Here is a 57,671-nt window from a genome sequence, read left to right as displayed (position 1 = left end):
AGGTTCTTGAGCTGCGCCTCCGCGGCGGTCTCGAACGGCACGCCGACCGTCCACGCCTTGATGGGCACGCCCGAGTCCGTGGGGATGACGTTGTAGCTTCGCTCCATGGCAAGATCTCCGGTGAGGGGTCGAGCCGTCCGGCCCGCGCCGCGACGCTCGTTCGCGCTGTGCTCCGTCGTTCCGTCGTTCCGTCGTTCCTGCGTATCGCACGGCGCGTGCCACTCGAAATCCAGGCGATCGCGGGCCGCTGGTCCTGCGGATTAGACTTGTGTATAGATCGATTAGATAAAATTCTATGACACGCAAAACCACCGTGGTCCTCGGCATGCTCGGCCCGACGCTGGACACCGGGAAGACGCCGGAGCGCTGGTCGCGCTGGCGCCCGAGCGTGGCGCTCTGCCAGCATGAGGACCTGATCGTCGACCGGTTCGAGCTGCTCTACCAGCGCCGCTTCGAGGGCCTGGCCGAGACGGTGATGGGCGACGTGCGGCACGCCTCGCCGGAGACGGACACCCGCGGTCACGTGGTCGAGGTGGACGATCCGTGGGACTTCGAGGCGGTGTACGGCGCGCTCCACGACTTCGCGAGGGCGTACCCGTTCGCGCCGGACCGGGAGGACTACCTCGTCCACATCACGACGGGCACGCACGTCGCGCAGATCTGCCTGTTCTTGCTCACGGAGTCGCGGTACTTCCCGGGTCGGCTCATCCAGACGTCGCCGCCGAAGCGCGATCGTGAGGAGCTCGCGGCCGGGTCGTTCACGATCATCGATCTCGACCTCTCGAAGTACGACCGCATCGCGTCGCGCTTCCAGAAGGAGCAGCGCGAGGCGGTGTCGTTCTTGAAGAGCGGCATCGACACGCGCAACGCGGCGTACAACCGGCTGATCGAGCGGATCGAGCACGTGGCGATCGCGTCGCGGGCGCCCATCCTGTTGATGGGCCCGACGGGGGCGGGGAAATCGCAGCTCGCGCGGAAGATCTACGACCTCAAGAAGGGGCGCCGGCAGGTGGGCGGCGATTTCGTGGATCTGAACTGCGCGACGATCCGCGGCGACGGGGCGATGTCGGCGCTGTTCGGGCACACGAAGGGGTCGTTCACGGGAGCGCTCCAGGACCGCCCGGGGCTCTTGCGCAAGGCGCACGAGGGCGTGCTGTTCCTCGACGAGATCGGCGAGCTCGGCGCGGACGAGCAGGCGATGCTGCTGCGGGCGATCGAGGAGAAGGCGTTCTTGCCGGTCGGCTCGGACAGGGAGGTGAGGAGCGAGTTCCAGCTGCTCGCCGGCACCAACCGGGATCTCGCGCTGGAGGTGGCGGCGGGGCGCTTCCGCGAGGACCTCCTGGCGAGGATCAACCTGTGGACCTTCCGGCTCCCGGGCCTCAGGGAGCGGGTCGAGGACATCGAGCCGAACCTCGATTACGAGCTCGACGCCACGGGGCGGCTGCTCGGCGTGCGGCTCACGATGAGCCGCGACGCGCGCGCGCGGTTCCTCGAGTTCGCGACGTCACGAGAGGCGGTGTGGCCGGGCAACTTCCGGGACTTCAACGCGGCGGTGACGCGGATGGCGACGCTCGCGCCCGGGGGGAGGATCGGGGTGCCGATCGTGGAGGAGGAGATCGGGCGGTTGATGGAGGCCTGGCGGCGAGCGCCGGCGGCGGGCGGTGTGAGGGGCGGCGCGGCGGGGGAGGGGAGCGACGGGGACGATCTCGTTGTCGCGGCGCTTGGCGCGCGCCGGGCGGCGGCGCTCGACCCGTTCGACCGGGTGCAGCTCGCCGAGGTGCTTCGGGTGCTGAAGAGCGCGCGGTCGCTGTCGGAGGCGGGGCGGGTGCTGTTCGCGGCGTCGCGGGCGAAGAAGAAGAGCGTCAACGACGCGGACCGGCTGCGGAAGTACCTGGCGCGGTTCGACATCGACTGGAGCGAGGTGGCGGGGGGCGGGTAGATCCCTGATGTACAGGAGGTGGTGGTCGTCACTTCGTCGCCTTCAGCGTCGACCACTGGACGTCGCCGAGGCTCACGAGCTGGTCATGGAGCAACCGCGGGGGCCCATAGACGGCGATGCCGATCTGGGCGTCAAAGTATCGCGCCGCGGCGCGCTGCACCTGCTCGGGGCTGATGGCGCGCACCCGGCGCTCCAGCGTCGCCAGGTGGTCGAGCGGCAGCGCATTCAGATAGAGGCCCGCGAGCGCCCCGGCCAGACCCGGAGTTGACGACACGGCGGCGGCCCTCTTGCCGAGGTAGCCCATCTTCGCCGCTTCCAGCTCGGCCAGCGTCACCGGAGAGCCCTTGAACCGCTGGATCTCCGTCAGGATCTTCTCCAGGCTCTCCCCTGCGCGATCGAGATCGGCGCTGAGCTGGATAACGAATTCACCAGCGGTCCTGCGTTGATAACACCCGGCGTGCACCCCATAGCTGATTCCTGTGTCGTGCCGGAGCGTGGCTGCAGAGCGCGACACGCTGAGCCCGCCGATCAGCATGGCGATGAGATCGAAAGCGAGGGCGTCCGGGTCTGACAAGCCGCCGCATGGCAAAGCGACGACCAGGCTGGCGTCAGACGTGCCACCCGCGATCGCGCCGATCCGGGTCTCCCGGTCGCCGCGGGGGACGACCGCTGGCGGCGCTGGTTCAGGCGGCACCTGGCCCTGCGCTGGGGACCATGCGCCAAAGTGGCGGCGCGCGAGCGTGACGATCGCCTCGGCTTGCACGGCGCCCACGGCGATGAGCGCGCTGTCGCGCGGGCCGTATTGCCGCGAGTAAAAGCTCCTCACCTGGTGCCCGGAGAAACCCCTGAGATTGCTCCCAAAGGCCTTGATTGGCAGCGCCAGCGGGTGATCAGCGCCATACAGCCCCTCGAGGGCGAGCTCGTTCAGCTGGGAAGAGATGCTGAGGGAGCGGCTGAACAGCGCCTGGGACTGCGCGCCGCGCGCGCTCTCGAGCGCGTCGGCGTCAAAGACGGGGTGCTGGACGAGTCGCGCCAGAAGCCATGCCGCCTTCTCGGCGCCAGACGCCAGCGTCGTGATCGCGATCGCGGTTCCGGTGGAGCCCACGCTCCACTCGGGGAGCTCACCGCTGATGCGGAGCCGGCGCAGGACCTCGCCGTTCTCCAGCCGTGTCCCCTCGTTCAACATCCGGGCCGTGAGCTCCGCGAGCCCGGCGTTGCTCGGCGCTCCATCGTCGCGGGCCGCGCGGTTGACGTAGACAAGCGTCACGAGCGGCAGCTCGGGCCGCTCGACGACGAGCGTCGTCATGCCGTTCTCGAGCTCGGCCGAGCGGACGTCGTGGACCCGCAGCGTCGGCTCCGCCGCGAGGGGCGGCGCGTTCGCGCGGAACTCGGCGTCCGGGGTCGGCGTGAGCGGCGGCAGGGGAGGAGGCAGCTCCACCCGCGAGCTGCAGCCCGCGAGCGCTGCACCGAAGAGCGCGGCCCACCCCATGCTTGCTCGTCTCATGCGGACACCTCAGCGTGCGTCGACGGTCAAGTTGCCCTCAGGGGACGCGAGATCCTCGGGCTCCACGCGGACGAGGCGGGCGACGAGGCGCCGATTCGCCGTGAAGTAGCTCCGCAGGCGCAGCGCGTCGTCGGGGGTGACGCCGCGGATCTCAGCGATCCGCTGTGCCACGTTGAAAGGTCGCGACGTGGAGCGCAGCGACTGCAGGTGTTGGAACGCGCGCTCCAGCGGATCATCATGCGAGATGAGCTCGCGGACGATCGCGGTCTGCTTCACCTCCGGTAGCAGGGCGCCCCAGTCCATGCTCCACATCTGGCCGATTTCTCGCTCGATCGCCGCCTCAACGCCGGCGTGGGTCGCGTGCGTCGTCAGGGTCGCTGAGACGGAGAACATCGATCCCAGGTCCAGGTCGTCGACGTCCGCAGCGACGCGCGACAGGGTCCCCTGATCGTCGACGAGGCGCGCCCAGAGCCGCTGCCCCAGCGTGTCGGCGACGAGCCCCGCCGCGACCCGCTCGCGCGACGAGGTGAGCGGTGCGGCCCAGCACATCTCGATCCGCTCACGATAAACCGCGTTCTCGAAGGTCACCCGCTGCGCCGTGGCGAACGCGGGCGGGGCCGTCCGCCGGCGCACGAACGGCGCTTTCGGATTGACCACCGGGCCGAAGTACCGCTCCACGAGGGCGCGGGTCGCCCGTGGATCGATGTCGCCGACCAGGATCAGGCGCGCGTTGCTCGGACGGTAGCCTTGCTGGAAGAACCACTGCGCGTGCCGGAGCTCGATCGCGTCCAGATCGTTGAGAGGGAGCTCTGCGCCCGAGTAAGGGTGGTCCTGCCCGAAGATGGCGCGCCAGGTGTGGCGCTGGAACATCGCGTCGATGCCATATTTCATCAAGAGCTCGTTGCGCACGATCTTCTGCTCGAGCGCGAGCGCCTGTTCGTTGAAGCGCTCGAGCGTGAATGCCATGCGCTCGCTCTCGATCCACAGCGCGAGGGGGAGCGCGGCCGCTGGCGCGAGCGCGTAGTAGGCGGTGTAGTCGGGCTTCGTGACCCCGTTCATGCGGTGCACCCCCGCTCGCTCGAGCAGGCTCAGGGCGTCGAACGGCTTCATGTGACGCGAGCCCCGGTACGTCATGTGCTCGACGAGGTGCGCCAGCTGGCTATAGCCCCGCGGATCATCCCGGCTGCCGATCTCGTACGCGACGACGACAGCGACCGTCGGCTGCCTGTGATCTTCCTCCAGGAGCACCTCGAGGCCGTTGGCCAGGCGGAAGTGGGCGGCGCTCTGAGCCAGGCCCTCGATAGCTCCCGCCGCCGAGCGGGCGCCCGGAGCTCCCGCGGGGTCCGCCGCTGCCGCGAGGGGCATGGCGACCGCCAAGAGCCCCGCCAGCAGCCCTGCCGCCCTCGATCGTCCCGGCGCGCGCGGTCTCGGCTCTTTCTTGGCGTTCAATGGTTCACCCCTCGCGTGCTGTCTCCTGGCGCATGGACGCTGGAACCGTCGTCCCTGTCAAGCGCGCCGGTTGGGGCGGTGTCGCCGGAGCGCGCCCTGACGGTACCGCTCGTCGCTCGCCTTTCGTCGTGCGTGCTGGCTTGTGTGGGAGCGCTCGACGCGGATGCCGTCCGTCGCGAGGATCTGCCGTCCCACCGGCGCTACGGAGAACATCTCTGGATATTTACCGTTTCAGTTGATAGTTCCGCCCGCTGGCGTATCGTCCTGAGCTGCTGCGAGCTGTGATGCAGCGAACGTGACTTTACCGGTTCACTTTGTCGGCGTGGATCGATGACGGAGGTCGCCTCCGCTGTTGATCGTGGCGCCGAACTGCCCCAGAGTGCCCGGCGCTGGAGGTCAGTTTCGATGGCTTTTCGTTCATTTCACCAGTCACCTTTCCTGGCCCTTACGGTGGGGGCGGTAGTCCTCCTGTCGGCCTGCTCGGATGACGACGGCGGCGGCGGCTCGTCAGCGAGCTCCGGGGGCACGGGCGGCTCGTCAGCGAGCTCCGGGAGCTCCGGGAGCACCACCGCGCAGGGCACGGGCGGCGCGGGCGGTGGTACGGGCGGCGCCGGAGATACGGGTGGCGGCGGCACTGGCGGCGGCGGCGGCACGGGCGGTGGCGGCACCGGCGGCGGTGCGGACGCGCAGGGGATCGTGCCCAATCCCATCATCTCCCGCGGCAAGCCGGCCTTCGCCTCGGCGGGGACGGCGTCGGTGATCAACGACGGCAAGTACAGGTCGGCAGGGACCTGGATCGCGGGCAAGCCCACCTCGGCCGCGCCTGCGTGGGTCGCCATCCAGGTTGGCACCGGGTACGAGCGGCTGCTCCTGAGCTGGACGGCCTCGTACAACTACAACTACACGGACGTGCAATACGGGGCGCCGGGCGCCTACCGCGTGGAGACGTCGAGCGACTCCACGAACGGCTCGGACGGCACCTGGACCAAGGTCGCGGAGGTGACCAACAACCCGGTCCGCACGCGCGCCCACAGCTTCGATTTCGGCGGCAAGAGCTGGGTCCGGCTCGTCGTGACCGCGGCCCCCGCGACGACCGACGACACCGGCGTGCAGCTCGACGAGATCGACGTGCACGACATCTCGAAGGGCGCGGAGGACACGTGGTTCTTCCTGGGCGACAGCATCACGGCGTTCGCCTATGACCGCGACACCCCGGCCACGCAGCCGAGCTTCGCCGAGAACGTGCACGCGGCGCACCCGGCCCACTATCCGGCGATGATCAACGGCGGCATCGGGGGAGAGCTCACCAAGAGCACCGACAAGCCCAGCGCGCTCGATCGCATCGATGACGTCCTGGAGATGAACCCCGACTTCCACTACTTCGCCATCGGTTACGGCACCAACGATTCCTGGGGCCAGACCGACCCGAGCACCTTCAAGGCGAACCTGCAGCAGATCATCGACAAGATCGAGGCAGCGGGCCGCGTCCCGGTGCTCGCGCACATCCCGTTCTCGCCGGACGGCAACCACGACGCGGTCCCGGTGTTCAACGAGGCGATCGACGCGTTGACGGAGGCGAACGGCCTCCCTCCTGGGGCGGATCTGTATACGTGGTTCAAGGACCACCCCGACCGGTTCACCGACAAGGTGCACCCGGATCCCGCCGGGCGGGTGGCCATGAACAAGCTCTGGGCCGACGCCGTGGACGGGCTCTACCCGGCCCAGCGGTAGCGCGACCCGACGCCGGGCGACACGCGACCACGTGACCGAGCGCCCTCGCGGCGCCGGCGCGAGCCTTGACTCCACGCGGCCGCGGGGGCTAGCTCGAGCTGGCGCACGAACGGCAGGCCCGGGGAGCAGTGCCCTCGGGTGGGCTCGGCCGGCCCGCGCCCTCCAGGGGGTCTCCGATGAAGCTCATTCCCAAGAAGCTCGTGGCGCTGGTCGTCGCCCTCGCGGCCGTCTTCACCTTCGCCGCCGCCGCTCCGGTCAGGGCCGACGACTGGGCGCTGACGGGCACCAGCGTCCGCGTCAAGACGATCGCGTTCATCGACATCGACGTCTACGAGATCAGCCACTTCATGAAGCAGGCGCCGGCGTCGCGATCGAAGCAGGCGGTGATCGACGCCGACGTCCCGAAGAAGTTCGTCTGGAAGATGCTGCGCGACGTCGACAAGGAGAAGATCCACGACGCGCTGACAGGCGCCTTCGCGATGAACGGGTACACGGATCAGGCCAAGATCAAGGCGTTCGTGGGCGCGTTCCAGGGGGAGCTGAAGGAGGGGGCGCGCATCACCATCCAGTACGATCCGGAGAAGAAGAGCACGACCGTCGCGGTCGGCGGCAGCAGCGCGAGCGTCGCCGGCGTGGACTTCATGAAGGCCGTGTGGAGCGTCTGGTTCGGGAAGATCGATCAGCCCAATCTGGGCGATCAGCTCATCGGCCGGCTGAAGAAATAGCGGGCGCTGGAGCGGAGCCGTGATCGACGACGATCGGGACGAGCGAGAAGAGGAGGACACGAAGCGGGACATCGCTCCCTACGTGCCGCGCCGCCCCGTTATGGCGGTGATCGGCAACGGCCTCGCGGTGGACGCGGCGACCGAGGTTGTGTGCGTCGAGCTCGGGCGGCGCGCCGTGGAGGCGGGGTTCCGGCTGGTCACCGGGGGGCTGGGGGGCGTCATGGCCGCCGTGTCGCGCGGCGGGCGCGAGGCGGCGACGTGGCGTGACGGCGATATCCTGGGCATCCTGCCAGGGTACGAGGCGTCCACGGCCAACCCGTACGTGGACATCGTCGTCCCGACCGGCATGCAGATCGGGCGCAACATCCTGGTCGTCGCCGCGGCCGACGTGGTCGTGGTCGTCGGCGGCGGCGCGGGCACGCTGAGCGAGATCGCCGTCGCCTGGCAGCTCGGCAAGCCGCTGCTCGCGCTCGCGACGAGCGGGGGCTGGGCGAGGCAGCTCGCCGGGGGGCGCGTGGATGACCGGCGCTCGGATCGGATCGTGTCGGTCGCGAGCGCGGAAGAGGCGGTTGCGACGGCGTGGGAGATGGCGGGCCGCGGCCGCGGCCGGGGGGCGTGACAGGGCGCTGCGCGCGCCGTGGGGCCTCCGCGCGAGCCGGCCGCGAGGCAGCCCGTGCTAGCCTCCGCGCCGATGTCGGAAGCGGAAGAGGAGGAGATCCAGCGGCTGAGAGCCCGCGTCGGGACGACCCTCCATGGAAAATGGCGGATTGATGCGCTGATCGGGGCGGGGGGGATGGCGGCCGTCTACGCGGCCACCCATCACGTGGGGCACCGCGTGGCCATCAAGATCCTGCACCCGGAGAGCGCCGTGTCCCGGGAGCTCCGCGCCCGCTTCGAGCAGGAGGCGCTCGCCGCCGCGCGGCTCGGGCACCCGGCCGCGGTGCAGGTCCACGACATCGACGTGACCGAGCGAGGAGAGCCGTTCCTGGTCATGGAGCTGCTCGACGGAGAGAGCCTCCGCGAGCGCGTGTTGCGGCTCGGTACGATCTCATTGATCGAGCTCCTCGCCCACATGGACACGCTCCTCGAGGTCATCAAGGCGGCGCACGACGCCGGGATCGTCCATCGGGACATCAAGCCGGACAACCTCTTCGTGACGCGCGATGGGCGGCTCAAGGTGCTCGATTTCGGGATCGCGCGCATGAAGCAGGGCGGCTCGGGGCTGAAGACGCGGACAGGCGCGGTGCTGGGCACGACAAGCTACATGGCGCCCGAGCAGATCCTGGGGAGGAACGTGGACGGGCGGGCCGACCTCTACGCGGTGGGCGCGACGATGTTCACCGTGCTCGCGAACCGTCGAGTCCACGATGACGATGGGCTCACCGAGGGAGAGCTCCTCGTGAAGAGGGGCACGACGCCGGCTCCTCCGCTGCTGACGGTGGCGCCGGGCGTGGATCCGCGGGTCGCGCGCGTCGTGGACCGCGCGCTCGCCTTTCAGGTCGAGCGGCGCTACCCGGACGCGCAAACGATGCTCGCCGACGTGCGCGCGCTGCGACGGGGCGAGGAGCCGCCCTTCGCGACGGGGGAGCTGACCGCGATCGACGAGCGCACGCGCGCGTACGGCCGGGCCATCCCCGACGGGCCGCCGGTGGGGGCGCAGTTTCCGAGCGCGCGCCCTCCGGGGGGGGTGATGCCGGCGGCGGTGGCCGCCTCGACGGGGGCTCATCCGGGGCAGCCTTATCCGGGGGCGGCGGGGGCGGGGGCCGCGCCCCGGGGGCGGGGGCCGCGCGCGCCGGGAGCGACGCAGATCGCCGTCGTCGGCGGGGTGGGGGTGCTCCTCTTCTGCGTGGGAGTCGGCATGGTGCTGCTGCTCTGGCCCTCCCGCGACCAAGGCGCCGGTGACGCTGGCGACAGCGGCGCGCCGGTGTCCCTGCCGGATGTCGCGCAGGCCCGGAGCGCTGCGGCGCTCGCGGTCGACCCCGCCGGCTGCCCGCCGGGCGTGCCTTGCACTTGCCCGGGCGGCAGTCCGGGAAACGTGCCGGTGAGCTGCCTGCTGACGTGCGGTGACGCGTCCAGCTGCAGGCCGAGCTGCTCCGATCGAGAGAACTGCGCGATTCACTGCGCCGGTGATTGCCAGTCTTCCTGCGCGAGGAGCAAGGTGTGCAGCACGACGTGCGCTGACGGCTGCTCCACCGACTGCCGCAACGCGGAGACGTGCCAGGTCACCTGCGGCGCAGGGTGCTCGATCACCTGCGAGGACGTCAACAAGTGCGCCCACGTCGTGGGCGACAGGAGCGTCGTGAGGTGCAATCGGGTCGGAGGGTGCCAGGTGATGTGCATGGGCTCGTGCGCGGTGTCGTGCTCCAATGCCGGGGGAGGATGCCCGGTGACCTGCGTGGGGCAGGGGCCCGCGGTGAAGTGCGGCGACGGCCGCAAGGCGTGCGGGGACGGCTGCTCGCTGCCCCGGTGAGACCGGGGCTGGCCGGGCATCCGGCGCGGGAACGAGCGTGGAGCCGCCCTGGGCCGTCCAGGGATCGACGCACCGGCGTGCCCGTGTGCGCACGCTGGTGGACGGGCCTGCGAGCCCTCGCCGCGCCTCAGCGCCGCGCCTTGCGCAGCGCGAGAAGCCAGTCGTTGAGCTCACCCTGGTTGGGCGGCTCCTCCGGCAGCACGGCGTGATCGCGGGCCGCCTCGAGGGTCGTGAAGGCGCGGGCGATCTGCTCGGCCCAGCGCTCGGCGACGTCGTGAGCGAGCGGCGCCTGCTCTCCGGCGCGCTTGGCCTCGACCAGCTCGCGCGCGGCGCTGAAGCCGTAGGGGTCGAGGAGCGTTGTGACGTCGGTGACGATCTCGCCCGTCCGGAGGGCGTGGGCGCCGGTCAACGTGGTCCTGAGGACGTAGAGGAGCTTCTTCGCCGACGAGCGGCCTCCCGCCTCCCAGGCGCGGAGCTGGCTCGTGGCGAAGCCGATGTAGTGGCGGAAGATCCGGCGCGAGAGCGCGGCGGCGACGAGCGGGCGAAGCGAGGCGAGGTCGGGATCGACGTGGAGCTGCAGGGGGCCGAGGATCCGCTCGATGTAGTTGCCGTTGCCCTGGAGGACGCCGATGAGGACGGGGTGGAGCTCGTTCGAGGTGTAGTCGATCTCGACGCCGTCGATGACCTGCATCCGCTCGGGGCTCGCGTTGCTGCGGAACAGTCCGAGCAGCTTCTCGGTCGGCTCGACGTGAACCGCCTTGAGGTCGAGGTCGCTGTCCGGCGAGGGGAAGCCGTACGCGTGGGCGCCGCTCAGGGCGATGACGAGGTGCGAACGCTTGGCCTCTTCCTCGGCGATGACGCGCGCCGCGACCTCCTGCTGCTTTGCTTCGAGCACCTGGGGGTTCATCCGTCGTCCTTTCTCTCCTCGTTGCCGGGCGTGGGGGCCGCGTCTCCGTCGTCCCAGGTTGCGACCGGCGCGGGGGGAGCGTCCTTGCCGAGGGGGCCGGGCTCCGCCGCGAGGTGCCGGCGGGCGATCTCCTCGCGGACCCGCCGGAGGAGCACGTCGGCGCGGGGCACGTCGGGGTGCGGCGGCAACCTGGTCGCGTGCCGCGCGGCCTCGAGGTCGGGCGTCATCGCCTCGGCGAGCTCGATGGTGCGATCGAGCGGCCAGGCGCCGCTCTTGATGGCGAGGAGCGTCTCGCGCAGGTCTCCCTGCACCACGAGATCGACCTCGCCGTCGCGCAGCCATCGGATGGCGGTCGCGATCAGGCGAACCAGGTTGTAGGCGTTCTTGGGGCGGAGGTCGCGGGCGGGATCGAGCGAGGCCCTGCCCACGCGCGCGAAGGCCACGAGCGAGGCGAAGTCGCGGGCGGGCAGGAGGCCCTGGTCGTGGAGCGAGCGGTAGAGCTGCTTGATGTACACCTTCGCCTGGAGCTCCCGGTCAACCTGGGTGGGCGCGGCGCGCGGGCTGACGGCGGCGAGCTTCCGGGCGACGTCGTCGAGCGCCAGCGAGGGGTCGTCGGCGAGCCAGTCGAGCACCCGTTCTCGGTGCTCGGCGAGGCGGTGCGCCTGCGAGAGCCGCTTCAGCTGGGAGAGGGCGTAGCGGCCGAAGCTGCCGTAGATGGCCGAGGAGACGAACGCATCACGCGCCTCGAGGAGCCACGCGCCGATGTCGTCGCGCGCCTCGGCGGTCCGGACGAAGAGCAGCTCGAGGGTGTTGGGGTCGGCGCGCAGGGCCTGGCGGATCGCCTTCTCGATCTCCCAGTAGGAGGAGCTGCCGTCGGTGCTTACGAGGTCCCTGGGCGGCTCGGCGAGGCCTGTGGTCCAGGGGAAAGGGAGAGCGAAGACGCCGCGCCGGTCGGTGTCGGAGCCCTCGTTCGCGAGCCCCCAAGCGCGCGAGCCCACGACGGCCTCGAGGACCACGGCGGGTCGGAGGGCGTCCCAGGCGGCGCTGCGCCGCTCCGCGTGCCGCACCTGGCCGGTCTTGCGCGGGACGAGCTCGTCCCGGCGGTAGCGGACGACGCCCACGCCGACGAGCATCACGTCGAGCTCCGCGCCGGCCGAGCCGACGACACGCCCGATGGCGCCCTGCGGGACGCGGCGATCGCCGAGGATGCGGTCAACCCGGGTTGTCACCTCGGTGCCGTGGGGCAGCGGGACGGCAAGCGGGTCGAGGTGGGTGAGGCCGCGCAGGCGGAGCTCCATGAGCGGACGCTATCATGACGACCTGACCCAGGTTGGGGGCGACCGACCGGATCCGACCCAGGTTGGCGGTAGGCCAGGTTTTGGCAGACCGAGGTTGGCGTCCCGACCTGGGTCGGACTAACAGCAACTCGGGTCAGGCCAGAGAGTAAGCAACGGCTCCAGCTCAGGTGGCGGACCGCCAGGCGGCCGCCACCCCCGAAGCCTGATCGAGCAGCGAAATGATTGGCGAAAATCCCTGGCACGGCGCTTGTCTTGTTGCGCCTGTCATGAGCCAGCCCCGCGAGATCGCTGCCGGAGCCACCTACCTGATCACCCGTCGCGTCCTGCGCCGGCACCTGCTCTTCCGCCCGGATGCGGCGATCACCCAGCTCCTGGTCTACGTCCTCGCGGTGTCGACCCACCGTTACGGCATCGAGGTCCATGCGCTCTGCGCCATGTCAACGCATCTGCACCTGGTCGTGACCGACTCGCGGGGTGTCCTGCCGCGGTTCTTGCAATTCTTCCATCGCATCGTCGCGCTTGGCACGAAGGTGCTTCGCGGATGGGAAGGCCCGGTGTGGGACCACGAGGCCACGAGCGTGGTGCGGCTGCTGACGCGCGCGGCGGTGGTGGAGAAGATCGCTTATGTCATGGCGAATCCCGTCGCAGCTGGCCTGGTGCAGCATGCTCGCGAGTGGCCGGGCGCCAAGGTAGATGTGGACGAGCTCGGTCGCGGCGTGCTGCGTGCGGCACGACCTTCGGTGTATCTCGACCCGGAAAACCCCCAGTGGCCCGAGGAGGTGACGGTCTCGCTCGCGCTGCCGCCGGCTATCGAGGAGCACAGCGCGGAGGGCTTTCGCCAGGACGTTTCTGCTGAGCTCGAGCGACAGGAAGCCCGGGCCTGCGCGGAGGTGCAGCGGCAAGGACGTCGCTTCTTGGGCGCCGAGAAAGTCAGCAAGGTGTCCCCTTACGAGCGCGTGACGAGCTTCGAGCCGCTGCGCGACGGCAATCCGACGTTTGCGGTTGGTCGCGAGCAGGGAGACGCGTGGCGAATCGCTGGTGCCGCTGTGCGTGCGTTTCGAACGTTGTACCGTGCGGCACTCGAGCGATGGCATGCTGGCGTACGCAGTGCCGTATTCCCTGCGGGGACGTGGTGGATGCGCACGTTTCACGGCGCCAGCGTGGCCGACGTCGTGCTCACGATGTAGAGCCACAGCGGCGGCGCGCTGCAGGGAGGCGGGCGGGACGGACGAGGGCATCCGTGCCTCGTCGTGGGGCGCCTCCGTCTGGGGCCGGTGGTGTGGGCGGCAGATCGTCGTGCGGCATTGTACGCAATGGGATTTGCAGGGACGATGCCGTTTCGAATGCGTAGGAGTGGGTCCGGAGGGGTTGCGATCGGCTCTGCGTGATCGAACGGGGAGTTTCGTGCCGAAAAACGAACATAGCGATTAGCCCAGCTTGGCTTTAAGCTCGCCTCGCCGGGGTCCGATCGCGCCATGAGTAGAGCTCAGCTCGGCTGAACCTGCCGCGTTACCGCAGTTCAACCCGGTCCGGCGGGGTAGGCTCGCAACCTGGGTCGATTGGGCTGGTCGGGCTCGACCTGGGTCGGGTTGGGCTGCCGCAACCTGGGTCGGGTCGGGCTGGGTCGGGTCGCCCCGCCGGGGCGTCACCGCTCGATCAGCAGCACCGGGCTGCCTGAGAGGGCGAGCGTCACCTTGCCGTTGCTCGCATCGGCGGAGCTCTTCGCACCGTCCCACGCGTGGACCTCGAACCCCGTTGCCGTCGCGAACTCGACGCTCGCGGACGCGTCCTCCGTGCTGCTCGCCGTCACAGCCCAGAGGGCGATCCGGCGCTTGCCGTCCTTCGTGAACACGGCGCCCCGAGCGCCCCGCGGCAGCGCGAGCTCTCTGGTCGCGCTGTCATCGTAGGACGCGCCGAAGAGCACCTCGTTGAGGGTGGTATACGCCTTGCCGAGGTCGGTCTTGGTGGCCTGATCCACGCTCGCGAGGGCGCCGACATCGTTGTAGAGCCCCATGTGCGCGAACACGTCGTCGCTCCCGTCCTCGCCGTTCGATAGAATGAACCAATCGACGCCGCCGATGCCGTGCGCCTGCGCCATCGTCATCATCTTGATGAGGTAATTCCGCGCGTACTCCGGGCTCCCCACCTCCGGGTACTCCGGCGTCGGCGCGAGCGGCGCGCCGTTCTCCGAGACATTCCACCCCTCCACCTCCGCGCCGGTGTCGGCGAGCGTCGCGGCGAAAGCGTCCTTCGATGCGAGGAAATCGTCGACCGACGCATCCGAGCTCTTCGGGCTGAAGATCGGGTAATAATGAAAATCGAGCACGTCGATGTAGGCGCCGCCCTTCTCCGGGTAATCTGGCGTGACCGCCCCGCCGTCTGGGTTGTCGGTGTAGCGCAGGATCGCCGAGAGGAACGAGGGGTATCCGATGCCCCCCGTCGCGATCCGCGCGTTCGGATCCGCCTTGCGCGCGGCCTCCTTCGTGACGCGCAGCATTCGTATATAATCAAATATTGATCCATTGAATCGGGGGAGATCGGCGGCCTTCGGCGGTTCAGTCCTCCAGGTCTCGGTGACGCGCCAGTCGGCCACCCAATCGGGCTCGTTCCACACGTGCCACAGCTTGACCCATGTCTTGTAGGTGTCGACGGTCCGATACACGTAAGATGCCCACGCATTGCCCGGATTCACCGTTCCATCGGCCGAGAAGATCGGCTCGTAAAGGCTCTTCGGGATATAGTACTCGTTCTGCCAGTCCTCCGCGTCAGCCGGCGCCACCGTCAGATCGACCGACTCGGAGCCGATGAGAAATCCGATATGATCCCCCATGCCGAGGGACGCATACGATTGAATGTCCCCGACCTCGATCTCGTATCCCCACCTCGCGAAATGGGCCGCCGGCAGCTTGATGCGCAGGCTGCGGACACCCGCGAGCGCCGCGAGCGTGGCCTCCTTGTCGTCTCCCCAGTCCGCGTTGCGGTGGCCGAGGTTGGCGCCATAGCGAAACCCGTGCGGGAGCCCGCCGTTCCCGCCGCTTCCCCCGTCCCCCCCGCTTCCGCCTCCTCCTGAGCTGATGTCGCCGCCGCCCGACGCGTTGTACCCCGGCGAGTCGTCCCCCGAACCACATGCAACGACAGCTGAAGCGCACAGCAGAACGGACCATCGACGCATGAACATTCCTCCTCCAAGCAGATCCCGGGAGGCCAGCGTAAGGGAGTTTCGCGTCCAATTTCAGGAAATCTGCGAAACAGATTGCACTGCGCTCGCCCAGGAGCCGTTCGCCCGCTCTGCAGCGGCGGGCACGCCGAGGCCGAGGAGGCGCTCTCGCTGCCGGTCTCGGTGGGCGAGGTGCAGGAACGCGAGGTGCTCGCCCGTCTGGCTCGCGCCGCGGCATAGGTCGGCGATCCTGGCTGACACCAGCGCGTCTCGCACCAAGCGCGCGGCGCATCGGTAGGGCTTTGCTCGATCGCGCAGGAGGTTGCGCATGCTTGTGTTCCAGCCCGCTCGGCCGGTCCTGCGGCGGCCGACCGAGAATGCCCGCTCTGCTCTGCGGTTCATCGGTCGCGAGGCGAGGCTGGGCACACCTTCGCGGCTGGCACATCGGTTGCCATGGTGCCCAGATGTAACCGATGGCAGAAAGGAATCGAACATGACCGACAACTGATCGAACGATTCCAGGACATCACGTCGAGATGGCATCGCTGAGATCCCGATCGGCACAGATGTTCTCGATGTCGTGCCTGTCGGCTGAGTCATCTTCGACGAAGGTGTGTCAGGCACTCGGTCGCTGAAATCTGGCGAAGCAGGAGATGAGCGCAAATGTTTGAACGGTTGGTCGATGACCTGATGGACCTCACCGTCGATGAGCACGGCGCTGCGAAGGCCATCGTCTTCGTCGGCATCGCCGCGTGCAGCAGCAGTAGCAGCATCCTCTGCATCGGTTGATACGGACAACGCTATCAGACCGGGCAGGGCTCCTCGTCAGATGAGGGGCCTTGTCCGGCGCTCCCTTGATTCCTGACGGGCTCTGCCCCAGTCAGCGCCCTGTGTGCCGGCGCTGGCGGAGTGGTGAGGCCTCGCCGCCAGCTCCGCTGCGCGAAGAAGCTCATGAGTGAGTATGAACAAGCTAGACGACGTCCCTGAGTTTCCCTGTGTCAAGACCTGGTATCGGGTCGCGATCACGGATGATGCGGTGATCTTCCAGCACGGAGAGAGGGCGCTCTGCTTTCAAGGCAAAGCCGCGAGCAAGCTGCTGCCGGTGCTGCTTCCGATCCTCGATGGGACACGTACGGTCGAGCAAGTGATCGAGTACATGGGAAAAGCCATCGAGCCCGCCACCGCGAACGCCTTGCAGTTGCTGGCCGAGAAAGGGGTGCTCACGAGCGGTTCTCCTGTCGGGGCCTCGGTGCCGCGGCCCGTCCGGGAATCGGCCCGCTTCCACGCGGCATACCGCGATGACGAGCCGGAATCCCTCACGCAGCAAAGGTTGAGCGATGCCAGCGTGGCGGTCGTCGGTGCCGGCGTTCTTGCCGACGAGATAGCGCGCCAGGTGAGCCTCTCCGGGGTCACGGGCGTGCAGCGGAGGTCGTTCGATGCCGGGGCGGGCGAGCTGGCCTCGGCGAACCTCGTCGTGGTCGCTCCGGATCGAGGCGAGCTCGAGTGGGTGGCGCACTGGAACACGGAAGCGCTGCGTCGAGGTATCCCCTGGATGCAAGTGCTCGCGTACGACAGCCGGTTCTCCGCGGTGGGCCCGCTCTACCTCCCGCACGCAACCTGCTGCTACGAGTGCTACCGGCTGCGCCTCGCTTCGAACGTCGCGTATCGCGGACAATACTGGGCCCTGGAGCGCAGCACGCCCAGCTTCCCACTGCCGAGTGCGATGCTGGCGATCGTGAGCGGCCTCGCCGCGTTGCTCGTGGCCCGCTGGATCGTCTCGCGGGACCCGCTCTTGCCCGGGAGGTTTTACGCGGTCAACCCAGGTCAAACCGTCCGTAGCGACATGCACATGACGTACCGCGTACCCCGGTGCTCGGCATGCAGCGCCGCCGCCGCTGCGAGCGCCCCCAGCCCCTGGTACGCCCAGCAGGCAGGAACAGAGCCATGAACATGTTTGCTCTGCTCCGCTCCCCAGGCGACGAGCTGGCGCGTGGTCACGTCGCGCTGAAGCGTGCGCAACGCACGTCGCTCTCCGAGGTCGCCCGCAGGCTGCGCACCCTCGTGTCTCCCTATACGGGTGTGGTGCGCGACACCGTCGAGCTGCTCCGCGCTCCGGATGACTGTCGCTTCTTCAACTTTGGCGCCCACACGGGCGACATCTCGGATCTGGTCGGCGCGCCGAGCGAGGTCATGTCCAACGCCGTGCATCCCGATCGAGAGGCGGCCTGGGTGGCGGCGGTCGCCGAAGCCGTCGAGCGATATTCGTCGTTTTACGTGCCTGCGGGCGATCTTGTGTTCTCTTCGTACGAGGAGCTGGACGGGGCAGCGCCGGAGCCGGAGAGCTTCGCCCTGTTTCATCCATCGCAGTACGCGTCGAGCGACTTCCCCTATGTGCCCTTCACCTCGCGCACCCGGGTGCGGTGGGTGCGTGGCTGGTCTATCCAGGATGGGATGCCCGCGTGGCTGCCGGCCCAGCTGACGTTCATGGGCTCACACCTCGCGCGCGGCGAGCCGCAGATCGCCTACTCGACCAGCAGCGGGACCGCGCTGGGCGGCACGCTGGAAGAAGCTGCGTTCAGCGCGCTGATGGAGGTCATCGAGCGCGACGCGTTCATGCTCGCATGGAACAATCGATTGGAGTTGCCGCTCCTGGATTGGCAGAGAGACGACTCGCTTCGTCATGACGAGCGAGTGGTTCCGGCCGCCGAGGGAATTCGCTATGCCACGCTCGACGCGAGCGCCTTCTTCCGCGTGCCGACCGCCATTGGCGTGACGCGATGCGCTCGGGTCGGGCAGCCTGCGCTGACCGTCGGCGCTGCCAGCGCGGCGACCGGTCAGGAGGCTGCACGGAAGGCGCTGCGCGAAGCCTTCCAGACCAGGGTGCTGGCGAAGCAGCTCTTGAGCGCTCTTCCCAGGGGGCGGCGCGCGCTGGAGGCGCATCAAGTCCGCACGTTCGACGATCATGCGCTCTACCATGCGCTGCGAGAGAACGCCGCGTCTTCCGCGTTCCTCGATGCAAGCAGAGAGCGGCGCCACCTCGGCGACGTGCCCCCCTTGGAGGGCACGGACGTGCTCGGTCAGACCGCTTCGGCCGTGCGAGCGCTCGCGCGGCGAGGCGTCGGCGCATATCTCGTCGACATCACGTCACCGGATGTGCGCGACGCCGGGCTGTGGGTGGTGCGCGTGATCTGCCCGGAGCTCTGCCGGCTGGACGCGCCCCACACCGCGCGGTTCCTCGGCGGCAAGCGGCTCTACCATGCGGCGTACGAGGCGGGGCTCCGCTCCCGGCCTCTCTCGTTTGCAGACATCAACGCCCATCCGCACCCGTTCCCGTGAGCTCATGCGAGAGAGGGACGAGCGGGCGTCATCCACGACGCCCGTCGTTGAACGAGCTGAAGAGACGGACCGCGCTGGACAGCGGCACGGCGCCGTGGCGCGCTGACTGCGTCAACAGGGGGACATGATGAAATTGAGTCAAGCCGATGCGGCCACGGTCAACGTCGCGGAGCTGGTCTATGGAGACCAGGTGGAGCTGGATGACCCGGCCGAGACCTACCATGAGGCTTCCAAGCTCTATCCGAGCATCCTCGGCGAGGAGGCCGCTGGTAGAACGCTCCTGGAGACGAGCGCGCAGTTTCAGCGCTCGACGGCGAGGTCAACCAAGCGGTACGTGCTCGGCGAGGCGATTCAACTGCCAGGACCGGCGCTGCCCGATGTGGGCCTCACGGCGCTCCTGCGGGAGCGCAGATCGATCCGCCAGTTCAGCGGCGCGCAAATCGACGCACAGGCACTCTCGAGCCTCGTGTACGCCGGGTATGGCATCACCCACACGGTTCCCGCGAGCCCGATGACGATGCGGACCGTCCCCTCAGGAGGCGCGCTTTACCCCTTGGATCTCTACTGCGCGGTCCTCCGGGTCGACGGTGTTGCCTGTGGCGTGTACCACTACGACCCCTTCCAGCACGCCCTGGAACAGGTGCGGGCCGGCGACTGCCGGGAGGAGCTATGCGGCTCCATGGTCGCTCCCGAGATCGTGACGGGCGCGTGCGTGGTCCTGCTGATCGCGGCGATGTTCAGGCGAAATCGGTTCAAATACGGGCTCCGAGGGTACCGGTTCGCGCTGATCGAAGCCGGGCATCTGGCGCAAAACGTGCTGCTGGCCTCCCAGTCGCTTCAGCTCGGCGGCGTTCCGCTGGGCGGCTTCTATGACCGCGGCATCGACGATCTCCTCGGCATGGATGGGGTGAACGAGTCTGTCGTCTACACGCTCGCCATCGGTGTCCCCGCCTGATCAGGCCTCGACCGGCGCGAGCAGCGCTGCCCGGTGGCGCGCAAGGTAGCTCCGCATGTCCTCCGCGGGCTTGCCGGTGAGCTCCTCCACCGCCCTCGTGGCCACGTCCAGCGTTCCGCGGGCGATCGCCTCGTCGAAGGAGGCGAGCAGCTCGGCAATCGCCGGAGGCATCCCGGCCTTCTGCATGCCTTGCTCCAGCGCATCGCGCGGCACGGGCACGTAGTCGATCGACTTGCCTGTGACAGCCGAGGCGATCTGCGCGAGCTCGCGCTGGGACACGGCCGCCGGCCCGGTGATATCGAGCACGCGCTGGCCGTCGAAATCGGCCGTCAGGGCCGCGGCTGCAGCGCGAGCGCAGTCCTCGCGCGTGACATACCCGACCTTGCCGTCGCCGGCCGCGGCGACCAGCTGGCCTGTTGCCAGCGCGCGCCGCAGCGAGGCCATGAGGAAGTCCGTATACAGATTGTTGCGCAGGACGGTCGCGCCGAGCCCGCTCTCCGCGAGGGCGTCCTCGGTGGCCTGGTGGTCGGGCGCGATCGTGATCGGCGAGCCTGGCCCGGGGTTGGTCAGCGACGTGTAGACCACGTGCCGCACGCCCGCCTTCGCCGCGGCCTCGAGCGCGCTCAGGTGCTGCGCGATGCGCCGGCCGGGGCGGTCCAGCGCGTCGGTGCTGATGAGCAAGAGGCGCGCCGCGCCGGCGAACGCCTCCGCGAGCGAGGCGGGAGCATCGAAGTCTGCGCGCCGCACCTCGACGCCGCGGGCGCGGAGCTCGCCGAGCTTCTCCGGGTGCCGGGTCGTGACGATGAGCGGCCCTGCGCCCTGCGCGAGCAAGAGATCGACGACGCGCCGCCCGAGCTGGCCGTTCGCGCCGGTGACGAGGAGAGGCTGAGACATGGTGAGAGCTCCTTGTGACGAGGTTGAGCGGATGTTTGTCTCTGTCTCGAATCTGGTGCAACACGCAGAAATTGGCTACTGTGTGCCGAAATGGGAACAATGGATCTGAACCACCTCTCCGTCTTCGCGGCGGTCGCCGAGACGGCGAGCTTCACGGAGGCGGCGCGCCGGCTGGGGGTGCCCAAGTCGACGGTCAGCCGGGGCGTCGCGTCGCTGGAGGCGTCGCTCGGCGTGCGGCTCTTGCAGCGGACGACGCGCAGCGTGGCGCTGACGACGGCCGGGCACGCGCTGGTGGACCGCCTCGGCTCGCGGCTCAAGGCGCTGACGGAGGCCATCGAGGGGATCCCGGAGCTTGAGGACGAGCCGTCGGGCACGCTGCGCCTCACCGCGACGGCGGACTTTGCCACCGAGGTGCTGGCGGAGATCCTCGCCGCTTTCTGCCGCCGCTACCCGCGCATCACGGTCGAGATGCACCTGTCGACGCAGCCCGTGGATCTGGTGAAAGAGGGGTACGACGCTGCGTTCCGGTTTCTTGCGAAGCAGCCGCGAGACTCGACGCTGGTCGCGCGCAAGGTGGGCGAGCTGCACCTGCAATTCTACGGCTCGCCCGCGTACCTGGCCGCGCGGGGGACGCCGAGGACGCTGGAGGATCTCGCGGGGCACGATGGCGTGGCGCTCATCAAGACGAGCACGTCCGGGCGAGACGCGATGTCGCGCGCCGGCGCGCGGCTCCGCATCCGCTGGCTCGTGAACGACGGGTTCTTCGCGCGCGAGGTGGTGCGCAACGGCGGTGGGATCGGCCTGCTCCCGACGTTCCTCGTTCAGCAGGACGTGCTCGCTGGAGCGCTCGTCCGCGTGCTGCCGCGCTGGACGGCGCCGACGGGCGGCGTCTTCCTCGTGTTTCCGAGCGGCCAGCACTTGCCGAGGAAGACCGTCGCGTTGCGCGACCACGTGGTCGAGGCGCTGCGGATGCAGCTCAAGGCGCGCGCGGGCCGCGTCGGTGAGGGCTAGCGCCTCATCGGGGTTGTCGCGCATATTACACACGTGTTGGACCAACGGCAGCGCCGCGACGAGATGTGATCCGCGCCTCCACGCGGGCGCCCCTTCAGGCTTGATTTGCCGACAGGTCGTGAGGTTAGGCTGCACAGCCGAGGCCGCCGGCTCATCGCAGGCGGGGCACCTGAACATGAGCGCACACGTGGACACTCTCGCGCGATCGCCGCTCGCGGTGGTCGAATACGGGCTGGATCTGGCGATCACGGCGTGGAACGAAGGCGCCGCGCGACGGCTCGGGTTCTCGAGGCAGGAGGCGATGGGTCGATCCATCGCCGAGCTGCTTCCTGTCCCCGAGGGCGCGGGGTTGTGGCAGCGGCTGCTGGATGAGGACTGCGGGGAGCAACGCCTGCGTCACGCCCGGAGCGACGGGGGCGACGTGGCCGTCGTGTGGGTTCACCATCGCGTGCTCGATGCGCGGGGCGAGGCGGTGGGCGTGGTGTGCATCGGCCGCGACGTGACGGCCGAGCTCGAGGCGTCCAGGCGTCAGGCGGAGCACCAGCACATCCTCCGCGCCCTCGTCGAGAACCTCGATGTCGTCGTCTGGGCCTGCGATGCCAGCGGCGTGTTCACCTACTACGACGGCAAGGCGCTCGCGGCGGCCGGCATGAAGCCAGGACAGCTCGTGGGGCTGAACAATTTCGATATCTACAAGGAGCACCAGACCGGGGGGTTGCGCAGGGCACTTCGAGGGGAGCCGATGCACAACGTCATGGAAGCGGACGGAAAGCCCATCGAGAACTGGTTCGTCCCGGTCCGAGGGGAGGGGGGCGAGGTGGACTCGGTGGTCGGCATCACTCTCGATCTCACCGAGGCACGGCGCGCGGAGAGGGAGCTCCGGGAGCGGCTGGCGATCATCGAGCGGCAGCAGCAGGTCATCCGCCAGCTCTCGACGCCCATCCTGCAGGTCTGGAAGGGCGTGCTGGCGCTCCCGATGATCGGCGTGGTCGACAGCGCGAGGACGGCGGAGGTGATGGACAGTCTGCTCCAGGCGGTGGTGCGCACCGGGGCCCGCTATGCGCTGCTGGACCTGACCGGGGTCGAGGCCGTGGACACGAAGACGGCGAGCTACCTCGTCGATCTCGTCCGCGCGATCCGGCTCCTTGGCGCGGAGGGCATCATTACCGGGATCCGGCCGAGCGTCGCCCAGACGATCGTCTCGCTCGGGGTCGATCTTGCCGAGATCACGACGCTATCGGACCTCCAGGCGGGCCTGAAGCATTGCATCGGGCTGACGCTGCGCGAGACGATCCGAGGCGGGCGACCCAACCTGGGTTGAGATCGCCGACCCAGGTTGAGGTGGGGCGACCCGACCCAGGTTGAGGTGGGACGACCCGACCCAGGTTGAGGTAGGGGGGCGACCCGACCCAGGTTGAGGTGGGACGACCCGACCCAGGTTGAGGTAGGGGGCGACCCGACCCAGGTTGAGGTTGCCGGCCGAGGTGGGGCGACCCGACCCAGGTTGAGGTTGCCGGCCGGATCCTTCACCCTGCGCACGCGCCTGGCACGGGCCTCGCAAAGGATCGTCTCCGGAAGGAGGCCCCTCATGGATTACGACCGCTTCGTCGAGGAGGTGCAGCGCCGCGCCGGCTTCGAGGGCCGCGATGAGGCCGAGCGTGCGATCGCCGTGACAGCACGGACGCTCGGCGAGCGGTTGCTCGTGGAGGAGGCGGCCGCGGTCGCCGGTGGGCTGCCGGTTCCGGTCGCCGCCGCGGTGCGCGGCGCCACGTACCAGGGCGATTTCGATCGCGACGAGCTCTACGACCGCATCGCCCGCCGCGAGGGCGCGCCGCGCGGCTTTGGCATGGAGCACGCCCAGGCCGTCTGCCAGGTCATCGGCGAGGCGCTGCCCGACGCCGAGCGCGGGCGGCTCCAGCGGCACCTGCCGGACTGGGCGGACCTCTTCACGCCGCGCTCTGCCGGAGCGCCCCCGCCGCGGCCGGCGCACGCGGCGTCTCCGCCCGAGATCGGCCAGGGCTCGACGCTCGCAACGGGCCGGCCTGGCAGCCGCCACCCCGTGAGCGAGGCGCGCCCCGAGGCGGCCCATGCGCAGTCGGTCGCCCGATCGGACGATCCCCACGCGGACACCAGGCTGTCGAGCAGCCCGGGGCTGACGCAGGAGCGCCTCCGAGAGACGCTGGCTGACGGGCACCCCGGCCCCGAGCACCCCGTCAGCGAGACGCAGCGCTGAGCAGCGAACCGCAGCGCGGACGGCCCCACCCGACGCCGGGGCCTCCGGCGCCTGCTTGACAGCGGCCGTGCTCCCGCGAACACTTCGCCACACGGGCTGCTCCGAGCCCGGCTCCTCGCTGGCCGCCGGCACGGCTCCGCGAGGGGCGAAGAGGGCGCTGCCCTTCGGCGGTCTTCGCTCGTGATGCTGCCGCTCTTCCGTCGGTGCCGGCCGACAAGGACCGATCTCGGCAGATCACCTGGACAGGGCCGATGGGGAACCGCCACCACCACAAGAAGCTGCGCGCCGACGTCCGTGCCAGGATGGCCCGGACCGGCGAGAGCTACCAGAAGGCGCTCGCGCAGATCCTCGACGAGCGTTCCACGCCGAAGGCGGCGCGAAACATCGATCTCGTGCCGATCGATTACTTCGGCGCGCCGGCTGCGCTCGCGACCTTCGAGATCGCGGGGCGGCTCGCGTGTCTCGTCGTCTCGAGCCGCCATCGTCCGGGGCCGTTCCCCCAAAGCCCCCTCGTCGCCCTGGCGATGCGTGGGCCTCGGGCCATCCATTGAGTGATCTCCGCGATCCCGAGTGTCGCGAGGTCATGATGAGCACGTCAACGAGAGATCGAATCGACGCCTTTCGCGCGCGCGGCTACTTCATCACGCGCGCTTTCCTCGACATCACCGAGCGCGCCGCGCTCCGCCGCGCGTGCGACGCCGCGCTCCTCCGCACACGAGCGCTGTCCCGGGAGACGGGTCACTCGACCCCCAGGATCTCGCTCCTCGCGGACGGCGTGACCTGCTTTCAGGACGATCCCTGCGCGCTGGAGCTCATCTCGGCGTTTGTCGGCTCCCGGCGCGTCTGCGAGCTGCTCGCCGGCCTCTCGTGCGCGGGAGCGGGAGAAGGAGAGGACGACGCCCCGCGCCTGAAGGACGCGCATTACTACCACGAGCAGACCAGGCGCGACTGGGACGGGGACTGGCACCGAGACAGCCAGTTTGGCCAATCCGATCCAGAAATCGAGCGCGCAATCGTCGCGACGACGACATCGGTCCACTTCAGGGTGGCGCTGGAAGACGACGATCGGCTCGAGATCGTCCCCGGATCCCACGCCCGCTGGGACACGCCGGACGAGCTCCGGATCCGCAGGGGCGCCGATCGGACCACGCCGGACATGCCGAACGCCGCGCGCCTCGCCTTGCGCGCCGGAGACGCGTGTATCTTCCACGCGTGGTCGATTCACCGCGCAACTTACCTTCGAGCTCCTCCACGCCGCACGATCGACGCCCTTTACACCTTCGCTCGTCCGACCGTACGTCAGTGGATGTCGCCGGCGACGTGAGGCGCGACCGTCCGTCGCCTGGCCACCGCGGCGCCCGCCCTCTCGCGCGCGCCGGTGCCGGCGTCGCTGTCGCGGCGGGTGGGGCGGCCTGTCCAACAAGGCCCTTATGGTCACCGTCCGCCATGATCTGTGGTTCACGTCCATCGATCAGCTGCGCCTGAGCGCCACCGTGGGCTGGGCGTTCTTCTGAGCCCGGACCCGACCTCGCGAGCGCCGCCGCGGCCTCCGCGCGCGTGACCGGCTCGCGATCGGCGAGCAGGCACCCGGGGAGCTTACAGCGGCCGCGCGCGAGGTCGCCTATCCTTGCCGCCCATGGCGCCCCGCCTGCCCCTGCTCCACCGCCTCGCCGGCGGGCTGGAGACCCGCCCCGTCAAGGCCGCGATCTCCCTCCTGATCCTCGTCTCGGTCCTGCCCATCCAGGGCCTCGACGAGCAGCTCCGCCCGTATTTCCTGGCGATCTTCGGCGTCGAGCTCCTCTTCCGGGCCGTCCTCCTCCACCAGCGCGGGGACGGGCGGTCGCGCCTCGACGTGCTCCTCTTCGCCTTCGACATCATCGCCTGGGTCAGCTTCCTGCCGCTCGAGCGGATCCTCGACGCGCACGCCGCCCACGCCCTCCCCATGCTGCGGCTCTCGCGGCTCTTCCTGCTCCTGCGCTTCACGCGCGAGATCGCGATCGACCTCTACGCGATCATGACGCGGCGCGAGCTGCTCGAGCAGTTCGGGCTCGTCACGCTGGCCGTCTGGGGGCTCGCGTTCGGCGCCTCCGTGCTGCTCAGCCACCTCGCGATCACGCACGACTTCGATGGTCGCGGCCCGACCCCGGACACCACCTTCATCGACCGGATCTGGTGGTCCTTCCGGCAGATCGAGAGCGCCGACAACCTCGTCGAGAACCTCCGGGTGCACCCCGTCGTGGCCGTCGTCTCGCTCGGCCTCACCATGGTGGGCGTCTTCATCACGTCGTTCATCATCGGCATCGGCGCCAACGTGGTCGACCAGGTCGTGCGCGCGGCGCGGCGGCGGCCGGTCCGCTACGCGGGGCACGCGCTCGTGATCGGCCCGGTGCACGAGGCCGAGATGCTGGTGCAGGAGTTCGTCCGGCTGTACGAGCGCCACCGCGCGCTCCGCAGCATCCGGCTCACGGAGCTCTGGCAGTGGCTCATCCGCCGCGGGCCCCCGCCGACCCGGCACGCGCTCCCGCGGATGGCGCTCCTCGGCACCGAGGACGACCCGCCTGCCTACCTCTACGCGCCGGGGATGCGCTGGGTGAGCTACCGCCAAGGGGACAGCGCGCAGCCGGAGGCGCTCGAGCTCGTGGGCGCCGCCGAGGCGAAGCGGGCGCTGATCCTCGCGCGGCCCGACGCGGGGCCCGACGCCGACGCCCTGACGGCCATGGCGCTCTCCTCGTTCCGGGCGCAGAACCCGCACGGCCACGTGTTCGTCGAGGTGCAGGAGAGCAAGAACCGCGATCTCATCCAGGAGGTGGGCGGGCCCGGGACACATCCGCTCGACATGCAGCGGTTCCTCGGCTTCTTCCTCTGCCAGCACCTGCTCACGCCAGGCGTGGAGTCGCTCTACACCGACCTCATGACCGCGGACGGCTCCGAGTTCTACACGCACATCTTCCTGGGCGAGGAGGCGGTCGGAGCCGTCGGCAAGCTCGGCAAGGCGCCGGAGCACGAGCTCTCGTTCTCGGACATGGCGCGCGCTGCCTACGAGAAGCAGGTGATCCTGGCGGGTGTGTTCCTCGGCAACGAGGCAGCGGTGCCGCAGCGCGAGGAGGGCAAGCTCGTGTCGGTCGAGGGGCTCGAGCCGTGGCTGAATCCGCTGCTCGATCCGCCCGAGGGGTCGCCGGCGTGGGCGCTCGGCGCGCGGGCGGGCCGGGTGCCGGCGCAGCGGCTCAGAGGGCTCATCGGCGTATCGGCGACGTATGCGCCGCTCCTGGACTACGGGCGAGAGCTCTACAGAGGGCGGGGGATCGGGCGCGCCGCGGCGTCGGACGGCGCGACGGCGGCGCACGAGTGGGCGGCGAAGCTCTCGCTGCACCTCAGCGAGATCGAGCGGGTGTTGATCATCGGGTACAGCGCCGCGCTGCCCTCGCTGCTGCAGGCGCTCGCGCGGTTCGTGCCGGGCATCGAGGTGACGCTGGTCCTCGGGGAGCGCGGGGACGAACGGATGCCGCTCCCCGATCGGCTCGCCTCGCTCGGCGTGACGCCCGGTCCGGGCGGCGCGCCGCCGGGCTCGGACGGGGCGATGCTCTCGCTCCCGCGCGGGGGCAGCGCGACGGTGTACACGCAGCACGGGCACGACCTCGCCTCGCTCGCGGTGCGCTGCGCGGCGCGCGGCGCGCCGCTCTCCGCGGCGGTGTTCCTGAGCGAGCCCGAGGGGCTCGATCGCGACGCGCGCACGGCGATGCGGGTCATCCGCTTTGCGCGGGCGCTGGCGAGCCGAGAGCTCGCGCACGGCGGGACGCTGCATGTGCTCGCGGAGTTCTCCTCGGTGGCGAAGGGTGAGCACGTCCGGAGCCTCCTTGCCCCCGACAAGTGCGGCTTCGCCGTGCGGGTCAGCCTCGTCAGCACCGAGCGCATCAAGAACTACTTCATGGTCCACAGCGCCTTCGTGCCCGGAGTAACGGCTCTTTACGATGAGCTCCTTGGCGAGGGCGGGCAGGACCTCGTCCGCATCGAGGCGCCGCCGCCCGACGGGGCGGGGCGGGCGGGCGGCGAGCTCCGCTTCGACGAGATCCGGACGGCGCTCGAGTCCCGGGGGGCCATCCCGATCGCGCTGGAGGTCGAGGAGCCGAAGGAGGACCAGCCCGGCGGCGCGAGCCCCGTCGCGCAGCGGGGCGAGCCCCGGGGCGCGAGCCATGTCACGCAGCAGGGCGAGCGCAGGGTCGTGCACCTGAACCCGCCGCCGGAGAAGGCCTTCAAGACGGCGCTCATCCGCGTCGTGTACGCGCTCGCCAGGCGCCAGGATCTCGTGATCCAGGGCGCGCAGCGGCCGAGCCGGGGCGACGCCGGTGAGGCCGCGCTCGGCGAGGAGTCAGCGCGGATCAGCGCCTGAACAGCCCGCCGCCGCCCCTCTTTTTCGCGCCTCGCCCGAAGTCGCGCGATCTTCGCGGCGAGATCTGTATCCTGGAGGCGTGCCCGAGCGCCCGGACCTGGAGTACGTCGTTCCGATCCTAGCGCGCGAGCTTGCAGGCGCGACCGTAGCTGCGGCGCGGGCCGAGAACTCGGTGGTGCTGCAGGTCCTGCTCCCGGAGCGCCTCGACGCGCTCTTGCCGGGCGCGGAGATCCGGCGCGTGGCGCGGCGGGCGCACGCCGTGGTCTTCGAGCTCGACGGGGCGCGCGCGCTCGATCTCGTGATCTCCCCGATGCTGGCAGGGCGGTTCTCGATCACGCGGCCAGGAGAGACGCGGATTCCAACCGATCTCGCCTTCTCGCTGACCCTCGGGGACGGCCGCGAGCTCAGGGTCCGAGACGACGTGCAGATGAGCAAGGTCCACGTGCTCGCGCGGGGCGACTTCGACAGGATCCCCGGGCTCCAGCGCGTCGGCCTCGACGTCCTCGATCCTCGGGTGTTCACGCAGGAGGCGTTCCGCGCCGCCGCGCGCGGGCGGCGCGACCTCGCCAAGGACTTCCTGATGGACGGGACGGCGCTCGACTCCATGGGAGACGCGTACGCCGACGAGGTGCTCTTCGAGGCAAGGATCCACCCGAAGGCGACGGTCCAGAGCCTCTCCGAGGAGGAGACCGACCGCCTGCACGCGGCGATCGCCCGTGTCCTCGGCGACGCGACCCGGACGATCGCCCGGCGCGCGCCGGCGCTGGACGAGAGGCTGCGCGACTTCCTCAAGGTCCGCGGGCGTCCGGGCCAGCCGTGCCCGCGCTGCGGCGACAAGCTCCGTCGCGCGAGCGTCCACGGGCACGACGCGATCTTCTGCCCGGCCTGCCAGCCGGAGGCGCGGCGGAGCGCAGCGGGAGATCCGCGCCGCGCCAGGCGGGATCCGGGCTGAGGCGAGGCCGGCGTCACAGCCCTTCCGGCAGCGGCTCCGGCGGCGCGAGCCCCGCGCTCTTCGCCCTGCACGGGATGCTCACGCCCTGACAGCCGCACTGGTTCTGGCCGCCGTCGGTGATCTTGCCCGCTGTGCCGCTCTCCGTCTCGACGTTGAGATCGATGAAGTTGCACTCGATGGTGCTGCGCGCGAGCGCCACCGAGGCGCCGAAGCTCGCGACGGCGGCGCCGTCGCTCGCCTCGATGCGCACGCCGGTCAACGTGGCCTCCGAGTCGCCGAGGTCCTTGACGATCGTGACGCCGTTTCCCTGGAGCCCATCGGCTGAACTCCGCGTGCTGCGGACCGTGGTCTCCTCCAGGGTCACCACAGATCCGAACAGGGCGAGCCCCGAATCGACGCTCTCCTCGACGAGCGACGACCGGAGCACGAGGCCGCTCCGCCCGTCCTGCGCGCCCAGCGCGTGGACCTCGATCCCTCGGCCGAAACGCCCGTCCGACGCTTGCGGGAGCGTGCGCCGGACCGCGACCCGCTCCAGCGTCGCGTCGGCGCCCTCGATGAAGACACCCGCGGTGCGGCTCCCCTCCACCACGGAGCCGCGCGCCGTGACGTCGCCACGCAGCGTGCCGCGGGAGGCCACCGCGAGCCCGACGCCGTGTTTGCCGTCCCCGTCGCGCGGCAAGGTGTCGCGCACGAGCACGCCGTCCAGCGAGACGTCGGAGCTCAGGATCGCGACGCCCACGTAGCGACTCTGCTCGACGACCACGCGGTGCAGGGTCGCCTCGGAGCGCAGGTCTTCCTCGAGGTCGGCGGCGATGTAGATGCCCCACCCCGTCGCCAGCTTGTCCGGGTAAGGCCGCGTGTCGCGCACGACCGTATCCTCGACCACGGCGGACGAGCCCTGGACCCAGATCCCCGCCTCCTCATTGGCCTCGAGGACGCTGCGCCTCAAGGTCACCTGGCTCGGCTGGCCCCGGCTGTTCCGGATCGCCAGCACGCCCATCCCGGCGGCGTTGGTGTCGATTCCGGTGCTGTCGCGGATCACGCTGTCCTCGACGATCGCCTCGGAGGCAATGAGGTACACGCCGACTCCGTGGCTCTGCTCGACGATGGAGGCGCGTATCGTGATCGAGGCCGGCGTGTTGCCCTCTCCCCTGTTCGCGCCGACGCCCGTCCCCTCGACCTCGCCGGACTCGAGGGTTCCTCGGACGACGGACGACTCGATGGCGAGCTCGGCGCCCGCGCTGTGCACGCCGACCCGATGGGCCCCTTCGACGAGCGAGCCACGGACGGTGAGCTCTGCCGGGCCCTGCTCATTGTCCACCTTGATGCCCTGCGCGCCCGCGCCGGCCACCCAGACCTCGTCGATCACGACGCCGCTTGAGCCCGAGACCAGGATACCCTGTCCCGCGCTGCGGACCGCGACACCCCGTATCTCGGCCGCGTCCGCGCCCGCGCCGACTTCGATGGCCGCGGCCGTGTCCGGCCCTGCCCCGGCGATCTGGACGAGCGCCGGGCACCTCCCCCACAGCCGTACTGGCTTGTCGACGATCACGTCCTCTGGATACGCACCCGCGGCGATCGCGACGACCGCGCCGGGCACGGCCGCGCGGAGGCCCTCGCCGACGGTCGTCCATGGCCTCTCCGGCGTGCCATCAGAGTCGCTCCCTGCATAGGCGCCGTCGACGTGCTGGGTCTCCTCGTCCAGAGGGATGTCGCCCCATGGCGCCTCGCCGCACGGCGCGACCTCACGACAGGCGGTCTCGCCCGGCACGGCCATCGTCCCCGCAGGGCAGGGGGCATTCGGCAGGACAGGCGCGCACGCTCGGTCGCCCGGCGTGAAGCCGGCGCCGCAGGCCTCGGGCGGGATGCCCGCGGGCTCGCACCCAGAATCGGTCGTGCGCTCGCCGGGCGCGCACCCCGGCGCGGCCGCCCCCCCTCCTCCGCCGCCGCCGTCAGGCGTCTCGGCTGGCCGAGGTGGGGGAGCCTCCCTGTCGCAGCCAGCCAGGAGCCACGTCGCCGTGAGCAGCAGGAGCGGAGCCCCGCGTCGGTTCATGAATCCGTCCATGAATCGGACCACGACGTCGAGCAACGGTCTACTTGTCGTCCACCACCGTAAAAAACCGCCGACCCGTCCGCGCTCACGGTCCTCTCTTTGCGCAAACGCGACCCAGGAGTCGCGGAGGTTTCACAGGAGAGAGCAGCGAGAGGCCGCCATGCACTCCGCGCCTCTTTTTCTGCGCCTCTGTGGTGCATTTTTCTTCTCACTGCATCGGCGTCTGGCGCGCCGGCGCGAATCGAGCCTTCGTGCGAGGCACGGTGACAGGGAGCGGCGTTCTGAGCTACGCTGAGCGCCCCGCAGGAAACGCAGTATGTTTTGCAAATCCCATCTATCTGCACATCGCCTGGCCGGCGTCGCCGTGCTTCTTTTGTCGCTGCCCGGCTGCTCCCTCGAAACGAGCGGCACAGGCGGATCAGGTGAATCCGAAGCTCAACCCGGAGGGCCTGGCGGCGCTCCCGCTGAAGAACCCGGCGGAGCCATCGCCGGACAACCTGACGGTGCTCCCGTCGAAGAGCCTGACGGCGCTCCGGCGGAAGAACCCGGCGGCCCTCAGGTCGAGGAACCCGGCGGCCCTCAGGTCGAAGAACCCGGCGAGGATCCGGCAGAAGAACCCGGCGAGGATCCGGCAGAAGGACCCGGTGGCGGTCAGGTCGAAGAGCCCGATGGCGCTCCCAAGCCGCTGTGCGGGGCGGCAGCTCCAGCGCTGATCGCGTGCTTCGCGTTCGAGGGGAACCCCGACGACGCCTCGCAGCATCATTTCACGCCCGAGCGGGCGCGCAGCCTGCAGTACGCGCCTGGCCGGGCCGGCCAGGCGCTCTCGCTGACGATGGGGAGCAAACTCTACTTCCGCCACGACGCCGCATGGACCGCCTCCGCGATGACCATCGATGTCTGGATCAACCCCGCCTCCCTCCCCGACAAGCGGCGATTCACCGTGATCGACAGCGGCGGGAAACCTTCGCTCTTCCTGATGCCGGGCGGACAGCTCCGCTGCACCATGGGCGTCGAGCGGAACGTGACTTACCCCATCGTTCCCGGGCAGTGGACGCACGTGGCCTGTCTCTCCGACGGCCAGACGCAGAGCCTCTACGTGAACGGCGTCGAGGTCGACCGGAGCCCCTCTGGCCCGGTGATCGCCTCCGGCGAACAGCCCGTCCACATCGGCTCGGACGAGCCCTCGGGGGAAGACGAGTTCAACGGGCTGCTCGACAGCCTCCGCATCTTCGGCCGGACGCTCACGCCCCAGGAGATCTGCGCGGCTGCCGGCGGCGGCTGCTGAGCTGCACGGCCCAGCGCGCACCCAACGGGGGGCTCTGGCCCGCGGGTCGGCTCATGGCCGTCGCCGCGGGCCGGCTCCATGGCCGTCACCGCAGATCGGCAGGCGAGCCCCGGCGTGACCGTCCAGGGCTGCCCGAAGAATGCGCGCTCTGGGCGCGCAGAAGGAAGAGCGGAGGGAGGGAAGAGAGCGAGAGAGGAGAGAAGCGCCTCAGAAGGGGGCGTCGCGGAGCTTCTCCTTGTACTCCGCCTTGTACAGATCGTGGCAGGCCTTGCAGCTCGCCTTGGCGCCGTCGATGTCGCCCTTCTTGGCCTTCGCGATGCCGTCGTTCGAGATCGCGACCCACTTGTCCATGCCCTTCGGCGGCCTCTTCGCCACGTACTCCAGCGCCTCCGCGATCTTCGCGGCGTCGCCGCTCGTGGTCGCCGACTGCATCACCGACTTCATCCAGCCCTGCATCGGACAGGCCTTCTGTCCTTTTGCACCGCAGCCGAAATCCTTCTTCTCGGCGACGGAAGCGGGGAGGTCCGCGGTCCCGCCAGCGGCCCACGCGGCTCCAGCAAAGCCAATGCCGACGGTCATCAACACGGCACTCATCAGCTTCTTGCTCATCGACATCCGACGTCTCCTGTGGGTAAGGGCAAGCGCAGCGAGAGACATTGCAGTTCTGCGGGTGGAAGTCAACAGCCACCTTGGTCGCCGAGCCAGCTCGCGAACGCCGCTCAGGCGGAGACGGAGTCGGGGGACAAGATCTTCATCACAAACGCCGCCGAGGCGAAGATAACGTCAGGAGAGAAAAACTTCATTCATGATGTCCGTCCAGCGCCGTCTCCGTCCTCGCTCGCACCGCGCGGACGTCCTGACGCCACGCGGCGGGTGGAGGTGCCGGCCCGCCGGCGAGCGCGCCCCAGGGCCGCCGCTCCGGGCGCGCACCGCCTCCGCGCCGGAGGAGCGCGCTCACCCCCGGGCGCCGTCGGCGGGGGTCGGCAGGGCCGCGCGCGATGGACGTGTCGAGCATCGGCTCAGCGGGGGACTTGGCTCTCGCTCCCTTGGGGCTCGAGCCCCGAGGTCAGGTGGAGGACTATCGCGCGGATCCTCCGGGCCAGTCTCGCGTTCGTCGATGGCGCAGGCAGGTCTCTTCGCCAGCTCGATGACGAGGTTTGCGATGCGCCAGACCAGCCCATCGACAGGGCGCGACTACGTGGCTTATCGACATGGCGCGATGCGCTCCTCGATGGCTTTTCAGATGCCTTGAAGCGAGCCCACAGAACACGGCCCCCGGCGGCGCCCTCTCCGGCGCCGGAGCCGTTCGCCCATCACGGACGCCCTCGTCGTCGACGGTTCACCTGCGCTCGGTGCACCACCCGGACGGCCTGCACACACGTCCGTATCCGTCGAGAACCCCTCGTTCGCACCGGCGGGCGGCCAGCGCGTGCGCGGAGCCGGTCCTCCCCGAGCGCCCCGGCCTGTGCTTCGTGAGACTCCAGCCCTGACGCGTCGCATCGCGCGTTCGATTCGGTCGCGGCCGCCGTGGAGGTGAGTCGCCCTACCATCCCGGGCCTGTATCCAGACCAGGAGGGCGGCGCGCGTGATATCGCTGGATTCACGGCCGTTGATGCGCGTCGGAGAGATCGTCGACGAGCGGTTCCAGATCGAGGGCCTCGCGGGCTCGGGCGGGATGGGGCACGTCTACCGGGCGCGCGACCGGCGAAGCGGCGACACGGTGGCTCTCAAGGTGCTTCGCCGCGCCGAAAAGGGCGAGCTCAGCCGCTTCTCCTGCGAGGTCGAGGCGCTCTCGGCGCTGCGCGTCCCCGGCGTCGTCCGGTACATCGCCCACGGCGTCGCGGCGGGCGGCAAGCCGTATCTGGTGATGGAGTGGCTCGCCGGGGAGACGCTCGCCGAGCGCATCGCGCGGCGAGGGCTCACCCCCGCCGAGAGCGTCGACGTCGTCGCGCGGATCGCGGAGACGCTCGGCGCCCTCCACGGGCAGGGCGTCGTGCACCGCGACCTCAAGCCGAGCAACCTGCTCCTCGCCGAGGGGCGGCTCGATCGCGCGATGGTGCTCGACTTCGGGATCGCGCGCTTCCGGATCGACCAGCAGCTCACCCTGCCGGGCACCGTCCTCGGGACCCCGGAGTACATGGCGCCCGAGCAGGCGCGCGGCGAGCGGCGCGTCGACGCCCGCGCCGACGTGTTCGCGCTCGGCTGCGTGCTCTTCAAGTGCCTCACCGGGCGCGCCGCCTTCCAGGGCGCCGGGGCCCTCGCCGTGCTGGTCAAGGTGCTGCTCGACGAGCCGCCGCGCCTCCGCGAGGTCCGCCCCGAGCTGCCGGGCGAGCTCGACGCCCTCGTCACCAGGATGCTTGCGAAGCAGCCAGACGGGCGGCCCCGCGACGGCGCGGCCGTCGCCGAGGAGCTCCGCGCGATCGACCTCAGCCGCGCGGGCGCGGCGGACGGCGCCCACCCTGCCGCGCTGGCGCCCGTCCTGGAGCTCACGAGCAGCGAGCGGCGCGTCACGTGCCTCGTGCTCGCGCACGAGCGCTCGGCGCCCGAGGAGGTGACGCGCTCGCAGGAGGAGGAGCAGGCGCGGGCGACGGGCCGCGCCGACGAGCTCTACGCGCTCGCCGAGCGCTACCAGGGCCAGATCGAGCTCATCGACGCGCGATCGCCGCTGCTCGTGCTGACGAGCGCCGAGGCGGCCACCGATCTCGCCGCGCAGGCCGCGCGCTGCGCGCTCGCGCTGCGCAGGCTGCTCGGCGGTGCGCAGGTCTCGCTCGTGACCGGCCGGGCCGAGCTGACGTCGCGCATCCCGATGGGCGAGCTCATCGACCGGGCGGTCCAGCTCCTGCCGTCGCGCGGCGAGCCGGGCGCGGTCGCCGCGGTCCGCATCGACGAGGTGACGGCGGGGCTCCTGGGCGGCCGGTTCGAGACGAGCAGCGAGGGCGGCGCGCGCTTCCTCCACGGGGCGCGGGACGACCTCAAGGTGACGTCGCCGCCGGCGCTGCTGGGCAAGCCGGTGGCGTGCTTCGGGCGGGAGCGGGAGCTCGCGGTGCTGACCGCGGAGCTCGATCGGAGCATCGAGGAGTCGACCTCCGGCGCGCTGCTGGTGGTCGCGGCGGCCGGCATGGGCAAATCGCGGCTGCGGCAGGAGTTCCTCGAGAAGGTGTCGGCGCGCAACGCGCGAGCGGCCGATCGCGCGCGCGGCGGGGGCGGCGCCGACCTGGCGGACGGCGCCCACGTGGAGGTGTGGGTCGGCCAGGGTGATCCGATGAGCTCGGGCTCGGCGTTCGGCCTCCTGTCGCGCGCGCTGCGGAGCGCGATGGGCATCGTCGACGGCGAGCCGCTGGAGGAGCGGCGGCGCAAGGTGAGGGCGCGGGTCGAGCGCCACCCGGAGCTCGACGTCGGGCGCGTCAGCGCCTTCCTTGGCGAGCTCCTGGGCGCGCCGTTCCCGGACGACGACATCCGGGTCGGCGCGGCGCGGCGCAACCGGCAGCTGATGGGCGATCAGCTGCGGCTGTCGTGGGAGGAGTTCATCCGGGCCGAGTGCACGAGGCAGCCGGTGCTGCTGATCCTCGAGGACCTGCAGTGGGGCGACCTGCCCACCCAGACGATGGTGGAGGCGGCGCTCCGGAGCCTCCGGGATCTGCCGTTCCTGGTGCTGGGGCTGGCCCGACCTGAGGTGCACGAGGCCTTCCCGGGGCTGTCTCAGGGGCGCTTCGGCAACCAGATGATGCTGCCGCCGCTCACGCGCCGGGCGAGCGAGCGGCTGGTGCGCGCCGCGCTGGGCGACGAGGCGCGCGCGGAGCTCGTGGCCACGCTGGTGGACCGGGCCGACGGCAACCCGTTCTACCTGGAGGAGCAGGTCCGGGCGGTGGCGGCCGGCCACGGCGCGGACCTGCCGGAGACGGTGCTGGCGATGGTGCAGGCGCGCATCGAGGCGCTCGACGCCGAGGCGCGGCGCGTGCTGCGGGCCGCGAGCGTGTTCGGCCAGGCGTTCTGGCCGAGCGCGGTGAGCGCGCTGCTCGGGGGCGCCGAGGTGACGCGCTGGCTCTCGGAGCTGGAGCGCCGTGAGGTGGTCCACCGGCGCGGCCCCGGGCGGATGCGGGGAGAGGTCGAGTACCGCTTCCGACACGCGCTCGTGCGCGAGGCGGCGTACGGGATGCTGACGGAGGCCGACCGGCGGCTGGGCCACGCGCTGGCGGGCGCCTGGCTGGAGGGCGCGGGCGAGCCCGACGCGATGGCGCTCGCGGAGCACTTCGAGCGCGGCGCCGTGCCCGCGCGGGCCGCGGCGGCGTACCTCCGCGCGGCGCAGCACGCCCTGGAGGGCAACGATCTCGGCGCCGCGATCGCGCGGGCCGAGCGCGGGCTCGAGTGCGCGCCGGAGCCCGCGGTGGTGGGGGCGCTCCGGCTGGTCCAGGCCGAGGCGCACGTGTGGCGGGGCGATCTCGCGCTCGCCGAGCAGCGGGGGACCGACGCGGCGCGGCACCTCGCGCCCGGCTCGGCGCCGTGGTTCGCGGCCGTCACGCAGGCCGTCGCGGCCGCGAGCAAGCTGGGCGGCTTTGACCGCGTGGAGCGGTGGATGGGCGCGGCGGTCGTCGTCACGGCCTCGCAAGGCGCGGAGAGCGCGAGGAGCACCTGCCTCTCCATGGGCGCCTCGACGCTGGCCTTCGCCGGACGGCCTGCGATCGTCGACGGGCTCATCGCGGAGGTGGAGCGCGCCATGGGCGACGGGGCGTCGACCGGCGCCGGAACGGGGGCCGAGGTGGTCGCGGGGCTGCACCAGGCGCGCGCTTTCCGCGCGATGAGCGGGGGCGATCCCGGCGCCTGCGTCACCGGCCTGGAGGCCGCGCTGGTGGCGTTCGAGCAGGTCGGCGACCGGCGCAACGCGTGCATCACCCGCGCGAACCTGGGCTATTCCTACGGGGAGCTCGGCGACTTCGGCGGCGCCGAGGCGGCGCTCCGCTCCGTGCTGGAGGCCACGGAGCGGATGGGTCTGCACGAGGTGGCGGCGGCGGCGCAGGCCAGCCTCGGGCAGGTCCTCGCCTACTGCGGCAAGCTCGCCGAGGCGCGGGCCGTCGAGGAGGCGGCCCTCGCCTCGAGCCAGCGGCTGGGCGACCCGCGCGCCGAGGTGGTGTCGCGCTCGTACCTCGCGAAGATAGCCCTGCTCGCCGGTGATCTCGCGGGCGCGGAGCGCGAGGCGCGCCTCGCCGAGGCGCTGGAGAGCGCGTCGCCGTTCCGCGTCACGGCCATGGCGATCCGCGCCCGGGCGCTGATCGGGCTGGGGCGCGCCGCCGAGGCGCTCGCGGCCGCCGGCGAGGCCCTGGCAGCGCTCGAGTCGCTCGGCGGGATCGAGGAGGGGGAGTCGATGATCCGGCTGGTCCACGCGGAGGCGTTCTCCGCGGTTGGCGACGCGGCCAGGGCCGCTGCCGCCATCTCCTCGGCGCGCGACAAGCTGCTCGACCGGGCCGCCAGCGTCCGCGATCCCGAGTGGCGCAGGCGCTTTCTCTCCCACGTCCCGGACAACGCCCGCACACTGGAGCTGGCGGCGCAGTGGGTCGGAACGGGTCGGAACTGAACGTAATTGAACGTAGCTGAACGTAGCTGAACGTCGCTGAGCGCTGCTGAACGGAACCTGGCGTAATCTGGCGTAATCTGGCGTAATCTGGCGTAACTACGCGCAGTTTTGCCACGGGCGAATTCACAGCGGACGTCAATTTAATAGCTGACAGCCGAGGTGAATCACCGTACTCTAGCCTAGACGTGGAGAGTTCCCGGTTGTCGTTGTGTTGAACGACGCACCGGAGGGCGTGCTGTGATCGGGGAGCGTGGGTGCTTCCCTTGGCTCGCTACCGAGGTCTCATCACGTGAAAATCAAGGCTGTACTTGGATGCGCAGGTGTCCTTCTCGTGGCTACTGGCTGCATCGCGTCCGAGCAGGAGCTCGAAGCGCATGTGGAGACAGAGGAGCTCAACACGAGCGCTGAAGCGATCGTGGGCGGTAATGCGCTGAGCGCCAATGCGCTGACGATCAACGCGCTGAGCGCCAATGCGCTGAGCGCCAACGCGCTCAGCGCGAACGCGTTGAGGCCGGAGGCGGCCTCCGCCCTGAAGGCTCCCGGCGAGCGGGGCGATCTCTTCCGGTCGCTCGTGAAGTACACGGTCAGCTGTGCGCTCAAGGAGTCCCAGTCGTTCCGTTTCTCCTGGACCGATCGCGCGGGCGTGACCCACAAGGAGGTCTATCCCGGACATCTCGGCCTCGCGCCCCAGTGGGATCGGCGCCCGCTCGACGACGAGGGCAAGCGGATGGTCTCCGCGTGCCTCGCCGCCCACACGAACCGTTATGGCGTCTCGGTCAGCATCTCGATGCGCTCCCGACAGAACCCGCTGCATCACGAGGTTGGGTGCGGCGAGCTCGACGAATACCCTCATGTCGAAGGGGCCTTCTGGGGGAACCTGTTCTCGGAGACGCCGTACCTGCGCGCCTGTTACAACCCGGCCAACGTCGATGTCGCGCGCGCGGCGAAGCGCGACTGCGCCGCGGGCCACCTCGACGCGGACGGCGATCTCGAGGGCTGCGGGATGATCGAGATCGTCGGGCGCTGCAAGGAGTACTGCGGCAAGCTCAACCGCTCCGGGGAGTATTACAAGGAATGCGATGATCCGGAGTTCGGCGAGACGCGCTATGTGGTCACCACCGCGCTGCGGTGACCCTTGCCCTCCTGAGGAGAGGGGCCGCCGGTCATCTTCATCCCGCAGCAGCTCTGATCGGAGCCGAGCGAGCGCTCCGCCCTCCTTGGCGCGGGCGGCGTCGTCGGGCGAAGATGCGCGGCCATGGAGATGCACCAGGTCCGGTATTTCCTTGCGGTGACCGAGACCCGCAGTTTCACGCGCGCGGCCGAGCGGTGCGCGGTGTCGCAGCCCGCGCTCACGGCCGCCATCAAGAAGCTCGAGGAGGAGCTGGGCGGGCCGCTCGTTCTGCGCGAGCGTGCGGGCGCCAAGCTCACGGCGCTGGGGCAGCGCGTGCTGCCGCGGCTCCAGCGGCTGCGCGACGAGATGCAGGCCGTCCAGGTGATCGCGGACAACCACCGGCGCCTCAAGCAGGTGCCGCTGCGGGTGGGCATCCTTTGCACCATCGGGCCCGCGCGGCTCGCGGGCTCGCTGGCGGCGTTCCGCGCGGAGGCGCCGGGGGTGGAGCTGGAGATCGCGGTCGCCGTGCAGGGTGAGCTCCTGCGGCGGCTGGAGGAGGCCGAGGTCGACGTCATCGTCTCGAACCTCGGCGACGCTGTCCCGGACTGGTGCGTGGTGGCGCCCCTCTACGAGGAGCGCTACGTCGTGGTCCTCCCGCCCGGCCACCACCTGGCCGCGCGCGAGGGCCTGCGGCTCGAGGATCTGGACGGCGAGCCCTACCTCGATCGGCTCGCCTGCGAGATGCGCGAGCAGGTGACGGGCGCGTGCGCCGCGCGGCGCGTGGACCTGTACGCGGCGTACCGCACCGATCGGGAGGACTGGGTCCAGAGCCTGGTGCACGCGGGGCTGGGTTTTGCTTTCATGCCCGAGCACTCGGTGCTCCTGACAGGCGCGTCGCAGCGCCCGCTCGTCGACCCGGCCCTCCGTCGCACTGTCGCGCTGGTGCGCTCGGGCGATCGCACACCAGCGCCGGGCTTGCAGCTCTTCTGGGACGCGCTGCTCTCGCGCGCTGCCCGGGCGCGGCCGGTCACCCCTTCGCGGCGATGATGTCCACGTGCTCGATGACGGGCGGTGTGGCGAGCAGCTCCGGCGCCTTTGCCATGAGCGCGGCCGCGATGCGGCCTGCGAGGTGCTCCTTGCGCCCCACCTCGTCCGCGAAGGTATCGAAGATGCCGAACGTCGACGGCCCGATGCGCAGCGCGAACCAGTGAACCGTCCGCGGCTCCTCGACGGCGAGGCCGACGGCGGAGCGGAGGAGCGCCTCGACCTCGGCCTCCTTGCCGGGCTTGGCCTCGATGCGGGCCAGGAGGGAGAGGGTCACGTTGGTCGGGGAAGCAGCGGTCATGGGATCCTCCTCTTCGGCGGCGCACGGCGCGCCGCGCTTCGGTAAGGAGAGTTGTAACGACGCCCGTCCGGCCGACCATTCGATGTTCTGGATGGATCCATCAGCGCCGTGGATGGGCGCTTCACCGGAAGGGTGGCCGCGACCCTCCGCCATGGCGGCGCCACCCCTGAGTTGGGGCTCAGCCCGTGTTTTTGCGTCGTTTCGTGTCGGCATGGGGTGTGCTCGAGGCCGAGCGTCATGCCGACGCTCGAGCACAACGCCCTCGTCGAGATGTTCCGCGAGCACCCCGAGCTCGCGCCCCACTGGCTCGCGACGCTCTTCCACCTCGAGGTGCCGCCACACACCTCGGTCGGGGTGGTCGAGTCGTCGCTCGACCAGCTCATCCCGGTGGAGTTCCGTGCTGACCTGGTGATCGAGCTTCGAGACGCGAGCGGCACGCTCGTGCTGGCGATCGTCGTCGAGGTTCAGCGCGATGTGGACCCGGACAAGAAGTTCTCGTGGCCAACGTACGTCACGGTCGTGCGCGCCAAGAAGCGCTGCGGCACGGTCATCCTCGTGATCGCACCGGATGTCAGCGTGGCTGTCTGGGCGGCGGAGAACATCGATCTCGGCCTGGGCCTCGGAAACGTCGAGCCGCTGGTGCTCGGTCCGGCGGTCGTCCCCGAGATGACCGACCCCGCGGACGCGGAGAGGGAGACCGAGCTCGCCGTGCTCTCGGCGGTGGCGCACGGCAACGGGCCGAACGGGCTCACCGTGCTCCAGGCCGCGCTCGTTGCGCTTGGCCGGCTCGACCAGGAGCACGCGATGGTCTACTTTCAGGTCATCTGGAGCGGGTTGCGTGAGCCCATGCGGCGGGCTCTGGAGGCGTTGGTCATGGAACGGCAGATCGAAGACGAGGCGAGGTTTCCGTTCGTGCGGGAGCTCATGGATCGCAGCGAGCTCAAGGGGCTACGTGAGGGCGAGCTCAAGGGCCTACGTGAGGGCAAGAGGGACACGCTGCTGCGGCTGCTTGCGCGTGCAGGGATCACGCTGACCGCGAACGAGAGCGCGCGTGTCCACGCATGCACGGACATCGCGATCCTCGATCGCTGGATCGATAACGTCCTCGGGGCGAAGACTGCGACCGACGTGCTCTCCTGACTGGAACGCGCCGACCGTGAAGACAGGCGAGGAGATCCTCTCGCTCCGGCGCGCCGCCGTGGAGGCGGGCACCTGCTCCTTGCTCGCCGTGGACCCGAGGAAGGCGAGCCCGTTCGAGCGCGACCAGTTTACCGCGCATCACTCGGACCCCCCTGCGCGGCCCCCATGCTCTCTGCCAGTTGGCCGCTCACCCGGTCGGTGAGCTTCTCCCTCTCGTACCAGGGGCGCATGGTGTACCGGCGTGTCCAGTAGTTCAGCGCGATGAAGCCGAAGAGAGCCAGGGCGAGGCCGCAACGATTCGCTCGCCCGGCAACAGCTTTGCCACGCGGACGCGTCGGGTGAGGTCGAGCCAGAGCAACTTGACTCGGGTCGCCGCGTATCACGACAATGCACGGGTATGACGAGAACGTTGACGGACATCGCCCGCAATTGCCTCCTCGCGGGAGCACTCGGGGACGCCTGGGGCGGGCCCTACGAGGGAGGCACCGCTGTCGGGATCGCCCCGTTTCCGGCAGCACCGCGGATCTCCGATGACACGTGGCTCACGCTGGCGACATGCGAGGCGATTGTCCGAGTGGGCGGCGTCGTCGCACCGGAGGAGATCGCAAGATCCTTCGCGTCGTGGTTCGCGGCCGGGCGCCTCGCCGGCGTGGGCTCTGCCACGCTGAAGGCGCTGCGCGACCTCTCCGTGGGCGCGCATTGGGCCCTATCTGGCGCATCGGGCGAGTTCGCCGCGGGCAGCGGAGCCGCGATGCGGGTCGCGCCGCTGGCGTTCCTGCTGGACCCGGAGACCGACCGAGCCCGTCGCGTCATCCGCGACGTCGCCCGCATCACTCACAGGAATGATGAGGCCTATGCAGGCGCGCTCGCCGTCGTTGCCGCAATTCGGGCTCGCATCTGGGCGGCCTCCCGCGACCCGCTGGAGGAAGCCGCGGCCATCACGCCGGACTCCGCGGTGCGCGATCGACTGCTCGAGATCCAACCGCTCTGCGAGCCCGCGTCCGTGGTCGCAACCAGGTATGGGAACTCGGGCCACGTCGTTGATGCCGTGCCGCTCGCGCTGTACGTAGCGCGATCGAGCACGTCTTCTCTGGACGCGCTGCTGGCCGAAGCTGCGGGGCTTGGAGGGGACACCGATACAATTGCCGCGATTGCCGGCCAAGTCGCGGGCGTCGCGCTTGATTCCTCGGATTTACCCTGGTCCAGGCTCCGGTCCATCGCTGAAATCGCTCACATTCTGGAGGGAATCGACGCGTTCGCGAAGCTCCTTCCACCACGCCAGTCTGGCTGACGACGCATTGTGTCGATGAAGAGATCGCGGACTTCCGCGGATTTCCGAACGGTCGCGGCTGCAGGGCCTCGCCACCGCAGGCGAGCGCGCCGGAACCATCGTCGGCCTAGCCGGGGCCAAGGCGCGCTGCGTTCGGTGAGAGGGCGCCAGCCCAGGTGAATCGTGCGATGCTCGATGCCAGGACACGGGCATCGATCCCGGCATGACGCCGTCTCGCCGGAAACGGCCTGATCATGCGATCCGTGCTCGGCGATTCCGGCTCGACGGCGCGGGGGCCGAGGTTATGGTGCGACCCCGCAGCGCAATCGGGCCGACCCGCGGAGGGGAAGATGAACCAGGAAGAGCGGCAGGACGCAGCCACCTATCGCGTCGTCGTCGATCACGAGAAGCAGTACACCGTCTGCCCGGTCGAGCGAGCGATCCCGCGCGGGTCACGGGAGGCCGGCAAGCAGGGATCCATCATGGAATGCCTCGCTTATATCGAGCAGGCATGGGAGCGCCTGCGCGCCCCGGCGGAGGGATGCGCCCCGGCGGAGGTCGCCCGAGCGCGCGCGGAGTGGCTCTCCTGACGCTGCCATGAGGCGAGGATGGGGTGGAGCGGGCTCGAAGGCGTCCCTCCACTCACGTCGACCGAAGCGCCGGGATACCTCCACGCACGCGTGGATCCGAGTCACGGCGCGATGAGACCGATCTGCGTCTCGAGCGGATCGATCCCGCGCAACACCGCGGCACCGTGCGGTCCGGCGCGGCGACAGGCTTCCTCGACCGGGAGGTCGTGGGCGAGATAGTAGGTGAGGGCCCCGGCGAAGCTGTCGCCGGCGCCGTACTCGCCGAGGACGCGGTCCGGCGCGGGCGGCGCGTTGACCAGCGCGGCGCCCCCCGGGCGGAGGACGCGGACAGGCCGTGGCCCGTCGGTGAGCACCAGCGCGCCGGGGCAGGGGTCGTACGCGTCGAGCGGGGCGTTCTCGCGCGGATCGGAGGCGCTGCCGATGACCACGTCGGGCGCGATAGCCGCCGCCCGGAGCGCCGCGCCCCTGCGGGCCGTCACCACGAGGCGGCGCGCGGCGCGCGCGAGGCGCAGGCTCTCGGGGTCGGCGCCGGTGAAGTAAACGGCGTCGCAGCCGGCGAGGATCGACCAGGGGAGCGGGTCGGTCACGGCGGGCTGGAGCGGGGCTCCGGTGACGATGATGGTGCGACGGCCCTGGGCGTCCACGACGACGACCACGCGCGGGTGGTCGACGGCGCGTACGGCCGCGTGGACGTGCACGCGCCCCGGCGCGACGCGGATGCGCTCCTCGACGGCGCGCGCCGTCGCGTCGTGTCCGAGCGCGGTGAAGAGGTGGATCTCGGCGTCGCTCAGGCAGAGCTGCGCGAAGGCGAGGCCGCCGCCCCCACCGGGCAGGAAGCGTGTGTCGAGCAGATGCACGATGTCGCCCGGCTGGGGGACGCCCTCGGTGCGGCCGAGCGTCACGTGCTCGACGTGACCCACGACGGCGATGCGCGGCGCTGCCATGCCGCTCGACATAGCACGGCGGTGCCGCGCCGCGCGGGCGCGTCCTGGCCGTCGCCCGGCCGAAGCACGCCCGCCTCCCCAGCCCCCCGCGCTGCCCACCATGCCCGGCGACGCCCCTCGCCGGGCATGGCCGGCGGCGCGCGCAGGAAAAGACGATCGGTGCCTGTCAGAAGCCGGACGGCCGCGGCGTAGGAACGGGGGTGGCCGTCGAGCCACACCCGATCCGCGCCGCCGCGCCCTCCTGCGCGCCAGGGCCAGCCGCCGTCGCGCGCTGGTGAGCGGAGACGCTCGCGCGACGGCCGCGCGACGCGCAACCCGGGACAGCGCGCTGGCCGAAGGGCGTCGTCTGCGCGGCTTCTCATCAACGATCCATGTCCAGAGGAGATCAACACCGTGCTTCATCACGCATTCAACAGATCCATCCGGTGCCCTGCGCCATGCCTCGCCGCCGCGCTCGTCGCGGGCCGCGGGAGGACGGGCGCATCATGAGGAGACTTTACAAAGGCGCGCTCCTCGCGGCGCTCGCCCTCGGGAGCACCATCGCGAGCGCGGGAGACGCGCGGGCTACAGAGGGCGCCACCGCCTTCTGGAACAACGCCGTCGAGGTGCAGGTGTCGGGCGGCGCCCTCACCCGCGGCCCGGGCTGGGGCTGGAGCGCCGGCGCCTCGTCGGTCCAGCAGATCGAGGCGGGTGACGGGTTCGTCGAGTTCTCCACGAACGAGGCGAATCGGACCAAGATCGCCGGGTTGAGCCACGGCGATGAGAGCCCGTCGTTCTGGGACATCGATTACGGGGTGCTCCTTCGCGCCGACGGGGGCGTGGAGATCCTCGAGCAGGGGGCTGGGCAGGGCTACTTCGGGACCTATCAGGCCGGCGACGTCTTCCGCGTCGAGGTGTTCAATGGCCAGGTGCGTTACCGCAAGAATGGGGTTGTATTCTATACGAGCCACACCGAGCCCACCTACCCGCTCGCGCTCGACGCCAGCCTGCACGACGAGGGCGCGACCGTCACCAGCGCCCAGGTCACGAGCTGTGCGGCCGGGGATACGAGCTGCATGCCGCCGGGGTTCTGGAAGAACGTCCGCTACGCCCCGGCGAACGGGACCTTGCTGACGCGCAGCCCCGGCTGGGGCTGGTATGCTGGGGCCTCGTCGGTCCAGCAGATCGAGGCCGGCGATGGGTTCGTGGAGTTCTCCACGAACGAGGCGAGCCTCCAGAAGATGGCGGGCCTCAGCAACGGCGACGCCGATCAGGACTACTGGGACATCGACTATGCGGTCTCCCTGCGCGCCGATGGAGGACTGGAGATCGTCGAGCAGGGGGTTGGGAAAGGCTACTTCGGGACTTACCAGGCCGGCGACGTCTTCCGCGTGGAGGCGTTCAGCGGCCAGGTGCGTTATCGCAAGAACGGGCTCGTGTTCTACACGAGCGCCACGGCGCCCACCTACCCGCTCGGGCTCGACACCAGCCTGAACCACGAGGGCGCGACCATCACCAGCGCCCAGGTCGCGAGCTGCGCGGGCGGGGACACGAGCTGTATGCCGCCGGGGTTGTGGAGGAACGTCCGCTACGTCACCGCCAACGGAGGCTTGCTGACGCGAAGCGCCGGCTGGGGCTGGCATGCCGGCGCCTCGTCAGCTGAGCAGATCGAGGGCGGCGATGGGTTCGTGGAGTTCTCCACGAACGAGGCGAACCTCGAGAAGATGGCTGGCCTCAATCACGGTGACGCCGATCAGGGCTTCGGGGACATCGATTACGCGATCTACATGCGCGCCGATGGAGGCCTGGAGATCGTTGAGCAGGGGGTTGGACAGGGGTACTTCGGGACGTACCAGCCGGGCGACGTTTTCCGCGTCGAGGTGTTCAACGGTCACGTGCGTTACCGGCAGAACGGGCTTGTATTCCACACGAGCACCACGGCGCCCACCTACCCGCTCGGGCTGGACACCAGCTTGAACCACGAGGGCGCGACCGTCACCGGCGCCCAGATCATGAGCTGCGCGGCAGGGGACGAGGACTGCATGCCGCCGCAGGAATGGAAGAACGTCCGCTACGCCACGGCGAACGGAAGCCTGCTGACCCGCGACGCCGGCTGGGGCTGGCACGCTGGGGCCTCGTCGGCCGAGGAAATCGAGGCGGGCGACGGCTACGTGGAGTTCTCCACGAACGAGGCGGACCTCCAGAAGATGGCGGGCCTCGGCCACGGCGACACGGACCAGGGCTTCGGAGACATCGATTACGCGATCTACCTGCGCGACGACGGGGGCCTGGAGGTCTACGAGCAGGGCTATGGACAGGGATACTTCGGGACATACGAGCTCGGGGACGTCTTCCGCGTCGAGGTGTTCAACGGCCAGGTGCGCTACCGCAAGAATGGGATGGTGTTCCACACGAGCACCACGGCGCCCACCTACCCGCTCGGGCTGGACACCAGCCTGAACCACGAAGGCGCGACCGTCGCCAGCGCCCAGGTCGTGAGCTGCGCGGCCGGGGACACGAGCTGCATGCCCCCCGGGCTATGGCAGAACGTCCGCTATGCCACCGCCAACGGAGGCTTGCTGACGCGCACTGCCGGCTGGGGCTGGCACGCCGGGGCCTCGTCGGCCGAGCAGATCGAGGCGGGCGACGGCTACGTGGAGTTCTCCACGAACGAGGCGAACCTCCAGAAGATGGCGGGCCTCAGCCGCGGCGACGCCGATCAGGGCTACAGCGACATCGATTACGGGATCTACCTGCGCGCCGATGGAGGCCTGGAGATCTACGAGCAGGGGGTTGGACAGGGGTACTTCGGGACCTACCAGGCCGGCGACGTCTTCCGTGTCGAGGTGTTCAATGGCCAGGTGCGCTACCGCAAGAACGGGCTGGCATTCCATACAAGCCTGACGGCGCCCACCTACCCGCTCGGGCTGGACACCAGCCTGAACCACGAGGGCGCTACCGTCACCGGTGCCCAGGTCGTGAGCTGCGCGGCCGGGGACACGAACTGCATGCCGCCGGGGTTCTGGAAGAACGTCCGCCATGCCCCGGCGAGCGGGAGTTCGCTGGCGCGCGCCGCCGGCTGGGGCTGGCATGCCGGGGCCTCGTCGGTCCAGCAGATCGCGTCGGACGACGGCTACGTGGAGTTCTCCACGAACGAGGCGAACCGGTACAAGATAGCGGGCCTTGGCCACGGGGACGCCGATCAGGGGTATGGAGACATCGATTACGCGATCTACCTGCGCGGCGATGGGGGACTGGAGATCTACGAGCAGGGCCATGGACAGGGGTACTTCGGGACCTACCAGGCCGGCGACGTCTTCCGCGTCGAGCTGCAGAGCGGCCAGGTCCGCTACCTGAAGAACGGAACCGTGTTCCACACGAGCAGCGCAACGCCCACCTACCCGCTCGAGCTGGACACCAGCCTGTACGATGAGGGCGCGACCATCACGAACGCGTCGGTCTCGGGCGCCGGCGCCGGAGGTCCGACCACCGGCTGCGGCCAGGTGGGGCCCGGCGACGAGCTCAGCGACACGAAGGTGCCCACGTTCTGCAATCACCCCACCACGATGCCGAACGGGGATGCGCCGCCCATGGGGCAGTACTTCGGCCATACGTGCACTTCGGTCGTGCTCCAGACCGTCTATTACACGCACACCTCCGGCAACCACAGCGGGCTCGACTTCTCCGTCCCGGCGCGCAGCCCCTTGTACTCGGTCGGCTATGGAAGGGTCATGTGCGCCGGGCCAAACGCCTGCACGGGCAGGTACCCCATCGCCCGCGGGGCGCCCGCCCAGATCGATCTGACGATCCGCTATGGCTCGGTGTACGTCATCTACGGGCACGCTGCGTCGACCCTGGTCGCGGAGGGCGATCTCGTCGTGCCCGGGCAGGAGATCGGCGAGTCGTCGGACTGGCCAAACAACGACCACCTGCACTTCGAGGTCCGCCGCGTCGCCGACAACAAGGCGCCGAACCCGGTGCCCTTCTTCTCGCCAGACATCCGGAGCTATCTCGAGGGCACGGTCACCGACGCGCATTTCTGCACGGGGCACTTCGATGATCAAGCGGACGTGGGCTTCACGTCGACTACCCAGCTCGACGAGCGGCCGTGCACGGACACGAACGATGGGACGACCGGCCCGATCCGCTGCCAGGAGGTGTGCGACTACAGCCTTGCGGACTGCGAGGTAAAAACCTACTCCAATGGGTACAGGGAGGTGCACGAGTACTGCAGCGTCTTCAGCTGCGGCGGTGGCGGTGGCGCTTTTGCCTGCGGGCTCCGCCGGAACACGGCCGCCCAGGCGTGCCAGTGACACCCGCGCCGTGACACCGCCCATCATCAGCGCGCGCTGTTGAGCCGAGCTCGCCAGGAGCACGCCATGGTCTACTTTCATGTCATCTGGAGCGGGTTGCGTGAGCCCATGCGGCGGGCTCTGGAGGCGTTGGTGATGGAACGGCAGATCGAAGACGAGGCGAGGTTTCCGTTCGTGCGGGAGCTCATGGATCGCAGCGAGCTCAAGGGCCTGCGTGAGGGCGAGCTCAAGGGCAAGCGGGACACGCTGCTTCGGCTGCTTGCGCGCGTGGGGATCGCGCTGAACGCGAACGAGAGCGCGCGCATTCACGCATGCTCGGACATCGCGATCCTCGACCGCTGGATCGATAACGTCCTCGGGGCGAAGACTGCCACCGATGTGCTGTCCTGACGGCTGACGGCTGCGGCCCAGCGAGGCGATGCGTCAGACGGGCTTTGCCCGGTGATTGTCGCCACGACGTTGTGCAGCGTCTTTCGCAATCCGTGACCTCGCCACCGAGATCGTCGCTCAGGTCGGACGATTCTCATGAGCGCGAACTGGCATGAAGCTTCACAAGCGCCTGCTTGGGCGAGCCGGAGAGATCGCCGGCGCCGCCGCCGGTGGCCGCGGTGGCGCCGGCGAGCGCCGGCGAGCGCCGCTCACCTCTTCCCCGCCCGTGAGCCCGTGACACTCCGGTGACCTTCCCGTGCGATCCTGCGCCCCGTGCTTTCCCCTCGGGCCAGCCGCCTGCGCGACTGGGCGCTCTTCGCGGCCGCCGCGAGCGTGCCCGCGATCTGCGTCGGCGTCCTCGGCCTGCGGGCTCTCGCCAACGAGGCTGACGGCGCGCGCCGCGAGGTGGCGCTCGGGCTGTCCACCGCCTCTGCCCGCCTATCGCGCGCGCTCGAACAGGAGACCGATCGCGCCGCAGCCGCCCTCGCCGCCCTCCCGATGGACGGCCCCGCCAACGGCCACCCCGACGCCGCCGCAGCGGCGCTCGCCGCGATCGCGCCGCCGTTCGCCGCGCCGGTGCTGCTCGCGCCGGATCGCTCCGTGCTGCTGCCGCCCCAGGCCACGTTGCCCGCCGCGCCCGCGCCCGAGGAATGCACCGCGCTCGCCCGCGCCGCCGCCGGGCCGGACGCCGAGGACCGCATCGGCGCGCGGCGCGACTTCCTCGCACGCTGCGACGAGGCCCGGTCGCCCGCCGGGCGATGGCTCTGGCCCGTCCTCGCGCTCGACGCGCTCCACGCCGGCGAAGAGCGCGCCGCCGACCAGGACGCCGTCGCCGCATGGCTCGAGGCGCACGCGGCGGGGCTCTCCGAGCCGGAGCGGAAGGCCACCGCGATCGAGGTGGACGCCGCGCTCTCGGGGGAGCCGCGCGAGCGGGCGCGCGCGGCCCTCGCGGCCCCGCGTCCGGAGCGGGACGCGCTCGTGGCCGAGCTCCGGCGCGGAGGCCTCGACGCCACGCTCCGCGCGCCCCCCGACGCCCGCGGGCTCGCCTCGTTCCGCGCCGGTGCGTTCTCGGGCGCGCTGCGGTCGCTCCCGGACGGGCGCTCCGCCGGCTTCGTGATCCACGCCGGCTCGCTCGCCGGATGGCTCCGCGGTGACGCGCGCCCGCTGCCGCCCGACGTCCGCGCCGACGTCCTCGCCGGGGCCACAGCCGTCGGCGCGGCCGGCCTCGCGCCCGTCGCGACCGAGCTCGGCGGAGCGCCCGCGGCCTTCCTGCCGATCGCGCCCGAGCTTGCCGTGCGGCTCTCGCCCGCGGATCCGGCGGCCGTGGAGCGGCACGCGGCGGTGGGCAAGCGGCTGCTCGTCGGCGTCGGCGCCGCCGCCGCCGCGCTCGCCCTCGGGCTCGCCGCGCTCCTGTTCGCGCGCATGCGCGCAGCCCGGCGCTCCAGCGAGCTGCGCACCGACTTCGTCGCCGCCGTCTCCCACGAGCTCCGGACGCCGATCGCGTCGGTGCGCATGCTCTCGGAGCTGCTCGAGGAGGGGCGGCTCGCGCCGGAGGAGCACGGCGAGGTGTTCGAGGCGCTCGGGCGCGAGTCGCGGCGGCTCGGCGAGACCGTGGAGCGGCTGCTCGGCTTCAGCCGGATGATGGCCGGACGCGCGGCAGCCGAGCGCTCCCCGTCCCGCGTCGCCGAGGCGGTCGCGGCCTCGATCGACACGTTCGAGGAGCGGAACCCGGAGATGCCCAGGGTCGTGCGCGAGCTCGACCCGGCCGCGGAGGCGAGCATCGACGCGGGCCAGATCCAGCTCGCCGTCGACAACCTCCTCGCAAACGCCCTGAAGTACGCGCCGCTCGCCGCCCCCTACCGCGTCCGCGTCACGCGCGAGCGGGGCGGTGTCGCGATCGCCGTCGAGGACCGCGGCCCGGGCATCGCCCGGCGCGACAAGCGCCGCATCTTCGAGCCGTTCGAGCGCGCCGACGACCGGCTGAGCCGCGCCGTCTCCGGCAGCGGCATCGGGCTGTCGCTGGTCCGGCACGTCGCCCGCGCGCACGGCGGCAGCGCCCGCGTCGAGAGCGAGCCGGGCCGCGGCGCTGTGTTCACCTTGTGGATCCCAAGGCCGCCCGGAACAGCAGGGTTGAAGGGGCCGACGTCATGAGCCAGAAGACGCCCGAAGGCAGGCTGGAGACCGTCCTTGTCGTCGAAGACGACCCCACGCTGCGCCTCGGCCTCCAGAAGACGCTGCGCTCCGCGGGCTTCCGCGTCGAGGTGGCGAAGACCGGCGCCGAGGGGCTCTCGATGGCGCTCGCCGCGCGGCCCGACCTCGTGCTGCTCGACGTGATGCTGCCCGGGATGAACGGCTTCGAGATCTGCGAGGAGCTCCGCCGGCACGACGCCGACCTGCCCATCCTGATGGTCACGGCCAAGGGCGAGGAGCAGGACAAGGTGCGGGGGCTCCGGCTCGGCGCGGACGACTACATCGTGAAGCCGTTCGGCGTCTCCGAGCTCCTCGCCCGCGTCGACGCGGCGCTACGGCGGCGGCGGCTCGGCGAGGCCGAGCGCGCCCTCGTGCAGTTCGCGGAGGTCGTCATCGATTTCCGCGCCCACCGCGTGGAGCGGCGCGGCGCGCCCGTCGAGCTCACGGCGCTCGAGATGAAGCTCCTGCGCTTCTTCGTCGAGCGCGAAGGCGCGCTCCTGCCGCGCCAGCGCATCCTCGACGCGGTCTGGGGTGCGGACTACTTCGGGACCGATCGCACCGTCGACAACTTCATCAACCGCCTGCGCGCGAAGCTCGAGCCCGACCCGAAATCGCCGCGGCACCTCGTGACCGTTCGCGGCGCCGGCTACCGGTTCACACGCGCTCCGGCGCCAGAGACAGAACGGTGACATGGCGAAGACGGAGCCAACAAGGCCAGTGCGCAGACTGTCCCTCACGCGCCCCCGCAAACGGGCTGTGCGCAGGAGGACAAGGATCGCCATGAACACCATCCATCATCGCGTTGCCGCTGCCGCCATCGCCGCCGGTCTGCTCTCGCTCGCCGCGTGCATGGAGGAGCCGGAGACCGCCGCGCCTGGCACCGAGGCGCACGTCGACCCCGGCGTCGGCACGGACAGGCGGCGCGACCTCTCGCTCGCGATCGAGCAGGCCGAGCGCCGGCTGGACGTGGGCCGGGAGATCGCCGCCGCGCGGCAGGCGCTCTCCGAGGTGCTCGCCGATCCGGCGGTGACGACGGAACAGCGCGATCAGGCGAGGCTCGCGATGAGCCGGGCGCTGGAGGCGGAGGGCGACCAGGAGGCCGCGATCGCCGCCGTGGAGTCGCTCCTCGGCGAGCATCTCGTCAGCGAGCACTGGACGCTCCGGAGGGTCGCCGAGCAGCGCCTGCGCCTCCTGGTCACCGGGAGCGAGGAGCAGCCGCTGCCCGAGGAGCCGAGCGACGACACGCTCGCATCGCCGTTCGCCCGCGCGCTCGCGCGGTATTTCCCCGTGCCCGAGTCGGGCCCACGGGAGGTCACGATCCAGCTGCTTGCGTTCGGCGGGAGCTCGGAGGTGAGCGACCGTCTCCGGACCTTCGCGATCCCGGCCGCGATCCGCGCGCTCCGGAAGGGGGCCTGCCCGCGCTGCGAGGAGGTGGCGACCCGCACCATGGGGTCCTGGACCGACGGCTGGGTCCAGATCCCGAGCGTCCGGCCGCAGCTCGGGTCGAGCCTCGCGGTCTTCTACTTCGATCTCGGCAACCAGCGCATCCCGGCGCGGTACGACGCGGACCTGCCGCTGCCCGCCGCGGACATCGTCGCGCGGCTCGAGAAGGGCGAGGGGCTCATCGCGGTGCGCGAGCGCGGCGGGGCGCCGCCCGCGATCCTGATCGCCGCGCCGCGCCAGGCGCAGCTCCCCGCGGTCGAGGAGGCGCTCGCCGCGATGGAGGAGCTGCCCGCCGGGCCGGTCGCGGTGCCGCTGTCGGCCGACCTCACGCAGGCGGAGATCCAGGCCGTGGTGCGGACGGGCTTCCCGGCGTTCCGGACCTGCTACGAGGCGCTGCTCGGGCGGCGCCCGGACGCGGCGGGGAAGGTCCCGCTCTCGTTCGCGATCCGCGGTGACGGGACGGCGATCGACGTCGTCGTCGACGCGGCCACGGCGACGCTGCGCGACGCGGCGACGGATCGCTGCATGGTGGAGGCGACGAGGGCCCTGCGGTTCCCGGCCATCGGGAAGAAGACAACGGTCGTCTATCCGATCGAGTTCTCCCCCGGCGATTGAGGGCGGAGACGCGCCGCGCCCGCTGGCGAGCGCGGAGGGCCGCGCCGCTCGGGGGCGACGGTGCGCCCGAGTTGCCTCGGGCGCGAAACCGGACCAATCGACACCATGGACTCAGCAGCGGCGCGGCGCCCCTCAGAGCTCGGCTCCTCGAGGCAGCCAAGCCTGAGCACGCTCCTCGGGGTCGCGACATTTCTCCTCACGGGCGCGGCGATCGCCGTGGCCGCCGCGCTCATGGTCGCCTCGACGACCATGCAGCAGGCCACCGGGATCCTCGGCGACGCGATCGAGAGCGTCCGCCTGGTGCACAGCCTGCAGATCGACCTCCTCCTCGATGCGCATCAGAGCAACCGCGGCGCCGGGTCCGCCAGCGGCGGGCCGATCTCCACCTTCCACGAATGGGAGATCGAGCTAAGGAAGGGCCTTGCGGAGGCTCACCGTTATGTGAGCAGCCAGGAAGAGAGCGGCGTGCTCGTCGACGCAGAGCGGCGCGTCGACGAATACCTCGTCGGGCGTCGAGCCGCCAATGCCGGCGGCTCATCTCCCTCGTCGGAGGCGCCGGCGCCGGCCATCGATTCGCTCGCTTTCGACGAGGCGTTCAAGGCCCTCGACCGCCTGGTCGAGATCAACCTCCATCAGGCCCGTGCCTCCCAGGCGCTCATCGAGCGTCTGGGACGGCGCGCCACCGCCGCCGGCGTCGCGGCCGTCATCTTCTTCATGGCCGGCGCGTCCTTGGTCCTCATCAGCGCGCGGCGGCTCGTCTACGGCCCCATCGTCGCGATCCAGGAGGCGATTGGCCGCTACGGCGCGGGGGACCGCGCCGCGCGCGCGCCGCTCGTCGGGCCGCGCGAGCTCGGGGACATCGCGCGGGCCTTCAACAGCACGGCAGAGTCGCTCGAGCGCCAGCGCGAGGCGCAGTTCGCGTTCCTCGGCGGCGTGGCGCACGACCTCAGGAATCCGCTCTCGGCGCTCCGGCTGTCGGTCGGCTTCCTCAACGACGGAGGCCCCCCGTCGGAGCCGCGCGTGCAGCGGACCATGGCGCTCGTCGGACGGCAGGTCGATCGCCTCGATCGCATGGTCGGGGACCTCCTTGATGCGTCACAGATCGAGGCGTGCAAGCTCGACCTCCGGGTCGAGGACCGCGATCTGCGCGAGCTCGTGCAAGAGGCGGTCGAGCTCTACCGCCCGGTCTCGCCGGAGCACCCGATCGAGCTCTCGCTCCCCGAGGCGCCGGTGCTCGTCCGCTGCGATGCGACCCGGATCGAGCAGGTGCTCAACAACCTCCTGTCGAACGCGCTCAAGTACTCTCCCGCCGGCGGCCAGGTCGACGTGGCGATCCACGGCGACACGGGCCGCGCCGAGATCGCGGTTCGCGATCGCGGGGTCGGGATCGACCCGGCGGATCTGGCGCACCTCTTCGAGCCGTTCCGGCGGCTCAAGGCGTCGGCGGGCGCGATCCCGGGGACGGGCCTCGGGCTCGCCGTGGCGAAGCGCATCGTCGAGGCGCACGGCGGCCGCCTCCTCGTCGAGAGCGAGCCGGGCGCAGGCTCGGTGTTCCGGGTCGAGCTGCCGCGTGCGTCCTGACGGGAGAGGCGGTGCACGAGGCGCTCGCTGCTGGAGTGGAGACCGATGCGACAACACCCCTGACTTCGACCGCCACAGGCCGGGAGCTTTGAGCAGCCCTTGCCATGCAATCCCTCCGGCTTGGCTGGGTGGGTGATTCATGTGTCTCCAGATGCAATGGGTCTGACCAGGCGCGGCGCGCTGACGGCCCGCGCCCGGCGGAGGCGTTAATCGTGTGACGGCCTCATTGAGTCCAGCCTGATTTCCCGTATTTCCGTGATGGTGTCACTCTTGCTTGCGTCTCGCTCACGGCCGGCGAGCCCATGCAGGCGAGGCTCGTGGGAACGCTGTGGGTCGTCCACCCACGCTGTGGAGAGCGAGGAGCACCAATGAAAGTATCCGCCGTGGTCACCACCCTGGTCGCCGTGTCCCTTTGCGCCGGCGTGGCGCTCGCCGAGGGCGGCCGCGCCGCGCGCGCGCCGCGGCACATCGAGGTCCTCAGGTCGCGCGGCGACACGGTGGACCGGATCTACCGTTACAAGCCGCGGGACCAGGCCGCCGGGCGGCAGTGGCGCTCCGAGCGCGCAGAGCGCGCGTTGCCGAGCCGCTTCTCTCACGGACAGGAGCGGATCCGCTGCTCCGATACCGGCGCGGACTGCCCCTCTCGCGCGGCGGCCGCCCAGCGGACCCGCGGAGAGGCGCGCGCCGCTGCGGGGCGCGCGGCGTCGGCCGGCACGAGCGCCTCGCCGCTCAAGACCAAGGCCGAGTCGCGCATGAACTGCAGCGAGGCCGGGGAGTGCACCGCCTCGAGCGCCGGGGCGCGCCGCGCGTGGGCAGGGCGGTCGGCCGGGGCGGCCGCTGCCCAGGGGAGGGAGCGCGCCGCCCTGACGCCGGAGAGCGCGCAGCGGCAGAGCCCGCGCATGAGCTGCAACGAGGGCGACGACTGCGCCATGTCGAGCAAGGAGGCCGCGAAGTTCTGGGCTGCGGAGTCCATCAAGGCAGGCACGAAATCCCCGAGCCAGATCGCCTCCGAGCGGGCCGAGCGGGCACGCCGGATCGCCGACCGGCAGCGCGACCGCGACGCGCGGCGCGCGAAGGGCGACGCCTCCGCGAAGTGACCCGGCTCCGCCCGGCCGTACGGTCAGGCGCCCGTTCCCGCCGCGCGCCGCCATCGGTCCTCGCGGCGCACCACCCGCCCCTCGCGCTCCAGCTTGATCAGGTGAGCCTCGAGGCTCAGCCGCGCGAGCGGCCAGACGAGCTGCGCCGTGTCCGCGTAGGCGACCGGCAAGAGCGCCTCGATCGACGTGCCGCCCGCGCCGCCCTCGCTGGCCGCCTCGAGCGCCGCGAGCACCAGCCGCTCCCGCCCCAGCCGGTGCGCGATGTAGCGCCGGAACAGCGCCTCCGGCGCGTCGATCGGCCCGCCGTGCGCCGGCAGGGCGACCCGCGCCCCGAGCCCCGCGAGCCGCTCGAGCTGCGCGAGGTACTCCGCCATGTCGCCCTCCCGGGGATCGATCAGGATGGTCCCCTCGCCGGCCACCATGTCGCCGCAGACCAGGGCGCCCTGCGCCTCGTCGAGGAAGCAGAGGTGGTCCGGCGCGTGCCCCGGCGTGTGGAGCACCCGCAGCGCCGTCGGCTCCGGCCCGCCGAGCCGCACCACCTCCCCGTCCGAGAGGCGGCGCGCGAGCGGGACGCCCGGGAGGCGCGGGGCCGCCTCGGCGTGCCCCCAGACCGGCAAGCCGAGCTCGGCCGCGAAGAAGCGCGCCCCCCCGACGTGGTCGGCGTGGTGGTGGGTCACCGCGATCGCCACGATCGACCGCCCCTGGGTGGCGAAGCCGCGCGCCCACGCGAGCCACTCCCGGCGCTCGTCCTCGTACGGCGTGGCCGGCTCGACGAGCAGCACCTCGCCGCCGCCGAGCGCGTAGCTGTTCGTGTGGGTCGCGGGCGGCAGGGTCGGTGTGCGCGCGGGGAAGGCCTCCACGCCGCGCACGCCGTGCCCGACGGGCTGCGGGCGGATCACCGCTCCACGACGACCGCGAGCGCCTCGCCGCCGCCGATGCAGAGCGTGGCCAGGCCGCGCTTCGCGTTCCGGTCCTTCATGGCGAAGAGCAGCGTCGTCAGGATGCGCGCCCCGCTCGCGCCGATCGGGTGGCCGAGCGCGACCGCGCCGCCGCGGACGTTGACCTTCTGGGCGTCGAGCCCGGAGAGCTTGTTCACCGCGAGCGCCACCACGGCGAACGCCTCGTTCACCTCGAAGAGGTCGATCTGGTCCGTCGGGATGCCGAGCTTCTTCGTGGTGTTCGCGATGGCCGCGGCCGGCGCCGTCGTGAACCACTCGGGCGCCTGCGCGGCGCCGCCGTAGCCGACGATCCGCGCGAGCGGCGTCAGCTTGTGCTCCTTGACGGCGCGCTCGCTCGCCAGGATGAGCGCGCTCGCGCCGTCGTTGATCGACGACGCGTTGGCCGCGGTGATCGTCCCGTCCTTCTGGAACGCGGGCTTCAGGGACGCGAACTTCTCGGGCTTGCCGGCAGGCGGGCCCTCGTCCTCCTTCACGACCACCGCGTCGCCCTTCTTCTGGGGGACGGAGACGGGCGCGATCTCGGCGGCGAAGAGCCCCTCGCGCTGGGCCGCGACCGCGCGGCGGAAGCTCTCCTTCGCGTACTCGTCCTGCGCCTCCCGCGAGAAGCCGTGCTCCCTGGCGCACGCGTCGCCCGCGGTGCCCATGTGGAAGTTGCCGTACGGGTCCCAGAGGCCATCGTGGATCATGCCGTCCACGAGCTTGCCGTCGCCCATGCGGTAGCCGGAGCGCGCCTGCGGGAGGTAGTAGGGCACGTTCGACATCGACTCCATGCCGCCGGCGACGACGACGTCCGCGTCGCCGAGCGCCACC

At 70.8% G+C, this 57,671-nt stretch carries 45 protein-coding genes (2 of these 45 cut by a window edge); 32 read left to right on the top strand and 13 right to left on the bottom strand.

Features of this window, described 5'->3' with window-relative positions; translation table 11 throughout:
* Positions 1–107 carry the start of an RtcB family protein gene (locus WME79_RS39210; protein ID WP_437525585.1) on the bottom strand. It extends 1,120 nt beyond the left edge of the window, so only the first 107 of its 1,227 coding nucleotides appear in the window; its start codon is at positions 105–107; its stop codon lies beyond the left edge, outside the window.
* Between the two features lie 188 nt (positions 108–295).
* Between WME79_RS39210 and rtcR the strand changes: the two genes are divergently transcribed.
* Positions 296–1,939 carry an RNA repair transcriptional activator RtcR gene (rtcR, locus tag WME79_RS39205; protein ID WP_437525583.1) on the top strand — a complete coding sequence of 548 codons (1,644 nt, stop codon included), beginning with the start codon at positions 296–298 and terminating at the stop codon, positions 1,937–1,939.
* A gap of 28 nt (positions 1,940–1,967) precedes the next feature.
* Here rtcR and WME79_RS39200 read toward each other — a convergent pair whose 3' ends face one another.
* Positions 1,968–3,443, bottom strand: coding sequence for a M16 family metallopeptidase (locus WME79_RS39200; protein ID WP_437525581.1), 1,476 nt, complete (start codon positions 3,441–3,443; stop codon positions 1,968–1,970).
* 9 nt (positions 3,444–3,452) lie between these two features.
* Positions 3,453–4,808, bottom strand: a complete 1,356-nt coding sequence (locus WME79_RS39195) for a M16 family metallopeptidase (RefSeq protein ID WP_437525579.1) — start codon at positions 4,806–4,808, stop codon at positions 3,453–3,455.
* Positions 4,809–5,297: 489 nt separating this feature from the next.
* Here WME79_RS39195 and WME79_RS39190 point away from each other — a divergent pair, with 489 nt between their 5' ends.
* The 4 genes from WME79_RS39190 (at position 5,298) to WME79_RS39175 (ending at position 9,818) form a co-directional block, all read left to right on the top strand.
* Positions 5,298–6,623, top strand: coding sequence for an SGNH/GDSL hydrolase family protein (locus WME79_RS39190; protein ID WP_437525577.1), 1,326 nt, complete (start codon positions 5,298–5,300; stop codon positions 6,621–6,623).
* Positions 6,624–6,799: 176 nt separating this feature from the next.
* Positions 6,800–7,348, top strand: coding sequence for a chalcone isomerase family protein (locus WME79_RS39185; protein ID WP_437525575.1), 549 nt, complete (start codon positions 6,800–6,802; stop codon positions 7,346–7,348).
* Between the two features lie 19 nt (positions 7,349–7,367).
* Positions 7,368–7,967, top strand: a complete 600-nt coding sequence (locus WME79_RS39180) for a TIGR00725 family protein (RefSeq protein ID WP_437525573.1) — start codon at positions 7,368–7,370, stop codon at positions 7,965–7,967.
* A gap of 72 nt (positions 7,968–8,039) precedes the next feature.
* Positions 8,040–9,818, top strand: coding sequence for a serine/threonine protein kinase (locus WME79_RS39175; protein WP_437525571.1), 1,779 nt, complete (start codon positions 8,040–8,042; stop codon positions 9,816–9,818).
* A gap of 127 nt (positions 9,819–9,945) precedes the next feature.
* On the opposite strand, the gene WME79_RS39170 is transcribed toward WME79_RS39175, so the two are convergent.
* Complete coding sequence (locus WME79_RS39170; protein ID WP_437525569.1) at positions 9,946–10,725, bottom strand: nucleotidyltransferase domain-containing protein; 780 nt, start codon at positions 10,723–10,725, stop codon at positions 9,946–9,948.
* A complete protein-coding gene (locus WME79_RS39165; RefSeq protein WP_437525567.1) occupies positions 10,722–12,023 on the bottom strand; it encodes a DNA polymerase beta superfamily protein in 1,302 nt (433 codons plus the stop codon). The genes WME79_RS39170 and WME79_RS39165 overlap by 4 nt, the downstream gene beginning before the upstream one ends.
* Before the next feature lie 266 nt (positions 12,024–12,289).
* Between WME79_RS39165 and WME79_RS39160 the strand changes: the two genes are divergently transcribed.
* Complete coding sequence (locus WME79_RS39160; RefSeq protein WP_437525565.1) at positions 12,290–13,210, top strand: transposase; 921 nt, start codon at positions 12,290–12,292, stop codon at positions 13,208–13,210.
* A 458-nt stretch (positions 13,211–13,668) separates the two neighbouring features.
* Here WME79_RS39160 and WME79_RS39155 read toward each other — a convergent pair whose 3' ends face one another.
* Entirely contained in the window at positions 13,669–15,195 is a 1,527-nt protein-coding gene (locus tag WME79_RS39155; RefSeq protein WP_437525563.1) for a hypothetical protein, read from the bottom strand.
* A gap of 648 nt (positions 15,196–15,843) precedes the next feature.
* Between WME79_RS39155 and WME79_RS39150 the strand changes: the two genes are divergently transcribed.
* The 4 genes from WME79_RS39150 (at position 15,844) to WME79_RS39135 (ending at position 19,471) form a co-directional block, all read left to right on the top strand.
* Complete coding sequence (locus WME79_RS39150; RefSeq protein ID WP_437525562.1) at positions 15,844–15,969, top strand: hypothetical protein; 126 nt, start codon at positions 15,844–15,846, stop codon at positions 15,967–15,969.
* 172 nt (positions 15,970–16,141) lie between these two features.
* A complete protein-coding gene (locus tag WME79_RS39145; protein ID WP_437525560.1) occupies positions 16,142–17,128 on the top strand; it encodes a TOMM precursor leader peptide-binding protein in 987 nt (328 codons plus the stop codon).
* Positions 17,125–18,516 (top strand): YcaO-like family protein, encoded by a 1,392-nt coding sequence (locus WME79_RS39140; RefSeq protein WP_437525558.1) that lies wholly within the window; start codon positions 17,125–17,127, stop codon positions 18,514–18,516. Before WME79_RS39145 ends, WME79_RS39140 begins: the two co-directional genes overlap by 4 nt.
* A 124-nt stretch (positions 18,517–18,640) precedes the next feature.
* Positions 18,641–19,471 (top strand): SagB/ThcOx family dehydrogenase, encoded by an 831-nt coding sequence (locus WME79_RS39135; RefSeq protein WP_437525556.1) that lies wholly within the window; start codon positions 18,641–18,643, stop codon positions 19,469–19,471.
* Here WME79_RS39135 and WME79_RS39130 read toward each other — a convergent pair whose 3' ends face one another.
* Positions 19,472–20,365 carry an SDR family oxidoreductase gene (locus tag WME79_RS39130; RefSeq protein ID WP_437525554.1) on the bottom strand — a complete coding sequence of 298 codons (894 nt, stop codon included), beginning with the start codon at positions 20,363–20,365 and terminating at the stop codon, positions 19,472–19,474.
* 90 nt (positions 20,366–20,455) lie between these two features.
* On the opposite strand from WME79_RS39130, the gene WME79_RS39125 reads away from it, so the two are divergent.
* The 7 genes from WME79_RS39125 (at position 20,456) to WME79_RS39095 (ending at position 28,948) form a co-directional block, all read left to right on the top strand.
* Positions 20,456–21,376, top strand: coding sequence for a LysR substrate-binding domain-containing protein (locus WME79_RS39125; RefSeq protein ID WP_437525552.1), 921 nt, complete (start codon positions 20,456–20,458; stop codon positions 21,374–21,376).
* A 187-nt stretch (positions 21,377–21,563) separates the two neighbouring features.
* A complete protein-coding gene (locus tag WME79_RS39120; protein ID WP_437525550.1) occupies positions 21,564–22,697 on the top strand; it encodes a PAS domain-containing protein in 1,134 nt (377 codons plus the stop codon).
* Between the two features lie 267 nt (positions 22,698–22,964).
* Positions 22,965–23,609: a DUF2267 domain-containing protein gene (locus WME79_RS39115; RefSeq protein WP_437525548.1), complete on the top strand. Its 645-nt coding sequence runs from the start codon at positions 22,965–22,967 to the stop codon at positions 23,607–23,609.
* A gap of 251 nt (positions 23,610–23,860) precedes the next feature.
* Entirely contained in the window at positions 23,861–24,160 is a 300-nt protein-coding gene (locus WME79_RS39110; RefSeq protein ID WP_437525546.1) for a hypothetical protein, read from the top strand.
* A 32-nt stretch (positions 24,161–24,192) separates the two neighbouring features.
* Positions 24,193–24,933: a phytanoyl-CoA dioxygenase family protein gene (locus WME79_RS39105; protein ID WP_437525544.1), complete on the top strand. Its 741-nt coding sequence runs from the start codon at positions 24,193–24,195 to the stop codon at positions 24,931–24,933.
* A 312-nt stretch (positions 24,934–25,245) separates the two neighbouring features.
* Positions 25,246–27,996, top strand: a complete 2,751-nt coding sequence (locus tag WME79_RS39100; protein ID WP_437525542.1) for a hypothetical protein — start codon at positions 25,246–25,248, stop codon at positions 27,994–27,996.
* 79 nt (positions 27,997–28,075) lie between these two features.
* Positions 28,076–28,948 carry a DNA-formamidopyrimidine glycosylase family protein gene (locus WME79_RS39095; protein ID WP_437525540.1) on the top strand — a complete coding sequence of 291 codons (873 nt, stop codon included), beginning with the start codon at positions 28,076–28,078 and terminating at the stop codon, positions 28,946–28,948.
* 13 nt (positions 28,949–28,961) lie between these two features.
* Here WME79_RS39095 and WME79_RS39090 read toward each other — a convergent pair whose 3' ends face one another.
* Positions 28,962–31,001 (bottom strand): right-handed parallel beta-helix repeat-containing protein, encoded by a 2,040-nt coding sequence (locus WME79_RS39090; RefSeq protein WP_437525539.1) that lies wholly within the window; start codon positions 30,999–31,001, stop codon positions 28,962–28,964.
* Between the two features lie 422 nt (positions 31,002–31,423).
* On the opposite strand from WME79_RS39090, the gene WME79_RS39085 reads away from it, so the two are divergent.
* Positions 31,424–31,714: a hypothetical protein gene (locus WME79_RS39085; RefSeq protein ID WP_437525537.1), complete on the top strand. Its 291-nt coding sequence runs from the start codon at positions 31,424–31,426 to the stop codon at positions 31,712–31,714.
* 119 nt (positions 31,715–31,833) lie between these two features.
* The gene (locus WME79_RS39080) at positions 31,834–32,286 is read left to right on the top strand and encodes a LamG domain-containing protein (RefSeq protein WP_437525535.1); all 453 of its coding nucleotides are present in this window, start codon (positions 31,834–31,836) and stop codon (positions 32,284–32,286) included.
* A 207-nt stretch (positions 32,287–32,493) separates the two neighbouring features.
* Here WME79_RS39080 and WME79_RS39075 read toward each other — a convergent pair whose 3' ends face one another.
* Positions 32,494–32,901, bottom strand: coding sequence for a hypothetical protein (locus WME79_RS39075; RefSeq protein WP_437525533.1), 408 nt, complete (start codon positions 32,899–32,901; stop codon positions 32,494–32,496).
* A gap of 997 nt (positions 32,902–33,898) precedes the next feature.
* On the opposite strand from WME79_RS39075, the gene WME79_RS39070 reads away from it, so the two are divergent.
* The 3 genes from WME79_RS39070 to WME79_RS39060 all read left to right on the top strand — a co-directional run bounded on the left by WME79_RS39070 (position 33,899) and on the right by WME79_RS39060 (position 40,013).
* Positions 33,899–37,855 carry a protein kinase domain-containing protein gene (locus tag WME79_RS39070; RefSeq protein WP_437525532.1) on the top strand — a complete coding sequence of 1,319 codons (3,957 nt, stop codon included), beginning with the start codon at positions 33,899–33,901 and terminating at the stop codon, positions 37,853–37,855.
* A 331-nt stretch (positions 37,856–38,186) separates the two neighbouring features.
* On the top strand, positions 38,187–38,987 hold the full coding sequence (locus tag WME79_RS39065; RefSeq protein WP_437525530.1) for a hypothetical protein: 801 nt from the start codon (positions 38,187–38,189) through the stop codon (positions 38,985–38,987).
* Between the two features lie 123 nt (positions 38,988–39,110).
* Complete coding sequence (locus WME79_RS39060; RefSeq protein ID WP_437525528.1) at positions 39,111–40,013, top strand: LysR family transcriptional regulator; 903 nt, start codon at positions 39,111–39,113, stop codon at positions 40,011–40,013.
* On the opposite strand, the gene WME79_RS39055 is transcribed toward WME79_RS39060, so the two are convergent.
* Positions 39,994–40,311 (bottom strand): putative quinol monooxygenase, encoded by a 318-nt coding sequence (locus tag WME79_RS39055; RefSeq protein ID WP_437525526.1) that lies wholly within the window; start codon positions 40,309–40,311, stop codon positions 39,994–39,996. The genes WME79_RS39060 and WME79_RS39055 overlap by 20 nt on opposite strands.
* A 237-nt stretch (positions 40,312–40,548) precedes the next feature.
* Between WME79_RS39055 and WME79_RS39050 the strand changes: the two genes are divergently transcribed.
* The 3 genes from WME79_RS39050 (at position 40,549) to WME79_RS39040 (ending at position 43,311) form a co-directional block, all read left to right on the top strand.
* Positions 40,549–41,451: a hypothetical protein gene (locus WME79_RS39050; RefSeq protein ID WP_437525524.1), complete on the top strand. Its 903-nt coding sequence runs from the start codon at positions 40,549–40,551 to the stop codon at positions 41,449–41,451.
* Positions 41,452–41,848: 397 nt separating this feature from the next.
* Positions 41,849–42,742 carry an ADP-ribosylglycohydrolase family protein gene (locus WME79_RS39045; protein WP_437525523.1) on the top strand — a complete coding sequence of 298 codons (894 nt, stop codon included), beginning with the start codon at positions 41,849–41,851 and terminating at the stop codon, positions 42,740–42,742.
* 329 nt (positions 42,743–43,071) lie between these two features.
* Positions 43,072–43,311, top strand: a complete 240-nt coding sequence (locus WME79_RS39040) for an MbtH family protein (protein ID WP_437525521.1) — start codon at positions 43,072–43,074, stop codon at positions 43,309–43,311.
* Positions 43,312–43,412: 101 nt separating this feature from the next.
* Here the strand turns inward: WME79_RS39040 and WME79_RS39035 are convergent, their stop codons facing one another.
* Positions 43,413–44,255, bottom strand: a complete 843-nt coding sequence (locus WME79_RS39035) for a PfkB family carbohydrate kinase (RefSeq protein ID WP_437525519.1) — start codon at positions 44,253–44,255, stop codon at positions 43,413–43,415.
* A 485-nt stretch (positions 44,256–44,740) separates the two neighbouring features.
* Between WME79_RS39035 and WME79_RS39030 the strand changes: the two genes are divergently transcribed.
* From WME79_RS39030 to WME79_RS39000, 7 genes are all read left to right on the top strand, one after another.
* Positions 44,741–48,547 carry a M23 family metallopeptidase gene (locus WME79_RS39030; protein WP_437525518.1) on the top strand — a complete coding sequence of 1,269 codons (3,807 nt, stop codon included), beginning with the start codon at positions 44,741–44,743 and terminating at the stop codon, positions 48,545–48,547.
* 66 nt (positions 48,548–48,613) lie between these two features.
* Positions 48,614–48,937 (top strand): hypothetical protein, encoded by a 324-nt coding sequence (locus WME79_RS39025; RefSeq protein ID WP_437525516.1) that lies wholly within the window; start codon positions 48,614–48,616, stop codon positions 48,935–48,937.
* 312 nt (positions 48,938–49,249) lie between these two features.
* Complete coding sequence (locus tag WME79_RS39020; RefSeq protein WP_437525514.1) at positions 49,250–51,127, top strand: sensor histidine kinase; 1,878 nt, start codon at positions 49,250–49,252, stop codon at positions 51,125–51,127.
* Positions 51,124–51,855 carry a response regulator transcription factor gene (locus WME79_RS39015; RefSeq protein WP_437525512.1) on the top strand — a complete coding sequence of 244 codons (732 nt, stop codon included), beginning with the start codon at positions 51,124–51,126 and terminating at the stop codon, positions 51,853–51,855. Before WME79_RS39020 ends, WME79_RS39015 begins: the two co-directional genes overlap by 4 nt.
* A 91-nt stretch (positions 51,856–51,946) precedes the next feature.
* The gene (locus WME79_RS39010) at positions 51,947–53,224 is read left to right on the top strand and encodes an AgmX/PglI C-terminal domain-containing protein (protein WP_437525511.1); all 1,278 of its coding nucleotides are present in this window, start codon (positions 51,947–51,949) and stop codon (positions 53,222–53,224) included.
* A 105-nt stretch (positions 53,225–53,329) separates the two neighbouring features.
* Positions 53,330–54,805 carry an ATP-binding protein gene (locus WME79_RS39005; RefSeq protein ID WP_437525510.1) on the top strand — a complete coding sequence of 492 codons (1,476 nt, stop codon included), beginning with the start codon at positions 53,330–53,332 and terminating at the stop codon, positions 54,803–54,805.
* 368 nt (positions 54,806–55,173) lie between these two features.
* On the top strand, positions 55,174–55,902 hold the full coding sequence (locus WME79_RS39000) for a hypothetical protein (RefSeq protein ID WP_437525509.1): 729 nt from the start codon (positions 55,174–55,176) through the stop codon (positions 55,900–55,902).
* Between the two features lie 23 nt (positions 55,903–55,925).
* Here WME79_RS39000 and WME79_RS38995 read toward each other — a convergent pair whose 3' ends face one another.
* Together WME79_RS38995 and WME79_RS38990 are read right to left on the bottom strand one after the other, a co-directional pair.
* Positions 55,926–56,801, bottom strand: coding sequence for an MBL fold metallo-hydrolase (locus WME79_RS38995; protein ID WP_437525508.1), 876 nt, complete (start codon positions 56,799–56,801; stop codon positions 55,926–55,928).
* Positions 56,798–57,671, bottom strand: partial view of a thiolase family protein gene (locus WME79_RS38990; RefSeq protein WP_437540027.1) — the 3' portion only. 311 nt of this gene lie beyond the right edge of the window; 874 of the gene's 1,185 nt are visible here — the last part of the coding sequence; the start codon falls outside the window, past its right edge; the stop codon is at positions 56,798–56,800. The genes WME79_RS38995 and WME79_RS38990 overlap by 4 nt, the downstream gene beginning before the upstream one ends.

Source organism: Sorangium sp. So ce726, assembly GCF_051521405.1.
Taxonomy (GTDB): domain Bacteria; phylum Myxococcota_A; class Polyangia; order Polyangiales; family Polyangiaceae; genus Sorangium.
Note: the sequence above shows the minus strand (reverse complement) of the source record. Positions and strands in the feature narration are given on the sequence as shown.

What these genes read in the sequence shown, in the direction of transcription:
- rtcR (WP_437525583.1), top strand. Translation starts at nt 296, where the DNA reads ATGACACGCAAAACCACCGTGGTCCTCGGCATGCTCGGCCCGACGCTG.
- WME79_RS39200 (WP_437525581.1), bottom strand. Translation starts at nt 3,443, where the DNA reads ATGAGACGAGCAAGCATGGGGTGGGCCGCGCTCTTCGGTGCAGCGCTC.
- WME79_RS39195 (WP_437525579.1), bottom strand. Translation starts at nt 4,808, where the DNA reads ATGCCCCTCGCGGCAGCGGCGGACCCCGCGGGAGCTCCGGGCGCCCGC.
- WME79_RS39190 (WP_437525577.1), top strand. Translation starts at nt 5,298, where the DNA reads ATGGCTTTTCGTTCATTTCACCAGTCACCTTTCCTGGCCCTTACGGTG.
- WME79_RS39185 (WP_437525575.1), top strand. Translation starts at nt 6,800, where the DNA reads ATGAAGCTCATTCCCAAGAAGCTCGTGGCGCTGGTCGTCGCCCTCGCG.
- WME79_RS39175 (WP_437525571.1), top strand. Translation starts at nt 8,040, where the DNA reads ATGTCGGAAGCGGAAGAGGAGGAGATCCAGCGGCTGAGAGCCCGCGTC.
- WME79_RS39170 (WP_437525569.1), bottom strand. Translation starts at nt 10,725, where the DNA reads ATGAACCCCCAGGTGCTCGAAGCAAAGCAGCAGGAGGTCGCGGCGCGC.
- WME79_RS39165 (WP_437525567.1), bottom strand. Translation starts at nt 12,023, where the DNA reads ATGGAGCTCCGCCTGCGCGGCCTCACCCACCTCGACCCGCTTGCCGTC.
- WME79_RS39160 (WP_437525565.1), top strand. Translation starts at nt 12,290, where the DNA reads ATGAGCCAGCCCCGCGAGATCGCTGCCGGAGCCACCTACCTGATCACC.
- WME79_RS39155 (WP_437525563.1), bottom strand. Translation starts at nt 15,195, where the DNA reads ATGCGTCGATGGTCCGTTCTGCTGTGCGCTTCAGCTGTCGTTGCATGT.
- WME79_RS39150 (WP_437525562.1), top strand. Translation starts at nt 15,844, where the DNA reads ATGTTTGAACGGTTGGTCGATGACCTGATGGACCTCACCGTCGATGAG.
- WME79_RS39145 (WP_437525560.1), top strand. Translation starts at nt 16,142, where the DNA reads ATGAACAAGCTAGACGACGTCCCTGAGTTTCCCTGTGTCAAGACCTGG.
- WME79_RS39140 (WP_437525558.1), top strand. Translation starts at nt 17,125, where the DNA reads ATGAACATGTTTGCTCTGCTCCGCTCCCCAGGCGACGAGCTGGCGCGT.
- WME79_RS39135 (WP_437525556.1), top strand. Translation starts at nt 18,641, where the DNA reads ATGATGAAATTGAGTCAAGCCGATGCGGCCACGGTCAACGTCGCGGAG.
- WME79_RS39130 (WP_437525554.1), bottom strand. Translation starts at nt 20,365, where the DNA reads ATGTCTCAGCCTCTCCTCGTCACCGGCGCGAACGGCCAGCTCGGGCGG.
- WME79_RS39125 (WP_437525552.1), top strand. Translation starts at nt 20,456, where the DNA reads ATGGGAACAATGGATCTGAACCACCTCTCCGTCTTCGCGGCGGTCGCC.
- WME79_RS39115 (WP_437525548.1), top strand. Translation starts at nt 22,965, where the DNA reads ATGGATTACGACCGCTTCGTCGAGGAGGTGCAGCGCCGCGCCGGCTTC.
- WME79_RS39110 (WP_437525546.1), top strand. Translation starts at nt 23,861, where the DNA reads ATGGGGAACCGCCACCACCACAAGAAGCTGCGCGCCGACGTCCGTGCC.
- WME79_RS39105 (WP_437525544.1), top strand. Translation starts at nt 24,193, where the DNA reads ATGATGAGCACGTCAACGAGAGATCGAATCGACGCCTTTCGCGCGCGC.
- WME79_RS39100 (WP_437525542.1), top strand. Translation starts at nt 25,246, where the DNA reads ATGGCGCCCCGCCTGCCCCTGCTCCACCGCCTCGCCGGCGGGCTGGAG.
- WME79_RS39090 (WP_437525539.1), bottom strand. Translation starts at nt 31,001, where the DNA reads ATGAACCGACGCGGGGCTCCGCTCCTGCTGCTCACGGCGACGTGGCTC.
- WME79_RS39080 (WP_437525535.1), top strand. Translation starts at nt 31,834, where the DNA reads ATGGGGAGCAAACTCTACTTCCGCCACGACGCCGCATGGACCGCCTCC.
- WME79_RS39075 (WP_437525533.1), bottom strand. Translation starts at nt 32,901, where the DNA reads ATGTCGATGAGCAAGAAGCTGATGAGTGCCGTGTTGATGACCGTCGGC.
- WME79_RS39070 (WP_437525532.1), top strand. Translation starts at nt 33,899, where the DNA reads ATGCGCGTCGGAGAGATCGTCGACGAGCGGTTCCAGATCGAGGGCCTC.
- WME79_RS39060 (WP_437525528.1), top strand. Translation starts at nt 39,111, where the DNA reads ATGGAGATGCACCAGGTCCGGTATTTCCTTGCGGTGACCGAGACCCGC.
- WME79_RS39055 (WP_437525526.1), bottom strand. Translation starts at nt 40,311, where the DNA reads ATGACCGCTGCTTCCCCGACCAACGTGACCCTCTCCCTCCTGGCCCGC.
- WME79_RS39050 (WP_437525524.1), top strand. Translation starts at nt 40,549, where the DNA reads ATGCCGACGCTCGAGCACAACGCCCTCGTCGAGATGTTCCGCGAGCAC.
- WME79_RS39045 (WP_437525523.1), top strand. Translation starts at nt 41,849, where the DNA reads ATGACGAGAACGTTGACGGACATCGCCCGCAATTGCCTCCTCGCGGGA.
- WME79_RS39040 (WP_437525521.1), top strand. Translation starts at nt 43,072, where the DNA reads ATGAACCAGGAAGAGCGGCAGGACGCAGCCACCTATCGCGTCGTCGTC.
- WME79_RS39035 (WP_437525519.1), bottom strand. Translation starts at nt 44,255, where the DNA reads ATGGCAGCGCCGCGCATCGCCGTCGTGGGTCACGTCGAGCACGTGACG.
- WME79_RS39030 (WP_437525518.1), top strand. Translation starts at nt 44,741, where the DNA reads ATGAGGAGACTTTACAAAGGCGCGCTCCTCGCGGCGCTCGCCCTCGGG.
- WME79_RS39025 (WP_437525516.1), top strand. Translation starts at nt 48,614, where the DNA reads ATGGTCTACTTTCATGTCATCTGGAGCGGGTTGCGTGAGCCCATGCGG.
- WME79_RS39015 (WP_437525512.1), top strand. Translation starts at nt 51,124, where the DNA reads ATGAGCCAGAAGACGCCCGAAGGCAGGCTGGAGACCGTCCTTGTCGTC.
- WME79_RS39010 (WP_437525511.1), top strand. Translation starts at nt 51,947, where the DNA reads ATGAACACCATCCATCATCGCGTTGCCGCTGCCGCCATCGCCGCCGGT.
- WME79_RS39005 (WP_437525510.1), top strand. Translation starts at nt 53,330, where the DNA reads ATGGACTCAGCAGCGGCGCGGCGCCCCTCAGAGCTCGGCTCCTCGAGG.
- WME79_RS39000 (WP_437525509.1), top strand. Translation starts at nt 55,174, where the DNA reads ATGAAAGTATCCGCCGTGGTCACCACCCTGGTCGCCGTGTCCCTTTGC.